Here is a 57,671-nt window from a genome sequence, read left to right on the forward strand (position 1 = left end):
GAGATCTCCCCGGTATTTATCTTTGATGTGTTTTCTTGGCAATAGGCCATGACTTCACCGATAAAATGGTCTTTGGCCAGACTCCATTTTACATATTTATCGGCAACTCTGTTCATAAGCATCATCAACTCATTTTGTTTATCCATTTGAATTTTTAGGAGTTTTCTTTCTTCATTGGTACTGTTATCCAAGTATCCTCTGGCGGAAGGATTTCTTTCGTAAAATTCATCTAAAGCATCCATAATAAGTAACCTGTTTCTTTGAAATTTAGTTTAACATAGTGTTATGTACTAAAAGTATACAATTGAAATTATAAGTCAAGGTTTATTTTTACTTTTAAGGATACTTTTTTGGGCGTTTTAAGACGTAGGATTATTAGCAAAATCCGTTATAATTTTTTCTCAATGCAAATATTAATTCTTTATCTATTTTATTGATATATTTTTTCGTTTAAGAAAAATATTATTAAATTTATACCCGTAATCATTGAAGATGCTTGATTTTATCCGAAATGGAGATCATTATCCTCGCCATGAAAATATTTATTACATCAGAACAAAAAATCAAACTTGAACGTCTTCACGACACCACTCGTGATGGTCAGGTACGAGACAGAATAAAAGCTATCCTTCTGGCTTTTGAAGGGTGGAGTTCTGTGATGATCGCCCAGGCATTGCGACTCCATCAGACCACCGTTAACCGCCATATCAGTGATTACCTTAATCACGGTAAACTTAAATATGACAATGAAGAGTCTGATAGTTTGCTTTCCCGAGAAAAAACTGATTTTTTAATCAATCATTTATCTCAACATCTTTTCCATCACACCCATGAAATCGTGGCCTATGTTGCTCAGCTCTGGAAGATTACCTTTAGCATTCCCGGCATGAATAAATGGCTACACCGTCAGGGTTTTTCTTATAAAAAACCTTGTGGCGTCCCTCATAAATTCGACGCAGAAAAACAGCGACAATTTATTGAATATTATGAGAATCTTAAAGTTACCGCGAAAGACGAACCCATCCTTTTTCTTGACACTGTTCACCCGACTCAAGGCACCAAACTCAGTTATGGCTGGATGCGAAAAGGCGAGAAAAAAACCGTCAAGACAACAGGAAGCCGGACTCGCCTGAATATATGGGCGCGCTCAACCTGAATGCCATTGGTCGTACGGTGTTCCAGGAATATCAAACCATCAATGACTACAATATTTGCTGTTTTTTCAATGAAATAAGAAAGTCTTATCCTGACTATCATCAAAAAATTCATCTTATTGTGGATGGGGCGGGTTACAACAAAGCTCATCTTATTAAGGAGTGGGCTTATGTTAGCAATATTGAGTTACATTACCTTCCTCCCTATAGCCCAAATTTAAACCCAATAGAGCGATTATGGAAGGTCATGAATGAACAGGTTCGAAATAACCGTTATTTCTCTGATAAACATGAATTTCGAGACAAAGTCTTCAAATTTTTCACCACAACGCTACCTGATATAGCGGACTCGCTGACGTCTAGAATTAACGACCATTTTCAGGTGCTAAAAACTGCATCTTGAAGTTTCTTGGGTATATATTATATTAATTCTATTGTTCAACAAGCATTAAATATAAGTCACGACCAGAAAAGATAAATAATTTCCTACAAAGTATTGCTAAGTGTTTCTAATTGTATCAAATTGATAATAATTGTAATAAAGCTTGGATTCACATAATATTATATTTATATACCCGCTTAACTTGAAGATGCAGGATTCAGAACCTGGAAATTGTCATTAATACGGCACGACAGGTTCTTGGCAAGTTCCGGTAATATTTCCGTAAAAAAGCGATGTATTGCCTGCCTGAACAAGGTCGTTGAGGCGAAGTAATGGTTATTTCTGACCTGTTCATTCATCACCTTCCACAGCCTTTCTATCGGGTTCAGATTCGGGCTGTATGGCGGTAAATAATGAAGGTCGATATTCATCACGTAAGCCCAGTCTTTTACCAACTTACTCCGGTGGTAACCGGCTCCGTCAAGGATAATATGAACCTTCTGACTGACCGGATAGGTTTCACGCAGGGCAATGAAGAACTCGGCGATATGATAACTGTCGATACGGTCATATTCGCGTACCACGATTTTGTTTTCTTTGACAAAAACTTTGATCGTGCCTCAGGCACTTAGTTCCCTTCTTAAGCAAACCTCAGGTTATTTAAGATATCGGTTTAGCGTTGATTTCGTTCCATTTAAGCTTAAATTCCCTGTTTTTTCTCAATAAATAACTAGCAAAAATTCGCTGTCGGCATTTAAAAAACTTTGGTTAATGAAAGGCGTTTTTCTTTAATAAAGAGCACTCAGAGTTGAGCGCTGTTGTGTGTCCCTTTTTTACAAAAATATGATCTGTGACAGGCTCGGTACAACAGTAAGTCTTAACAACAAGTTAATTTTATATATAAAAAATATTTATATATTATCATTTTCAGCTAATTGGCAGAATAAAATCCATTGATTTTTTAATGGGCTATATCATCAGTTTTAATCGATATTCACAATGGAAATTAAAATATTTGATAGTTTTTAACGATCATTTGTATGATTTTTGAACGTTTTAAACAATTTTATTTTTCAAATTGTAATCTATAGGATTAATTTCAATATGAAACACTAAAATGTTTTAAATGTTTTTATGTGTGTTATTATTGCGTTAATATTTTGTTTCATTTGGTGAGTATGTGAGTGGTAATGCGTCTCTTATTTTGATTTTGGAGTGATTAGCATGAATAAGAAAGTCAATGTATTGCGTGGCGTCAGGCGTCAATCGGGTTTTACGCTAATTGAAGCATTGGTTGTGATGATTGTCGGCATTGTGATATTGGCCGCAGCCGCAGCCGGGATTGGTAAGTTGTTTCGAGCTTCGGAAATCTCAACCGAATCGTCGAATATTACTCAGATGGCCGCAAATTTGAAGTCAATTAAAAATGGTGCCAAAGGCTATGACAGCTTGGATAACAAGATTGCCATTGATTACAAAGTCGTTCCCGCCAATATGACTCAAGATGGTAAAGCCGGGATTATTTTTAATAGCTGGAATGGCAAGGTAACCATTTCTCCGGGCGATGCCACCGCTCAGACCTTTAAGATTGAGTATCAAAATGTTCCTGATGAGGCTTGCCAGCAACTTTCGCTGAAATTGCGGGTTGCAGGTTGGTCGAAAATGACCGTTGGGAATGGGAAAGGGCAACAGTCTGGCATAGAAATTAAACCAGATTCGACTTTGGCACAAATTGAATCAGCATGTAATGCCAATGATGCAAATACCGTGACGCTTGTTTCTGCCAGTTAGGGCATTAATTTTAGACATTGATTGTTTTGATGTGATATGTGGCTTAGTGAAGGCTTCTCAAGTTGCATTTTCTTGGTGAGGGAAGCAGCCGGTTTCACTGGTTTTGTTGTTGTTTCCCTTATCCAATGCGGTTCGTTGTGTGCTGAATCTGCCGGGAGATCATCATGATGATAGGGTGGTTGCAATCTTCTACTGGGTGTTTGGTCCTGGCATCCGGGTTGCTAGGGTTGTGTGTCGGAAGTTTTCTTAATGTGGTGATCTGCCGCTTGCCGATGATGATTTTCTCCGAAATCAATAGCGAGGCTGCCGACTTTAATCTCTGTTTTCCCCGTTCTCATTGTCCACGTTGCAGCCACGTGTTAGCGGCCCGCGATAATATTCCCCTGTTGAGCTATTTGTACCAGAAAGGGCTCTGTCGATACTGTAACGGTACGATTTCTATACGCTATCCATTGGTTGAAGGCGCGGTAGCAGTACTCTTTTCTTTATTGGCTTTGGATCTGGGGTGGAGTTACGGGTTGTTGGGGGTATTGGTGCTGAGTTCGATGCTGATCGCACTGGCGATCATTGATTTCGAACATCTGCTGCTGCCCGATCAACTGACGCTTTCTTTGCTGTGGTTAGGGTTGCTGTTCAATCTGCATTCTGCCGGATTTGTGGCATTACCTTTGGCCGTCAGTGGCGCGGTTTGTGGATATCTGTTTTTCAGGCTGGTGGCGTGGATTGCCCGGCAATGGGTCCAGCGTGATGCGTTGGGAATGGGAGATGCTAAATTTCTGGCAGCGCTTGGTGCCTGGTTGGGGGTGGAAGCGCTCCCATTAATGATTTTGCTGGCAGCAAGTTTCACTCTAATAAGTTATCTGACGATTTGGCGACTATACGGAATGAGAACGGCACCACAGATACCTTTCGGCCCAGGTCTGGCAGCCGCTGGATTGATTGTGGCGCTTTTCAATCGGTAGCCAGACATAAGTGGGCCGCAGTTGAATAGGCCGCAGCGCAGTTCCCTTGGGCGGGATCGCTATGGGGATAAATAGTTTATCGGATGGAATAGATTTTCTTGCTTACTATTAAGAAGGACTATTTATGCATGATGATGAGTCTGTATCTGTATTGATGATAAGCCGCCATGATGCAGGCTTCACTTTGCTGGAAGTGACTGTTGCACTGATAGTTCTGGCATCAATGATGGTGGTTGGTGTGGTTTATCTAAACCGACAGAGTGACATGCTGGTGAATCAGGTTGTCGCCGGGCAGATCCAGCATCTTGGTGATGCGGTGGTGGATTATGTTAATGACAATTATGTCGCGCTAAGTCGTGGACCCACTCCAACACCAATTAATTGGGCAGAGGTGATCCCCTATTTACCCCCGGGGCTGGATCAGAATACGGTTAATCCGCTTGGTCAGAAATATGATGGCGTATTACGAGTTGTCATGTTGCCTAATGGAAAGAAACGCATTGATCCGTTGGTTTATACCGTTCCGGCAATGGCTAATGGAAAACAGCCAAATGTTGCTAAACATTCAATGAAGATTGCGCAATTGATTGGGGTTGGTGGCCTGTATCTGGATTACAGAAATCGGGATCATCGTAATCCGGCCACTTATTGGAATAGTTATGGTCAGGTCAATGCGCCTGAATCTTTTGCTGGTTTTTTCAGTGAACAACCCAAGGAAATTGGCCGTATTTTTTATGCTCCCTTCATGCGGGATGCGTCAATCTATGGCCCAGGGACATTGGCGGGCGATTTGCTTCATCGCCAAAAAATAGGCGGGCATCCAGAATGGAATAGGATGGAAACCAGCATCAACATGGGGGGGCATGGTCTTGAGCAGGTGGATATGCTGTCGATGCAAGGCCCTGGCATAGTTAATGGTGTGAACAAGATCGTCTTCTCTGCCCGTTCTCAGGGAAAACCCTCCTATATTGAACAAAATAGCGACGGTGAAGTGGTTGTCAATCCAGAGCATGGCACGTTGTTTATCCTTGATGGTAATGCCAATCCCGGTAATAAAGGGACTTTGGCTGCCGGTGATATTCATGCAGATAATAACGTCGTTGTTGGCAATAATTTAGTGATCAATACTCAAACTGGAAATCTTGTCGGTGGCAAGTGCCCTGCGTTAGGTAACCTGTCCATGAGCAAGCAGGGGGAACTGCTGGTGTGTCAGGGAATTAATGTTGATAAGTCAGATTTGGAATGGCGAGATGCCAGTGGAGGCAGGCGGTTATTGGCAAATCAAGCGGTAATCAGCAGTGGTTATTGGCTTGCATCGGGAGTGTCGTCAGGGATAACAAGTAAGAGAGATATCTATTATGTTAGCGGTGACGATAAAGCAAACCGTCGCAGTCAGCCTTTTTTTAACAATTCAAATGCCCCTGTGTTAGTCACCGTTTCTATTCCTCCGATCTCTAATAACCATCGTATGCGTTGCGTGTTGGCTGTGTATGAAGCGGATAAAAATGGCAATAACCAAGAGTCTGATTTACCGCTTGTTTTTCAACGATCTGGACTGGTGGATTATCCAGAAGCGAGCTCCAAGGTAAATCTAAAGAATACAAGAACTTGCATAGTGTCATTCATTGCCGGACCACATCGCAAATATAACATTGCCAGCGTGTTCCATTCTTCTAAAAACAATGCCCATATTTTGAAAAGTCATAACTGATAAGTAGCATCATTGTGCATCTGATGATTTGGCGTTAACCAATCTAGAGTAATAGGAGAACATAAATGTGGCCATTAGCGATTGTTGGGATTGCCGTTGTATTTATCATGCAACTAATTTTTGGTGAGTTGTTGTATGAAGTGCGTATGCAATCAGTACGCGCCAAGACTGATGTAGCCGCGCTGTTTCGTAACTATGCTTCCGCCGGTGTGCAATTGCTTAATAATCATTCCGTTGGCGTGATCAGGAGTCGCAAGATGCGGCAGGCATTAACCGCTTTGCATATGGAGTGGGTAAATACCGATGCCTGGTGTGACAACGTTGCCAGCCAGTGTCTCTGGGGGGGATTTATTTCAGGAGTTCATGTCTATATTTTCCGCAAAAATACCTTCTCCGGCGACAATGGGTTGTTGCATGGCGCTTTCGGAGAATTGCTTAAATGGAGTGCTGAGCCCGATCAGATTGGTTTTAAGCAGGGTTCCAGACTTATCGACGGTAGAGGAAAACGGGTAGAGAGTTTGCTTGCCAGACGATTACCGGATGATGTTCGCAAGTTTATATCTGACGGCGCGCTGGTGGAAATACTGTAGTTATTGGAAATACTAGTTGTTGGAAATATTAGTTGTTGTTTCGCAAGCGGGCTTTCTTCGAGTCACTGGGCTTTGTTAATAGGTTGTTTGGCTTACTTTTTTTCTTTTTGGAAAGATCGATGAACAAAATAATCACATATGTTTTTACGGTACTTGTCTGTATGTCAAGTGTCGCCGTTTATGCAACACCGATGCGTACACCCGTTCCTGTGGCGGCGGTATGGACAGCAACTCCGGGGCAAACTCTGCGTGATGTTACACAAGAATGGGCTAGCAGGTCTGGCTACCAAGTGGTATGGGATGCTTCCTATGATTTTCCTATCCGAGCTAGTCTGCGTTTTAATGGCACGTTTATCCATGCGGTAAGCGAGCTGTTCGAAGCCTACGCGATGGCGAATCGTCCTTTCGTTGTCGATATTTATCAGGAACAGCGACTTGTTCATGTACAGGCTCAGGGGTAATAACATGCATATCCAGTTTTTGACGTTTTCCAGATGGGTATTGCTGCCCTGTATAGCGACTGGCCTGGCAGGTTGTGCAGCAATCTCTAATGTTGATCGACAGGCAGATGCTGAGATGGCAAATGCTAACAGTATTATTAAGGAGTTACGCAATACTGCCGCCATGACGGCGGTACATGTTCATGAGCATGGTTATTGGGTATCAACTAAGGAGATTCCATCAAAGAAGGAGGGGGAAACGGTTTCCTGTATGTTGACTCTGGAGGAAGCTGAGCCGATGACGCTGAGTCAGTTTGCGGAAAAGATCAAGCGTATCTGTGGCGTGCCGGTGGTGATCAGTGCTGATGCACGGTTTGCCGCGTCTCCTAGTCCTGCATCAGAAGTGAGAGAAAATGGTCAGGAGCAGGAGGTTGTTGTCAATCCGAACGTGCAGTCAATATCTGAAAGCGGTCAACCAGAAGAGATGAAAATAAACGTGTATTGGCATGGTTCTTTAGCAGGTTTGCTTGATTCGGTTATTTTATCGTCAGGCTTGCATTGGAAAGTACACAATGGAGCAGTGCATATTTTCAAAACAGAGACGCGAGTGTTTCAAATATATGCATTGCCGGGTACGGATGCATTATCTTCCAGCGTGACAGCGACGACCAATGCCACGTTCGGCGGCGGCTTAAATGGCAACGATAGTGGTAATGGTAACAGCGGTAGTTCCCAAACTCTCGCGACTTCTTTGACCCGTTCGGTTATGGATGAGATCCAAAAAGCGGTGTCAAATATGCTAACGTCTGGTGAAGGTAAGTTAACTTTGTCGATGGCGACGGCATCATTGGTGGTAACCGATTCACCTGAGGTACTCGATAGAATTAAAGATTATATTGATCAGCAGAACAAATTATTGACAACGCAGATAGTGCTTAATGTCAAGATCCTTAACCTAACGTTCGATAGGGCTGATCAGTATGGCGTTGATTGGTCACTGGCCTATAAAGACGCTCATATCGGAATGGGTGGCGCGGGCAGCGGTGTCACTGAGGGGCGTGATATCAGTACCAATATTCATATTCTTAAGGGGCCATTTAGTGACAGTAATTTACTGATCAAGGCGTTATCGACCCAAGGTAAAGTCTCTATCGTGACTCAACCTTCCGTGACTACACTGAATTTGCAAGCGGTACCGATGCAGGTTGCAACACAGACCGGTTATGTTTCATCAACTTCTAGTACCTCAACGCCACAAGTTGGCATTTCAGTAGGAATCGAGCCTGCGACAGTGACGACAGGCTTTAATATGTTGATGCTGCCTTATGCAATGGCCGACAAGCAAATATTGTTGCAGTACAACATTAGTTTGAGCGATTTAAAGAGGCTGGAGAAATTCGGCGAGAAAGAGACCGGTCAGGTGCAGTTGCCGACAATAGATTTACGCGCATTTAGTCAGAAAGTGAGACTACATTCAGGTGAAACGCTGGTGCTGTCAGGGTTCGAACAGCAGTCAGATACCAGTGATCGTAATGGTTTGGGTAGCCCGGATAATCAATTCTTAGGTGGGAGCCGTCAGGGTAAAAGAAACCATAATGTGATCGTAGTCATGATTACTCCTATAGTGGTAGATTGAAAAATTAGTGGTAGATTGAAAAATGGCCCAGACTGAAACAGGCGCGGAGCGCGTTATGCAAATCAAGCTATATGGTAAGACTTTGGTCGCAGGCATTATCTGGCGACCGCCTGTCACTGTGTTAACACGTTCTCACATACGTAAAAATGGGATTGCCGCAGGGTTTACCCTGGCTGTCCGGCATCGTGCTGGACGAAGTATCCAGGTCGGGTATGTACCAAAGGAGGCAGGAGTACCGGGTTGTTATTCATTGGCGGCGGTTCTTGCTAAAGCGGTGGATAAACCTAACTGGATAGGTGCGTTTCATTTGCCTGATGGACATTATGCATTGGTAGCGGTACATCAGGGCGCGATAATGGCAGGACGTGATTTGATCGGCACTCGTGAAGAAATCGAAGCGAAATTGCGTGATACGGTACAGTTGGTAGAGGGTGCCAATGGGGTGTGGAATGCGATTTATGCGCCGAAGGAGTTTGAATCGCCGTGGTCGGAGGTTCCCTTGGCGCAACTGTTACCGCAGTCTGCATTGAGAAAATCTGTTGGTCAGCTTGAGAGTTTAACCGGCGAAATGTCGAAGTACCAAATTAAGCTCTTTGCCATGACCGTAGGTACTGCGTTCTTATTAGCTGGTGGTTGGTGGATGTGGCACATCTATAAGCAGAATACAGAGATAAGGCCACCGGATTTATCTAATGAGGTGGTGGAAGTTCCACCGCCGCATCCGTGGCTTGCGCAACCAACAATGGAGTCGCAGTTTTCTGCATGGAATAAAGTTTTAGCCAAGGTTCCCTTATCGCTCGCGGGTTGGCAGATTGAAGTCATTATGCTGGATGCTAATGCGGTTTCTGTGAGTTATCAGCGTCATGATGGGATGCCGATCAATATTTTTCAGGTTGCTGCTATCAATATTTTCCGGGCTGGCCCGGTGATTTCCAATGGTGGGGAGCAGGCACAGGTATTGATACCGTTTGAGCAGTCGCAGAGTCATGATCAGGAAAATAACGACGATGTGTTGCAGTCGTCAGATCAGGCGCTGGTTGAGCTGATGTCTTATTTTCAGGCGCTAGGTTTGCCGCCTCCAACTTTGACTGAGGGAGCTTCCGTTTTACCGCCGCCTCCGCCCCTTTTGCAGGAAGGCGAAACACGCGTGTGGGCCAATCCTGATTGGCAGACTTATAACTGGACACTGACTTCTCAATTAGCGCCAGATGCACTGTTTTCAGGTAAACCGCTCCCCGGATTGAGAGTGACCAGTGCCAGAGTTGTGTTATCTGATGGTTTTCCTGAGTGGAAGCTGAGTGGAGTTTTCTATGCAAAAAATTAGCCAGCTTATAATCAGTCTATTTGTGGTGTCGGTATTTTCCCTGACATATGCGCAAACATCACCTACTGAGTTACCGGCAGCTCAGACGAAGCGTCATATTGCACAGAAGCCTGCATTGCCAGAGGCAACCACTGATAGCGTTGCTGCGCAACTGGAAAAGTTACAGACGGATTTGATGTTACTTAAAGCTGAAACCGCAAGGGCAAATGCTCAGGCTGAATTCGATAAAATTTCCAGAATGGTGAATAAAAGAGATGCCATTAATAATGGCCTGCCTCTGGTTAAGTCAATCTTTGGGCGCAATGGGGTTCTGACTGCTACGCTCCGGCTTCGTTCAGGCGGCATCATGGATGTGAAAGCAGGTGAACAGTTGCCGAATGGTTATAAAGTGGTCCGCATTGATACCGGGGGAGTGACTTTCTCCAAACAGGGGCGATTCTATGAGGTAGGTCTTACGGCTACCAATGATGCATCGTTGTTGGATAGTCTTGACTTGATGGTTGCACCGCCGCTGCCGTTAAGCCGTTAATTACTGATGGGTGGAGATATTTATGCAAATAACATGCTCCGATCTGTTGTGTATGGTCAGGCAGGGGGCAAAAGTTTTATCTGCCTTGAGCGGTGCACTTGAAATAGAGTTAGCTAACCGTAGTTTGATATGTCTTGTTGAGTTGCCGCAGCAAAAGGGGCAGTGCGTACTTGCCGTGTCTGCTTCCCACCGGCTTGATCCCCATGTGCTGGCCTATGAAGAGACGGTCAAAAGACATGGCCTTATTTATCAGACTGTCACTTGTGGCATGGGGAGCATATTGGAATTATACCGTCTCAGTAAGAGCGAGAGTCATGGACTGGGAGGGAGTGAATCGGATGTTCAGCGTTATATCATTCGTTTAATCGGCGAAGCGACTGAGGAACGTGCGTCAGATTTGCATATTGTTGCTCGCCGTAATTATTGTGAAATCCGTTGCCGTATCGATGGTTATTTGCGGTCAATAGGACAACTGCGGCCGGAAGAAGGGTTGCGATTATGCGCGACTATCTATCAAAGTATGTGTGACGTGGCAGAGCCGACTTTTAAACCGATGCAGGCGCAGCGTGCGCGAATGAAAGATGAGTTTCTGGCCGAGTGCGGACTTTCCGGGGCGCGTATTAATACCCGTCCGCTTGATCGCGGCATGTTGATGGTGCTGCGATTGTTGTATGCGGATAGCCCCGGTACGGTGTGCACTTTAAGTGATCTCGGCTATTTGCCGGAACAGTGTCAGATACTGGAAGAGCTGATGGACCATCGGGCCGGTGTGGTTCTCTTGTCTGGTGCGACCGGTAGCGGAAAGAGCACCACTTTGAAAGTTGTGATGCAGAAGATGATAACCGAGCAAGCCGGCATTCATCTGTTGACCCTTGAAGATCCGCCCGAATATGAAATTGAAGGTGCTAATCAATCGCCTATAACCGGAGATCGAGGTGATAGCTTGATTGTCGAACAGGAATGGGCGATGGCAATTGCGGATGCAATGCGGCTCGATCCTGATGTGATTATGGTCGGTGAGATACGCGACGCAGTGACGGCAAAGATGGCATTTCGTGCAGCAATGACCGGCCATCTTATTTGGACCACGATACATGCAAACGATGCTTTAGCGATCTTGCCCCGCTTGCAGGATGAAGCTGTGATGGAGTCGCTATTAATGGATTCGCGGCTGGTGATTGGTTTGGTCAGCCAGGCGCTGATTCAGGTGTTATGTCCTCATTGTAAAGTTCCCCTGCGAGGGCATGAGCAAGAAGTTTCCGAGCGTCTGTTGAAACGACTAAATCTTTATTGTCAGCCGGAGTCGGTTTGTCTACAGGGGGAAGGTTGTGACCATTGTAAACAGTGCGGTACCTTGGGTCGAACAGTAGTCGCAGAAGTGATACGCACTTCCCCTGGCTTAATGCAAGCTTATCGAATGGGTCACCATCACGAAGCGACTCGCTATTGGATCTCGGAGATGGCGGGATTAAGCAAGATCGACGCACTTATTCGCAAAATAAATGACGGAATAATCGATCCTCGTGCCGCGGAACGTGTGATGGGGCCGATTATTCCTGCGATCCATCAAATAGAGTGAAACGCTATGTCCATGACCGATTTTGTTGAAAGTCTGAACTATCGATTTGCGAAGATCCAGTTTGGTAAAAAAGCGCGAATTCGTTTTTACGGGCATCTGATCATGATGCTGGAAAATCGTATCATGCTGATTGATGCATTACGTGAAATGTATAATATTGCCAGCAACGAAGGCCATAAACCCAACAATGGTTGTGCATTGGTGTTAAGTAGTTGCTATGAATCTGTCAGTCAGGGCAGTACTTTGGCGGAGAGTTTACAGCGATGGATTGGTCCCAATGAAGTCGCGGTGATTGCTGCGGGTGAGCGTTCCGGCGACATACGTAGCGCTTTTATGGATGCGATCGCCATGATCGAAGCGGGTAGCAAAATCCGCAGTGCTGTTATTGGCACATCTATTTATCCACTGATACTCATCGGGATGATATGTGTATTGCTGCATATTGTGGCAGGTAGTTTGGTACCCAAACTGGCCGCTGTTTCTAAGCCGGAAACCTGGGATGGTGCGGCTTATACCCTTTATTTGATGGGAACATTTGTCAACGATTATGGATTTTATTCGCTGATATTTCTGGTGATATTGATCATTTTATTGTTGTTATCGCTATCTTTTTTGGGGGGGCGACTGCGAACGGTGCTTGACCGGTTTCCGCCGTGGTCACTGTACAGAACCATTCATGGCAGTATGTTCATACTGAATGTGTCGTTGTTGATCCGTTCAGGGATGATGTTGCAATCGGCGCTGGAATTGCTGCTGGAACAGGCGGGTTCCCGCTGGCTGTATGTACGTATCGCGGCGACGCTCGAACATATTTCAATGGGGGCTGGTTTTGGTGAGGCATTGCGCGATACCGGTTATCGTTTCCCGGATGACGAAGCGATCAGTTACCTGAGGTTATTGTCACGATTGCAGGGTTTTGATCAATCAATGGCGAAGTTTGCACGGCACTGGTTGGATGAAACGATCGTTAAGGTTCAGATAGTGACGCGTGGATTTCTGTTGGCTTCAATTCTTATGATTGGTGGCATGTTGATGCTGGTGGTTACGGCGGTATCGGGCATTGAAAACGCCATTGAACAGTCGTTATCTATGCCATCTGTTTAATGTTGGGATTGATGATGAAAATCAGTCGGGATATGGAAACTAGAAACGTGTGATGCATGTCGTGAGAATGTGTTGAATGAGCTAAGAAAAACTGGCGGGCCGATTATCCTCCGGATGCTTGATGATAAATGATGTGGTGGAAATAATGATGAAAATATAAGAATAATAATGATAATAAATTTATCTATAATTCACTATCTGATTTTATTAATGGAATGTTTGTTATTTTTAAGATAATGATACTCCAGGTTAAATGATTAAATATTGCTGAACATTGATGTTTGTAGCTAAGAATGATAATTGATTTTTAAGTGTAAAAGTAATTTGAATTATGCACAGGGTCTCGGAGAGTTAAATATAATAATATAAAACGCATAAAGGTTCTGTTTTTCTTAAATGATTGATTTATATTTAATTTCATGAATCTTGTTGGTTTTTAATTATTTTCATTAATTGTCAATGAATTATCTGGATATTATAAATGACAGAATTAATAGATTTATAAACACATAATTCCCTTAAGTTTTTATGGCCCGGATAGTACAGAGTTAAGGCTATGTAAATTTGGAAAAAAACCTACCAAATAATCCGGGCATGGATTTTATTATATTTTTTAGACAAAGATATTCTGGCCGATACGATGGTAAATAATCGATTCTGCCTTATCAAGTCTTTATTTTTCAAAAAGAAGTTCTCACTGATTTACCAAGACCAGATGCTATTCTTGATCCGACGTAATATTACCGCAAATTCTTTGCTAATCGTTTATTCAAGTTGTCTGGAGGTAAAGTGAAAGCCTCTTTATTGCGTACTACTAAAAGAATGTGTAGTACCTAATTTTATTTTTCCCTGGTGTTGAGCAGATTTTGTTATCGGGAATAGCACTCGCTTTATTGGCGGTAAAGTTTGCGCAACCCGAAGTACAGTTCGGAACAGTATTCGCTTGATCATCGAACGATCGGCTGCATTTAACGCAGTACGTAACGAAATCTCAACGGCTTCATTAGCATATGTCCGCATTTGTTGTTCATAATCTGAAATCGCCTTGATTAAGCCTTCATGACCAGTTGCTACCTGAGTCAGCGTTTGCGTGAGTAAAAGTGCGTCTCGAAGCGCTGTGTTTGCTCCCATTCCTACCATTGGCGTCATGTTGTGAATAGCGTCGCCAAGTAGGGTGACAGCGCTGGAACGCCAGGGTAAGAGGTGATCCATACTGCGTAATGGAATCACAGAGAGGTTTTCCATATCACTCTGCTTAATCAGGGTATGCAGATTTGGGTCCCATGAAGCAATGCGGGAGCAGATCAGATCACACAGAGATTCCGCAGGAAAATCAGTAATCGTATTCGGATAGCTGTTGGTTGCTGCTGCATAAGCCCACATGACAAAATCACCAATTTCTGTCGATGTGGCTTTTACCTGAGTATTGATTGGAGCACGCCATAGAGAGACAAACAATCCACCAGGACTTTTAGGCACGATATTGTTGGGCGAACCATCCAGCAAATAGGGAGGCAATGAGTCAGCGAGAGCTTGGGTAAGGCGCACACGTCCAACGGTGAGTGTGACACCAATATCAAGCCGTTTTATCGCCGGGAGGTATTGCTTGCGTACTTTTGAATTGCTTCCATCTGCACCGATAAGAACATCAACATCTTCGTGACTTTTATCTGTGAAAAAAAGCCTGACTTTACCGTTTTGCATGTGTTCATAACGCTCGAACGTTTTGTTCCATTGAACGGTATCTGCGAGCCCCTCGTTTAGTACTTCTATAAGTTCAGATCTGCTGATTGACATCCGATCCTCGGTAATGATTTCTCCATCTTCTTGGTGAATATCTCTCTGAGCTGAGAGCAGAAGACGCAGATGCTCATCATAGAATCTTGTCTGTCCACCAACAGGCTTGGAAATCTTTTTAAAGGTTAGCCAGTTGGTTTCTGGGAGGCATTCCTGCATTGCTTGTTGGCCGAATGTATCGACGTAAATTCCATAACCGGGAAGTATGGATGACGTAGCAGAGCCTCGTTCATAGACTTTCACCTTTATTCCGTTTTTGCGCAAGCCATGTGCCAGGCATGCTCCACCAATCCCTGAACCAATTATTCCAACGTTCATTTCTTTTTTCTCCATAAGTAGTACGATGTGATTCTGAAAGAATCATGGTGACTGTAGCTGGCCAGGGCCATTTGATCACAGCCATCGGTTGTGTTACTGCTATAGTCTTAATAATAGTATACCGTACCGTTCGGTACCAATAAAAATTTAGGTTTTTTACATGACAAATACACCTAAAGCCCAAACAGATCACAAAAGAACCCGTTCGTACTCTAGAATTTCAGGAGAACGAGTTAACGAGCTGTTAAAGATTGCTGCTCAGGTATTTGCAGAACGGGGTTTTGATGGTGCCAGTATCAATGAGATGGCGAAACGTGCTAATGCTTCGAAGGGGACCTATTATAGTCGATTTCCTTCTAAAGAAGAGCTGTTGGTCGCTGTTGTTAGGCAGAGAATAGAAGAAGTTGAAGGCGGTCTGGACAAGACCATGAACCCCGAGCCAGATATTGGGAAAGCGTTAACCATTTTTGCAGAGGAAATTTTCACGGTAATTCTTTCTGAAACAATGATTGCGAATTACCGGGTGGTCACTCTGGAGGCCCAACGTTTTCCGCAACTAGGTAAAATCTATTATGAAAAGGGGGTCAAAAAGATAGTAGATTTTCTTGTCGAATATCTGGTTCGAAAGATGAAAGAGGGAAAATTGAACATAGTAGACCCGAAAATCTCCGCAGAGGTGTTTATCGATGGCATCATTGGAACGCCAAGGCTTAAGGCTACTTTGGGCATGGGTTTACCTACTCCAGAGGAGCAATCTCAGCGAATTGCTATCGCTGTTCGGTCATTTCTCGCTGCATATGGTACTGCCTCATGTGATAGCACTTCTTCATCATGATAGTCGTGTTGTAGTAAACAGTCAGATTGTAGTAAATCAGATGTAGTAAATCAGAAATTATTGTAGGAATAGCATTGAATTGGGGACCTGCTTGTTATCAGGTAGGTCTCTCTGCTGAATTAAGAAAGCGGTTTGCATACCTTGAATGATAGACGAGACGCTTTGGCGTCTTTTTTGCTGTTTTGTGTTTGGTTGGCTGGCGATGGCTTATTATATTTCCTTTGCAGATAAATAGTTTACAATGTAAATAACTTGTTGTTTTTCTTTGATTAGAGTCTGCGTTTGTCATAATTAAAATTAACTCGTGAGAATGTTTTGAAGGTGGGTATGTTGATATGGTAAAAAGAGCGATAAAGCCACTGTGTATTTCGGTTATTTGTAGCACATCGATAGTAGCTGGATATGCTTTAGCTAATCATCAGAGTAGGCTTATTGAAGGTGATATTCAAAATCTGCCACAAATGCAGGTTGAAAAGATATCTGAAACAACCACACTCGAACAAGTACAAATTCAAACGGCTACAATTTCAGAAACAGAATGTCGTGAAATGTTGCGAAGTTGGATACCAGCACAAATTAAGCCTGTTTTCTTTGACCAATTGGTTAGTTTGTACTCTTCCAATCAGATGCAACCTTTGTGGCAAGATAAAATCGCGGTTCAACGCTTTGAACAACAACTTTCAGAACTTGCATTGGCCGGGTTTCAGCCGCGATTTGGTCAATGGCTGACTGAACTCAATGATGCTCAATTGAGTCAAATGGGACGTGATCTGATCTTATCGGATGCTATGCTAGGTTATTTACAATTTGTCTCAGATGTCGGTCATCAGGGCCAAAGCTGGCTCTATCGCACTATGTTATATAGCAGCACTACACCACATAAAAGCACTGCACCATACAAAATTGCATTACCTTCACCAGCCGTTATAGATCAGTGGCAGCGAGCTATTATTGATCACAATGTGGCCGCTTATGTTGCAGCATTGGCACCACAACATCCTCAATATGAAAATATGCGTAAGGAGATGATGAAACAACTGGCTGATAGTGAACCGTGGCCACAGCTTTCTGACAAAAGTGTGCTAAAACCGGGACAGAGTAGTTCTGATGTCGCTGTGTTGAGAGAAATACTTATTCGTCTTGGGATGTTGAGCGAACTGACAACTCAATCAGATCATATTTACGATCCTGAGCTGGTGACTGCGGTAAAAAATTTCCAGCGTTGGCAAGGGTTGGTGCCGGATGGCGTAATTGGTAAACGCACAAGAGATTGGTTAAATACTTCACCTCAAACTAGGGCAGGTTTGATAGCGCTTAATATCCAGCGCTTACGTGTTATCCCAAGCCATGTGTCTACGGGAATTATGGTCAATATTCCAGATTATTCATTGCATTATTATCTTAATGATCAGGAAGTGTTGGGCTCGAAAGTGATCGTTGGTCGTCCAAGCCGTAAGACACCTATTATGAGTAGTGTGCTGAATAATGTGGTGATTAATCCTCCCTGGAGTGTGCCAACTAGTCTGGCAAGAAAAGATATCGCACCACGGGGAGTGAATGATCCCGGATATTTTCAACGGGGAGGATACGTTATCTTTTCAAATTGGCGTGCTGATGCCAGTGTCATCGATCCTTACACTATTGATTGGAACGTGATTACGCCTGCTAATTTTCCTTATCGAATATGGCAAGCTCCGGGGCCGACTAACTCATTAGGCCGCTATAAATTTAATATGCCAAATTCGGAGGCTATCTATTTGCATGATACGCCGAACCATAACCTGTTTAACAAAGACATCCGAGCAATCAGCTCTGGCTGTGTACGGATTAACAAGGCTTCAGAATTAGCCAATATGTTGTTGAAAGATGCAGGGTGGACTCAAAACAAAGTGACGGATACTGTGAAACAGGGCAATACTGTTTATGTCAACGTCCCACAGCGTATTCCTGTTTATTTGTATTATTTAACTGCCTGGGTAGATGCACAGGGGGTTCCTCAGTACCGTACCGATATTTATGACTACGATCATAGTGTGAGACAAGGTTCCCAGTTTTTGTCAAAGTTGTTACCTTTACAAAATTAAATGCAACTAATTTTTGTTATTAGTTGTCTCATAGACCAGTGACCAGTGACCAGTGACCAGTTGCCTGGTGGTTTATTTTTTCCATAATCTGAGTAGATGTTTCTTCATGGATATAATTGATCATAATCGCCGTAAGTGGCTTTGTGTGGGGGCTGCTACTTTAGGCTTGAGTTTTTTGCCGGGGCATGTTTTTGCGACTCTGGCCACGCCGCATCCACGGATTTTACGTTTTGACAACTTACATACGGGTGAAACGATTAAAGCCGAATTTTTTGACGGCTATCGTTACAACAAAGAAGAGCTGGCCCGTCTGGATCATCTGTTTCGAGATTATCGTCAAAATAGAGTTAAGACTATCGATCCTAAATTATTTGATCAGATTTATTTGCTGCAAATGATGATGGGGATTAATAAACCTGTACAACTTATTTCTGGTTACCGTTCACTGGTAACCAACAATCAGTTGCGCAAGCAAAGTAAAGGCGTGGCTAGACAGAGTTACCATACTCGCGGGCGGGCGATGGATTTTCATATTGAAGGTATTGAGCTTAGTCGTATCTGCAAGGCTGCTCTAAAAATGAAAGCGGGAGGGGTAGGATACTATCCACACAGTAATTTCGTTCATATTGATACAGGTCCCGTCAGGACATGGTAATCTGGTGAGTAACTATTTTGTTTTGACTATGGAGTAAATGAAATAATGAAATACCAAATTATTCCTGTTACTGCTTTTATGCAGAATTGTACCCTTATTTGGAATGAAGAGAGTAAGGAAGCGGCAATTGTTGATCCGGGGGGAGAAACAGAGAAGCTGATCGCTGAGATAGAACGTCGTGGTCTGAAATTGACCCAGATTTTATTGACTCATGGTCATTTTGATCATGTTGGTGCAACAGCGGAAGTCGCTAAACATTTTAATGTGCCGATCTACGGACCACATCAGGAAGATGCTTTCTGGATTGAAGGCTTGCAAGCTCAAAGTCGGATGTTTGGCATTGAAGAATGCCCATCATTTGAACCTGATCGTTGGTTAAATGAAGGCGATAAGCTGCGGGTAGCGGGCGTTGATTTATCTGTATTGCACTGTCCGGGGCATACGCCAGGGCATGTTGTGTTTGTAAATCATGAAGATAAGCTGATTTATATGGGAGATGTTCTGTTTAAAGGGGGGATTGGGCGTAGTGACTTCCCACGCGGTAATCACCAGCAGTTAATTAACTCAATTAAAGATAAACTTCTGCCACTTGGTGATGATTATGAATTTATTCCAGGGCACGGGCCAATGTCGACGCTAGGTTATGAGCGGCAGACTAATCCATTTTTACAGGATGAAGTATCAGGTTGGTGATGTGGCGTAGCGTTTATGTTCAATATACCCGTCATCTTTCAAGTTGCCTCTTTGTTGGCTGCACTCACTCACCCCGGCCACATAGTTATCTATGCTCCCGGGGATTCGTTCCCTTGCCGTCGCGATGCATCTTGAAATCCATAGGGTATAAGTGTCAATTTGAGGGCTGGCTGATAGTTGTTTGATGACAACTATAACTGGTTGGAGACTTCAATCAGATTTTGATCCGGATCACGAAAATAAACGGACATAATGGCTCCGTTTGCTCCGGTAGGTTTAACCGGCCCTTCAAGGATTTCAACTTCATTCCGATGTACTCAATAAGATTAACATCACAATTGTGTCGGACGTCGAATCTTCTGAATGATAAAAGTCGCTGAAATTCAGCGACTTTTTCGTAGTAAGGAAAGTGCTAATTTAGAGTACTGCAACAATAGCTTCACATAGTGGAGCCATGTTTTCCAACGTCAAGCCAGCGACGTTAATACGACCGGAGCTGACAGCGTATATACCAAATTCCTCACGTAGACGTTCTACTTGTTCTTTTGTCAGGCCACTGAATGAGAACATACCATTTTGGCTAATAATAAAGCTGAAATCCTGTTTTGCCCCTTTTTCTTGCAAGGTATTGACAAACAGTTGACGCATACGCTGAATACGTTCGCGCATGGTGGTCAGTTCCTGTTCCCAGGCTGCTTTCAGATCTTCATTTGACAAAATGGTGGTGACAACAGATGCACCATGAGCGGGCGGGTTGGAATAGTTCGCACGGATGATCGCTTTAGCCTGGCTGAACGCTTTTTCGGCTGTATCGCTGTCACTAGCAACGATGGTACAGGCACCGACACGTTCATTGTACAGGCCAAAGTTTTTGGAGTAAGAGCTGGCAACAATCAGTTCATTATGATTTTTCGCAAAAATACGTAGGCCCTCTGCATCTTCATTCAGGCCCTTGGCAAATCCTTGATAAGCGAAATCAAAAATAGGCAACCAGCCTTTCTCCGCAGACATTTCTGCCAGTTTAGCCCATTGTGCCGGGGTTGGATCGATGCCCGTCGGATTGTGGCAGCAACCGTGGAATAGAACAACATCACCTGACTGAGTTTCAGACAAGCTTGCCAGCATGTCTTCGAAATTCAGCGCATGTTTTTCAGCGTCATAGTATTTATATTCACAGACTTCCAGGCCAGCGGCGGAAAAAACGTTTTTATGGTTTGGCCAGGTTGGGTTGCTGATCCAAACCCGTTTAGCATTAGTCTGTTTGGCAATGAAATCCGCAGCAATACGTAAAGCACCTGTACCGCCAGGGCTTTGTGCTGTGCGGGCGCGTTTATCTGTGACGACTGGGTGATCTTTGCCAAACAGTAATTCTTGAGTTACACGGCCAAATTCGGCTAAACCGCTAATCGGCAGATAATTTTTTGTTGTTTCGTTTTCCAGTAAATATTGTTCAGCTTTTTTAACACTGGTCAGAACAGGGGTTTTTCCTGTTTCATCTTTGTAGACACCGATACCAAGATTGATTTTATGTGTACGAAGATCAGAACGGAAACTATCGGCTAAGCCAAGAATAGGGTCGGCAGGCGCTGCGGTAATTTTCTCAAACATGTTTGTAATTCCAAAGCTCAGAGTTAAGCCCAAAAGGGTAGTCAGGTTAACGCTGCTAAAACAGTTTGCCAACTATTTGTCGCAAAAAGAAGATAATCTTGTGAAGCAGTTTGCGGAGTGAGAAAAAGAAGGAAAACATAAGACTAAAAAAGCAGCACATAAGCGCTGCTTTCTCTTAATGATGTTTAACTTGTTCAGCTAAATATATTTACCAACGGTAATTAGAATTGGTAAATCATACCTACGCCAACAACGTTGTCAGTGCTGATACCCATCTCTTTGGTGAATTCATTGCTATCCAGCAGGTTGATTTTGTAATCAACATAGGTAGTCAAGTTTTTGTTGAAGTAGTAGTAACTACCAACGGAGATATATTTAACGAGATCGCGGCTGCTGGATTCTTTCCCGTCATGATCGATGTCACCGAGCAGATTTTTACCTTTGGACTGAACGTATGCCAGAGATGGACGTAAACCGAAGTCGAACTGATATTGGGCGGTCAATTCGATGTTCTGGGTTTTGTTAGCGACATTTTCCATGTTCTCGCTACCAACTTTTCCACCGAAGCGGGTCATGTTACGGGTTTCACCGTACATAGCAGCCAGGTAGATATTGTTGGCATCGTACTTGGCACCGATGTTCCATGCCTCAGCACGATCACCTAAGGCAGTAGAACCTTTATTGGTATCAATATCATAGACAGTTTTTTGCGCAGAAGTACGAGCAGAATTAGAGTATGCGCCACCGACGCTGATACCGTAACCTACGTCATAGGTTGCAGCGAAACCGTAGCCATCACCGTTGTCTTTACGGTCGGCACGGCCATTAGCTGTGTTGTCACTGTTTTCACCCTGATATTGCAGAGCAAAATTCAGACCATCAACCAGACCGAAGAAATCAGTATTACGGTAAGTCAGCAGACCAGTAGAACGGCCAGTCATGAAGTTATCAGTCTGCGCCATTGAGTCGCCACCAAATACTGGCAACACGTCGGTCCAAGCGTTGACTTCATAAACCACACCGTAGTTACGGCCATAGTTCATTGAACCGTAGTCGGACAGTTTCAAACCAGCGAAAGCCAGACGAGTTTTGGTTTCTTCGTTAACACCTTCTGCACGGTTGCCTTTGATATTGTATTCCCAACGGCCAAAACCGGTCAGTTGGTCATTAACTTGAGTTTCACCTTTGAAACCCAGACGAGCAAAGGAGTTATCGCCATCTTCGCCGCTTTTGTTGTTAGCGAATTTGTGCTGGACTTCAACTTTACCATACAGATCCAGTTTGTTGCCGTCTTTGTTATAAATTTCAGCTGCATTTGCTGCGCCAGCAGCTAACAGAGCTGGGATTACTACTGCAAGAACATTGCGTTTCATCATTATTATTACCCTCATTGGTGTTATTCGGACACCTGCCACTGCCAAAAATAATTCTTTAAAAATCTACGGAACTATTTGTGAGAGTTTAGTGTCGTCTGTTTCGCTGTCAAGTGTTTCATTGGTTGTTATTTTTATCCACTCACAAAATGCGATAAAAAAGAAAATTTAGTAAGAATGTGAAACAAAGTGTTTCAAAATGTAAATGAGAGATTGTTTTTTGAGCTCTGGTCGGTCCAGTTGTTCAAAAAAGTGAAAAATGAACCGCAGTCAGTGGCGGAAGAAAATTACCTGTTTATTTTAGTAAAAAGAGTAAAATATGATGTTTATTTCATCAATCATATCTCTTATATGTAACTTACTGATATGCTTGTCGATGTGTTATATACCATTTTTTAACAGATACCTAATAATGATTATTCTTGAAAAAAGTAGCGCTCGCTTTAAGCGAGCACCATAATATGTTAATTGGATCTCCTATTAACCCGCCTAATTTATATCAGGCTGTTAGAATTGATATACCAAACCTACACCTACCGCGTTATTTGTGTTGACATCGAGATGTTTGGTGTAGAAGTTGTCATGTACTAAGTTGATTTTATAATCAACATAAGTGGATAAATTTTTGTTAAAGTTATAATAAGAACCAATAGAGATATATTTTACCCAGTCCTGATGAGTGAAATAAGTTGTTCCTCTAGATTGAACATATGCCAGAGATGGACGCAGGCCAGAATCAAATTGATATTGGGCAGTTAATTCGATATTGCGGGTTTTTGCGGAGACGAAATCTTGGTAGCCGAAAGAGGTCATATTGTGAGTTTCGCCATACATGGCGGCCAGATATAGGTTGTTTGCATCATATTTGGCACCAACGTTCCATGCCTCAGCCCTTTCTCCGCGAGCGACAGAGGTAACTAGCCTTTCATGTGTAATAGGGCGGTCAGCATTGGAGTAGGCTCCCCCTACGCTGATACCATTGCCGATATCGTAGGTAACAGAGAGGCCGAAGCCGTCACCATTACTACCACCATTGGGCTTACTGCGTTCACCACTGTGCTTACGGATCGAATTGCGGCCGTTGTTGCTGTCTTCGTCGTTCTTACCTTGGTATTGCAGGGCGAAGTTCAGACCATCAACTAGGCCAAAGAAATCCGTATTGCGATAAGTCAAGACACCAGTAGCACGATTAGTCATGTAGGTGTCAGCCTGCGACATGGAATCAGCGCCGAATACTGGCAGTACGTCAGTCCAAGCATTGACGTCATAAAGAACTCCATAATTACGGCCATAATCCAGAGAACCATATTTGGCAAATTTTAAGCCAGCAAAGGCTAAACGAGTTTGATTACCTCCGGAATCATTTCCCTCAGCTTGGTTAGCCTGAATATTGTATTCCCAACGGCCATAACCCGTTAGTTGGTCATTGATTTGGGTTTCACCTCTGAAGCCCAAACGAATGTAGCTTGCATCTCCATCTTCACTATAGATAGAGGAATCACCTGCGCTTTGGGTAATTTTAGAGAATTGATGACGTGCATCAACTTTGCCATAGAGATCCAGTTTATTACCGTTTTTGTTATAAATTTCAGCGGCATTTGCTACACCAGCAGTCAACAGCACTGGGATGACCATGGAAAAAATACTACCCTTCATTATTGTTACCTTCGTTTAATTACAATTGTTAATTACCATCATTGGTGTTATTCGGACATTTGTTACTGACAGAAATAATTCCTTTAAGAAACTCGTTGAAATTATTTATGAAAATATCGTGATGTCCGAGTCGGGGCACAGTTTTTCATTAGCTATGGATTTTATCTATCATTTAATTGATACAAAGTGACGATTTTTGTAATAAAGTGAAAACAATATATTGCAAAATGTAAATGAAATGGGATTTTTGATCGTGTCTTGAATTGGAAGCATAAAAAAAGCCAGCTTTCGCTGGCTTTATACATAATGATTTTTTAATGTTTGTTTTACGCAATCATTAGAAGTTTGCGCTTCTTGGTGTGCGCGGGAATGGGATAACATCACGTACATTTGGCACACCGGTCACGTAAGCAACCAGCCGTTCAAAGCCCAGTCCGAACCCAGAGTGAGGTACGGTACCATAACGACGCAGATCACGGTACCACCAGTAATCTTCTTTATTAAGCCCCATCTCTTCCATACGTTTATCCAGCATATCCAGACGCTCTTCACGCTGTGAACCGCCGATAATCTCACCAATGCCTGGTGCAAGTACATCCATTGCCGCGACAGTCTTACCGTCGTCGTTCATTCGCATATAGAAGGCTTTGATATCTTTTGGATAGTTTTTCACGACAACCGGAGCTTGGAAATGTTTCTCTGCCAGATAACGTTCATGTTCTGAAGAGAGATCAACTCCCCAGAAGACCGGGTTTTCAAATTTCTGGCCGCAGTTTTGCAGAATGTCGATGGCATCGGTGTAATCAATCTGAGCAAAGTCAGAATTGACAAATTTTTCCAGGCGGGTGATGACATCTTTATCTACGCGTTCAGCGAAGAATTGTAGATCATCAGCGCGCTCTGCCAATGCGGCTTTGAAAACATATTTCAGCATATTTTCAGCCAGTGAAGCGGCATCGTTGAGGTTAGCGAAGGCGATTTCTGGTTCAAGCATCCAGAATTCTGCCAGATGGCGGCTGGTATTAGAGTTTTCAGCACGGAAGGTCGGACCGAATGTGTAAACTTTGCTTAATGCACAAGCATATGCTTCACCGTTCAATTGTCCGGAGACGGTCAGAAAAGCTTCTCGGCCAAAAAAATCTTCGTTGAAATCCACTTCACCTTTATCAGTTAACGGCAGATTTTGCAGATCCAGCGTAGAGACGCGGAACATTTCACCAGCACCTTCTGTATCAGCCGCCGTGATCAACGGGGTGGAAACCCAGAAGTAACCATTTTCATGGAAGAAACGGTGTAGTGCTTGAGCAAGAGTATGGCGCATACGAGCAACGGCACCAATCAGGTTGGTACGTGGGCGCAGGTGAGCGACTTCACGCAGGTATTCAATGCTGTGGCGTTTAGCGGCCATTGGATAGGTGTCAGGATCTTCAACCATGCCGATCACCACGACTTGGGTCGCTTGCAGTTCAAAATTCTGCCCTTGACCAAGGGAAGCAACGACTGTCCCTGTCACTTCGACAGAACAGCCGGTAGTTAAATGCAGAATTTCATCCTGATAGTTAGGCAAATTATTATTAACGACGGCCTGTAATGGATTAAAGCAGGAACCGTCATAGACGGCGAGGAAGGAGATGCCAGCTTTAGAATCTCTCCTTGTACGTATCCAGCCGCGAACGGTGACTTCACTATCAACCGCAACCCGGCCTTGCAGTACGTCGACTACAGGCGCTACGCTCATAGATTTCTCTCTTCTTTATATATCAGTTCAGGTTTGTGAAATTGAATATCCCCACCAGGGGCAACTTGTTCTATGTTACTTGCCCTGTTTCAGGAAACAAGAGGAAATCATCAATTTAAATGGTGAAATAGAGGGGAAGGGCGCTTTTCAGATGTGCTGCTGCGTTATCTGCCAGCAGCACAGTGGTATTTTGGCATGAAATTTGGATTAACAAGCTTGTTTAACCTGAGGTATATCAAAAGCTGCACGTAGCTTGTTAACAAATTCGTTATCTTCACAAATGGTTTTGCCAGGGCTGTCTGAAAGCTTTGCGACTGGTTTGCCATTACATTCAACAAGTTTGATGACGATGTTCAGTGGATTAACCCCTGGAATATTACAGGTGAGCTGCGTACCGATACCGAAAATCAGGTTTATTCTGTTGTGGAAATGACGATAGAGCGCTAGTGCTTTTTGGAAATCTAAGCTGTCAGAGAACACCAGCGTTTTTGTCATTGGGTCGATACCCAGTTTTTGATAGTGGGCGATCGCTTTCTCGCCCCATTGAACGGGATCGCCCGAATCATGGCGTAAGCCTTGGTAACTTTTGGCAAACTGGGCATCAAAGTCCCGCAGGAAAGCGTCCATTGTAATACAGTCGGTCAAGGCAATACCTAACTGGTTAGGATATTCTTTCAGCCAACTTTGTAATGCTTCTCGTTGGCTGTTAGCCAGATCCGGGCTGATTTGCTGATGAGCTTGAAACCACTCATGCGCCTGTGTACCAACCGGAGGGAGTCCAAGCTGTTGTGCAAGTTGATAATTGCTAGTGCCAATCAGGTAAGGGAAATGCTGTTGCAGCTCACTGACGATAGCGTGTTGAACACAGTGTGAGAAACGCCGACGTGTACCGAAATCCATCAGTTTAAAACTGGAGAGGTCGATCCCTTCATTTTCAGCATTTTGATAGAACAGTTTGATTAACTTGCGTAGCTGATTAACTGCATTTTCCACGGCATTATCTGGTGAGCGATAGCGATGAACTAATTCACTAATTAGCGCCAGTAGTGGAACTTCCCACATAATGACTTCATGCCATAATCCTGAAATACGGATAGCTAATTGGCCACCCTGTGTAACAGAAATATTGACTTGTTGTGGGTTAAAACGAAAAGTTTTTAACCAATCCAGATAATCAGCCTTGAAAAAAGGCAGACTGGAAAGGTAATTAAATTCAGCATCGGTTAATGCCAGATTAGCCATCGTATTAACTTGATAACGTAATTCTGTGGCATATTCACCTAGCAATTCATCGCCGCGGCAGCGAAACTCTGCAACAACAGGCATGTGGCTGTAGCGGTGATACACTGCTTGTTGCATATGAAGTTTATAAGCGTCAGTATCAAGCAGTGATTTTATAATTGGGGTAGCGTCTAGTGTCATAGCGCGTTATGCATCCTCACGGAGCGTATTCGTATTAGCTAAATCGATAAAGTGGGAAGAGTATACCGAGATTATTTTGTTATTGAAGTCACATAACATCATATAGTTCACCAAAATATCGAAGCTAAACAGGGCCTTTGGTCAAATGTTATCATGTTATTTGATCATTAGGTGATGACAAGCACCAAAGAATAAACATATTCCTTACACAACATCATACTCGTTCTTAATGAATGTTTAACATCAGAAGGTGCGTTATTCACTCTTGAAATTCAACCTCTTTCTATGGCAGCGTAAGGCTTAGTATTGAATTAATTCCATCAGGCATGAAACAAAAAGGTTTCTTATGACACAACAGCGACAAGCTAAGTACCGCCGGGATTATCGCGCTCCCGACTATACGATTTCTGATATTGAACTCGATTTTAATCTTGATGCCGATAACACGGAAATCACAGCAATCAGCCAAATAAAACGTCAGAGTCACGAAATAACGCCATTAGTGTTGGATGGTGAAGACTTGACACTGAAAAGTCTTCATGTGAATGGTCAACCGTGGGCGCATTACCGTGAACAGGAGGGGACGCTAGTCATTGAGCAGTTGCCGGCTCAGTTCACTTTGAAAATTGTCAATGAGATCCATCCATCGAAAAATACGGCGCTGGAAGGTCTGTATGTTTCTGGTGATGCACTTTGTACCCAATGTGAAGCAGAAGGGTTCCGCCACATTACTTACTATCTCGATCGCCCTGATGTATTGGCTCGTTTTACCACTCGTATCACAGCCGATAAAGCCAAGTATCCGTATCTGCTTTCAAACGGTAATCGGGTTGAGCAGGGAGAAACCAACGATGGGCGTCATTGGGTGAAATGGCAAGATCCATTCCCAAAACCATGTTATCTATTTGCTCTGGTTGCGGGTGATTTTGATGTATTGCGCGATAGTTTTACGACGCGTAGTGGCCGTGAAGTTGCATTGGAGCTGTTTGTTGATCGTGGCAATCTCGATCGGGCTGATTGGGCGATGACTTCCCTGAAAAATTCTATGAAGTGGGATGAAACCCGTTTTGGCCTTGAGTATGACCTCGATATTTATATGATTGTTGCAGTGGATTTCTTCAATATGGGTGCTATGGAGAATAAAGGGCTGAATGTCTTTAACTCCAAATATGTGCTGGCAAAGTCTGAAACTGCGACTGATAGAGATTACCTTAATATAGAAGCTGTGATCGGTCACGAATATTTCCATAACTGGACCGGGAATCGCATTACTTGCCGCGATTGGTTCCAATTGAGCTTAAAAGAGGGGCTGACGGTATTCCGTGATCAAGAATTTAGCTCTGATCTTGGCTCTCGTTCTGTAAATCGTATTAATAATGTGCGTGTTATGCGTTCGGCACAGTTTGCGGAAGATGCCAGCCCAATGGCCCATCCAATTCGCCCGGATAAAGTGATTGAGATGAATAATTTCTATACCTTGACTGTGTATGAGAAGGGAGCGGAAGTTATTCGTATGATTCATACCTTGCTAGGTGAAGAGCAATTTCAGGCAGGGATGCAGCTTTATATTCATCGCCATGATGGCAGTGCTGCAACATGTGATGATTTTGTTCAGGCAATGGAGGATGCGTCAAATGTGGATTTGTCACTTTTCCGTCGTTGGTATAGCCAGTCTGGTACACCGGTACTGACCGTTCGTGACGAATATGATGCAGAAAAGCAGCAATATAAGTTGCATGTCCGTCAAATGACGCCGCCTACCGCTGATCAAAAAGAGAAACAGCCCCTGCATATTCCTCTGGATATTGAGCTTTATGACAGTCAAGGTCATGTGATTCCGCTACGTTATGATGGTCAACCGGTTCACCATGTATTGAATGTGATTAATGCAGAGCAGACGTTTGTATTTGATGATGTGCCATCGCTGCCGGTTCCCTCTTTATTACGGGAATTCTCAGCGCCTGTGAAACTGGATTACAAATTCAGTGATCAGCAATTGGCATTCTTGATGAAACATGCTCGTAATGCGTTTTCACGTTGGGATGCGGCTCAGTCGCTAATGGCAAACTATATCAAGTTGAATGTTATCCGTTATCAGCAGAAGCAGCCGATCGAACTGCCAATGCATGTGGTGGATGCTTTCCGTGCGGTGTTATTGGATAAAGATATTGATCCGGCTCTGGCGGCTCATATTCTGACTTTGCCATCAGAAAGCGAGATGGCGGAGCTGTTTACGATTATCGATCCTAAAGCGATTCATGAAGTTCTGGATGCAATCACCCGTACTTTGGCTCAGGAAATGGCTGATGAGTTTGCGGTGGTTTATAACGCTATCAATATCGGTGCATATCGCGTCGCTCATCAGGATATTGCTAAACGCGCTCTGCGTAATATCTGTCTATATTATCTGGCCTTTGGTCATCAAGAGCAGGCTGATAAAGTGGTATCAAATCAATATCATCAATCTGACAATATGACTGATGCGTTGGCGGCATTATCTGGCGCGGTGTTTGCGGAGTTGCCTTGCTGTGATCAACTCATGGCGGAATTTGATGGGCGATGGCATCAGGATGGATTGGTGATGGATAAATGGTTTAGCTTACAGGCAAGTAGCTCGTCGGCAGATGTTCTGGCTAATGTGCGCAATCTTCTGAATCATCGTTCATTTAGTATCAGTAACCCAAACCGGGTGCGTGCTCTGATTGGGGCATTTGTTAACAATCCGGTTGCATTCCATGCTGAAAATGGCAGTGGTTATCAATTCTTGGTGGAGATTTTGACTGATCTTAACAGCCGTAACCCGCAGGTTGCTTCCCGTTTGATTGAACCGCTGATTCGCCTGAAACGTTATGATGAAAAACGTCAAAACATGATGCGTAGTGCGTTGGAGCAGTTAAAAGGATTGGAAAATCTGTCTGGTGATCTGTTTGAAAAAATTACCAAGGCATTAGAAAGCTGATAGCTATTTATTTATCGGGCTAATAGTTATTTAGCCCGATATTTTTTCCAATTTATCTTCTGGATAATAAATTTCTGCTTGCAGGCATTGGGTTGGAGGTAAAACGCAGTGGTCAGTATCTTATGGTAAAACTGATATGTGGTTAATTTTTATGTCTCTATGGTATTATCGTTAAATAAAGGGCGGTTAACCAGTAACTTTAGAGGATAAAAGAATGGCTTTACTTACAATGGATACACATACAGCAGTTAAGGCACTCAAAGCGTCTGGTTTTAACGATGAGCAGTCTGAAAAAATCGTTGAAGTTATTACAGAACTGCAAAACATAAGTGTTGTCACCAAAGCAGATCTAACAGTTGCTACTGAGAGCATTAAAACGGATATTGGTACTATAAAAACAGATTTAGATTGGATTAAGAAACTGACATTAGCAGTTGGTATTGCTGTTGTCATTGCGGCATTGAAATACATTTTTATTGGTTGATGCTTGATACCTATAGTATGGAAATTGCTCAAGATATTAAAGAGCATCCATTGGTTTGCACCCCTTGGAGTTGTTCGAGAGAAGCAAAGTATCTTGGGCAAAAATGTCAACGATTGTAGTCACCAGTGTATTCTTGTTTCACGCGCATCATCTGGGAGAGATTTGCGCCTAATTAGCATATTTCTGTAGATTCAGCCCATGTTATTCGGTTACCCTACCTGCCGAAATATTTTGGGGGATTAAACATGAGCGTTTCTTATCTCAAAAACCTCCAAATGGTATCTGAATGTGTCATGTGTAGTTTTATCTTTGTAGTTTAATGTTCATAAATTAATTAATGGGTTTAGAATTATGAGCTACCCACTAGTCAGGAAAGCGTTGTTCCAGCTTGATCCGGAACGGGCACACGAATTAACCTTCCGCCAGCTCAAGCGTATTACCGGTACTCCTTTTGAGTTTCTGATCCGCCAATCAGTTGCGACAAAGCCTGTTACTTGTATGGGCCTGTCATTTAAAAATCCCCTCGGTCTGGCTGCGGGCCTTGATAAAGATGGCGATTGTATTGATGCATTTGGTGCAATGGGATTTGGTTTTATTGAAATTGGTACCGTAACCCCACGTGCTCAGGTAGGAAATGATAAGCCGAGACTATTCCGTATCGTTGAAGCAGAAGGGTTAATTAACCGTATGGGCTTCAATAATCTTGGTGTTGATAACCTGGTAGAGAATGTCAAAAAGGCAAAATATGGCGGAGTTATTGGGATCAATATTGGCAAAAATAAAGATACGCCAGTAGAGCATGGAAAAGATGATTATTTAATCTGCATGGATAAAATTTATCCTCATGCTGGTTATATCACAATTAATATCTCTTCACCTAACACACCCGGCTTAAGAACACTGCAATACGGCGAAGCGCTGGATGATCTATTATCGGCGATTAAAAATAAACAGAGTGAACTTCAACAAAAATACCAGAAATATGTCCCTGTTGCGGTAAAAATTGCGCCAGATCTTTCTCAAGAAGAGTTGATTCAAATTGCAGATAGTTTAATTCGTCATAATATCGATGGTGCTATTGCCACTAATACAACGTTAGACAAGAAATTAGTTGAAGGACTTAACTATTGCCAACAAGCTGGTGGGTTAAGTGGTCGGCCGGTTCAGTTACGTAGTACAGAGATTATTCGTCAACTCTCTCAGGAATTAAGTGGTAAAATTCCCATTATCGGTGTTGGTGGAATAGATTCACTTGTCTCTGCCAGAGAAAAAATAGCGGCGGGGGCTTCTTTGATACAGATTTTCTCTGGATTTATCTATCATGGTCCAAAATTAATCAAAGATATCGTCAATCATATCTAAATCTTGCTGTTAATTTATCATTGGGGGTTTATTTTTGCCCCCAACTCATCTATATTTGCTCTGAACATCTAAATTTTATCTGTATCTTCACGTGTCTTTTAATTATGGCAGGGCTTATTTCACTGAATAGCGGGCAAGTTATTTACAATCTGTTTGGCGATGTAAGTTTTTCTGGCATAAAAGGATAACTCATGAACATTAAACCCGATGACCAATGGCGCTGGTATTTTGATACTGACCATGACCGTGTAATGCTCGACCTGTCTAATGGTATGGTTTTTCGTTCCTGTTTTCCTGCGAAGATGCTGACACCCTATGCAATGGGAGAAACTTCATTTTCTGTAGAAGATGCGACGCTTTATTATTGTTTTGAAGAACAGACACGCCAAATTAATATTCCAGATGAATCCAGGGCTGAATTAATTCTTAATGCGTTAGTGGCTTTCCGCTTTATTAAGCCGCAGATGCCAAGAAGCTGGTATTTTTCCCGTTTTGCCATGATAGAAAAGCCGGTACAAGGCGAGCTAATTCAGGTACGGCTCCAGGATTGCGGGACAGATGCTGTATTCTTGGTCGTCGAAGCCGGGGATAGCGCGAGCCTTTGTCTGTTAGCGCAACCACAATTAACGTTATCCGATCGGGTAATGAATTTTTGCGATCCAATTAAGATTATGAATGATCGATTGATGCCATTTGTGGAACCGGTTTGTATGCCAATTTATGGCACTGCGGTTTGATTTAGGTTTAAGATCCCATTGTTCCGTGATTTCCAAAAAGTAAAACCATTTTTTGAAAATAGAACGACAAGCCAGAAGATAATCACTGTTTTTAATTGAGTAAATTGTTCTCTTATCATCTGAGGAAATTTTACCGCATTCACATCTTCTCATCTGATTATGAGTAAGTTATTCTTTTCCTGTTTCCTGTTTCCTGTTTCCTGTTTCCTGTTTCCTGTTTCCTGTTTCCTGTTTCCTGTTTCCTGTTGGTTATTATCACAGAAACTTATCTGTTATAGTAATAGCTATAGCTTACTCGTTTGAAGTTGGTGTGAAGAATAGATAAGAAGTACTTTAATAATTCCCTCCCCTCTGAATAGCACTAGTTTCGAGATGGGGAGGAGAGATAATGAAGTTAATTAGCACGATTTTCGAAGATTAATTGTTCTGCGTGATGGGATATTGCTGCCAACGCGTCGTGACTGGCGTAATCATCTTGGACGATTTGTGCCCGTTGTTTAAACAAATTTGTACGCAGCATATTTTCCACTGTTTGCTTAAGCTGAGATTCCGTCGGTTGTGCTGTATCCAAATTAATACCGCATCCAGCCCATACGACGCGAAACGCAGTTTCCTGCTTACCTTCTCCCGTATCGGCAATGAGTACTGGTGTACCGTGGTTGAGGGCATAATTAATGGTTCCGTAGCCCCCGTTGGATATTAGCAATGAAGATTTTGGTAGCCAGTGTTCAAATGAGATAAATTCTTCGATACGTGCGTTGTCAGGTATGTTCTCTGGCGATATTTCTATTGAACTACCACCGGTGGTTGCTAATACACGCACAGGTAATGTAGCTAGTGCACGCAATGTGGGAAAAATTAACTGGTTTAGATCGGTATTAGACATGGTGCCCTGAGTGACTATAACCAATGGGCGTGGATCATCTTCTTCCCATAATTGAGGTGATTCTGTTATCGGGGCGGGGTTGGGGAGAGGGCCAATAAAATGGACTGTATCAGGCAATTCTTCTCGTGGGTACTCAAATGCCAGGGTTGAAAGTTGCAAAAAGCGATCAGAACCCACAATGACTTCATCATTGAAAAATCTGGTTAACATGGCGCATCCCGCCTGAGCTAATGCGTCATTGAAGCTATCCTGAACTTCGGTTATTAGTTGCCGTGTTTCCTCATCTACGAGTTGTTCATGTGTCAACTCTGATGGTAGTAGTGCGGGGGGAATACGTGGCCCCCAGAAAATTGAATCTTTCGAAGAGTAAGCCAGAGGCGTTATACCAATTATGATCACTGGAAGGCGATGAGCTTTTTCTTTTTGCAGCAGTGGCAATATGCCATAGAAGCAGTTCTCGGCTATAAGTAGTTCTGCTTGCTGTTCATGGATGATTTGCTGTAGTTGGCGATCGAGGAATGGGATTGGGGTACAGAAGAAATCTTTAAACGCTAGCGCCATTTGCAGATTTCCCGGAGGAAGGTGCGCTCGGTCAGGAAAACGTTGTTTTAAGTGGCGGTAATCAAAGTCTATCTGCTCATCAAAGGGGATAAATGTTGCGTTTAAATCTTCTACCTGTTGGCGAAATAATGCGCCGGTGAATACAGTTACCTGATGTCCCTGTGCTATCAGTGATTGAGTTACCTTTAACATCGGATAGACATGTCCGGGTGTTGCGACCGCTGCAATGACAATACGTGCCATAACTTACTCCTTTGTACTGTTTTGATTTAATTACGCTAGCTAGCTCCTGATTCAGAGATGTGATCATTTCATGACTACTGTTACAAATTCATTGTAGTAATAATAATTTATTATGACAATAATCACTATGGTTTATTTTTTTATGAAGTTATGAAATATGCCGATTTCCTCCCCTTTTTAGTCTGTGTTAGCACTAAAACGGAGAGGAAAGACGAAGGTATTTAGGGTTGAGTTACTGCGGCTTTATTCAAGAATTAACTGTTCTACGTGACGGGATATTGCTGCTAATGCATCATGTTTTGCGTAATCTTTTTGGACAATTTGCGCACGTTGTTTAAACAAGTCCGTACTCAGCATATTTTCCACTGTTTGCTTAAGTTGAGATTCAGTGGGATGTGCTGTATCCAAATTAGTACCGCATCCAGCCCATACAACACGAAAAGCTGCTTCCTGTTTGCCTTCTCCTGCATCTGCAATGAGTAACGGTGTCCCGTGGCTGAGAGCATAATTGATGGTTCCATAACCTCCGTTGGATATTAGCAATGAAGCTTTTGGTAGCCAGTGCTCAAATGAAATAAATTCTTCAATGCGCACTTTTTCGGGTAGATCTTTACTCAGTGTTTCTACCGATCTGCCACCGGTGGTTGCCAATATACGTATCGGTAATGTAGCCAGTGCACGTAGTGTGGGGAGAATCAACTGATTTAAATCGGTATTGGAGATAGTACCTTGAGTAACTATAACCAATGGACGTGGATCATCTTCTTCCCATAATTGAGGTGATGTTGTTGTCGGTGCAGGATTGGGGAGGGGGCCAATAAAATGGACTGTATCAGGCAACCCTTCTCGTGGGTATTCAAATGCCAGAGTTGATAGTTGCAAAAAGCGATCAGCACTGTGAATTACTTCATCGTTGAAAGGTCTGGTTAACGCAGAGCTTCCCGACTGAACTAATGCGTCATTGAAGCTATCCTGCACTTCGGCTATGAGTTGCTGGTTGGTTTCATCTACGAGTTGTTCATGTGTCAATTCTGGTGGTAATACAGCGGGTGGGATACGTGGCCCCCAGAAAATTGAATCTTTCGAAGAGTAAGCCAAAGGTGTTATGCCAATGACTATCACTGGAAGACGATGGGTTTTTTCTTCTTGTAGCAAGGGTAATATGCCATAAAAGCAGTTCTCGGCTATAAGCAGATCTGCTTGTTGTTCACGGATAATCTGCCGTAATTGGCGGTCAAGAACTGGGATTGGAGCTGAGAAGAAATTTTTGAATGCCAGTGCCATTTGTACATTTCCCGGAGGAAGTTGAGCACGGTCGGGGAAATGCTGTTCTAAATGACGATAGTCAAAGTCTATCTGTTCATCAAAAGGGACAAATTGCGCGCTTAAAGTTTCTACCTGTTGGCGAAATAACGCACCGGTAAATACGGTTACCTGATGTCCTTGTGCTATTAGTGATTGAGCGACCTTTAACATTGGATAGACATGTCCAGGGGTTGCGACCGCTGCAATGACAATACGTGCCATGACTTACTCCTTTGGTGTTTTTTCTGAGTGACTTAAGCTCCTGTTAGAGTGTAATCATTTTATGACAGTAGTTATAAATTCATTATGGTAATAATTAATTCATTATTGTAATAATAAATTCGTTATAACAATCACCGTTGTGATTGATTTATAAAATTTATTGATTTTCTCCCCTTTTAAGCAGTGTTAGCGCCACAATGGGAAAGATAGAGGAATTGGCGTTTAACGTGCCAATTTATGGCACGTTAGTTTGATTCTAATTTAAAGATCTATTCTTCGCTATTATTAAGAATAAGGTTGCTTTTTGGAATACAACAGCAAGCTAAAATATGGCCGTCGTTTTTAATCGCCGTGGCTTTTAAAGGAGAAACTTCGCCCTTAATTAAAGAAAGCTTACAGCATCCACATATTCCTGCCCGACATGAATAGGGTACTCTAATTCCTTGTTGTTCCAATTGTTCTAAAATGATTTGTTGATTATTACCTGTAAAGATTTTTCCGTTATATTCAATAGTAACAGACTGATCATTTATTTTTGGTAAATCAATATCTTCGACTTTTTCGCTACTGCCATATTTAAGCGGATCTTTTTTAGCTAATATAGTGACATTATCTCCGATTCTAATAATACCACTTGAACGGGCAATTAGATTCTGACCAAAATCGACATCACCATTTTCTGCTGTACGGAATGATTGCAATGTCGCTAATGGCTCTCCGTTGGGATTTTTAATGCCTTTATCAATGCTGACGGTTGTCAGAATACAGCGGCTACAGGGTTTGGGTAAATCAAAAATAACATCGCCAATCTGAATTGATTGCCAACTGTCTTCTGCAAATGCGTTCGCTCCGGTAATAACAATATTTGGACGAAATTGCTCTAATTTGATACTGGCCGGGCAACGTTGTTGTAATAAATGAAATGAGGCTTCATTAATGAGTAGAAATGGATAACCATCAGCAAATGATAATGGAATTTCAGGGTGTTTTTTTACCTTGCGGCTTAATTCATGGCTTAACCAGCGCAATTGCACTGGAATATCAAAGAAACCACTTAACCATTGATTAATTGTTTCTGGTGCGATTAGGGCCGTAAAATGGTTGCCCCATACTTCCGTAGGCTGCTGTTCAGGTAGGAAATCACTGTAAAGTACGGTGGCATTTTCTCCGTTGGGCGCACGCAGATAAATACCGTTATTTAACATAGCCGGAGTAAATAACAACATCTGAGGATATTTACGGGCGGTAATAAAAGTCCCGTCTGTCGTTGTGACCATAAAATTGCGATCAAATATAAGGCCGCTTTCACTGACTAATGCATGGGAAAGTTGCAAACCACGCATAGACTTTACCGGGTGGGTATACAGGCGAGACAGAGTGATCATCCGTTAATCTCCATGAAACATTTTTTACATGCGCAACTTTATGACATGTCACTTGGATTAGCTATAATGCGTAACAATTTTCTTTTTGGTGATATGTAACATGAACTCTCTGTTTGCCAGCACGGCGCGTGGATTAGAAGAATTATTGAAGAACGAACTGGAAATGCTGGGAGCGCAATCATGCAAAATTGTGCAAGGCGGAGTTCATTTTCAAGGTGATGGCAAGGTGATGTATAAAAGTCTGATGTGGAGCAGGCTGGCATCACGTATTTTGCTACCGCTAAACGAATTTAATGTTTATAGCGATTTAGATCTCTATCTTGGCGTTCAGTCTATTGATTGGAGCCAGATTTTTTCTGTAGACAGTACTTTCTCTGTGCATTTCAGTGGTACAAATGAAGAGATACGGAATACTCAATATGGCGCACTCAAGGTTAAAGACGCCATTGTCGATAGCTTTATTCGTAAGTTGGATCAACGCCCCAATGTGGCAAAGCAACAGCCGGATATTCGCATTAATGTTTTTTTGAATAAAGAGAAAGCCAGTGTTGCATTGGATTTGAGTGGTGATGGTTTGCATATCCGAGGTTATCGCGATCTTGCTGGTCAAGCTCCACTGAAAGAAAATCTGGCTGCTGCGATTATTCTACGTTCAGGCTGGCAGATTGGTACTCCGATGGTCGATCCTATGTGTGGTTCCGGCACATTATTGATTGAAGCTGCAATGATGGCGGCTGATCGTGCTCCTGGGCTGCATCGTAACCACTGGGGCTTTATTGCTTGGTTGCAACATGATGAAGAAATTTGGCGTGAGGTGACCACAGAAGCGCAGATCCGCTTTCGTAAAGGTCTTCAGGAGACAGCTTCCCGTTTTGTTGGTTCTGATATTGATCGCAGAGTGCTGGATATGGCTCGGTCAAATGCTCGTAGAGCAGGGGTTGCACAGTTGATAACTTTCCAACAAGGTGATGCTAGTCGTCTGGAAAATCCGTTACCAGAAGGCACTGTTGGAACAGTGTTAAGTAATCCACCTTATGGTGAGCGCTTGGAAAGTGAACCTGCATTGGTTGCACTACACAGTTTATTTGGGCGGATCATGAAAAGCCGTTTCCCTGGCTGGCGTCTGTCTCTATTCAGTGCGTCACCCGAGTTGCTGAGCTGCTTGCAATTACGGGCTGAACGTGAGTTTAAAGCTAAAAATGGTCCACTGGATTGCGTACAGAAAAATTATCAGTTGTCAGATAAACCACACTCATCAGAGATGAATGTGGCGGAAGATTATGCCAATCGCCTGCGCAAAAATGAAAAGAAATTAACACACTGGGCAAAACAACAAGGGATTAATTGTTATCGTCTGTATGATGCTGATTTGCCAGAATACAATGTGGCTGTTGACCGTTATGCGGATAAAGTGGTGATTCAGGAATATGCTCCGCCGAAAAGTGTTGATGCTAATAAGGCGCGTCAGCGTTTATTCGATGTTATCAGTGCAACGATGCAAGTTCTTGGGCTCTCATCAAATCAATTAGTACTTAAGACTCGTCAGCGTCAGAAAGGTAAAAGCCAGTATGAAAGAATGGCAGAAAAACGGGAATTCTTTCTGGTAAATGAGTATGACGCAAAATTTTGGGTTAATTTAACTGATTATTTGGACACCGGCTTGTTCCTTGATCATCGAATTGCCCGGAAAATGCTAGGTGAAATGAGTGAAGGAAAAGATTTTCTGAACCTGTTTGCTTATACCGGATCTGCGACAGTACATGCTGGGTTAGGCGGTGCGCGTTCAACAACGACGGTTGATATGTCTCGCACTTATCTCGAATGGGCTGAGCGGAATTTACAGGCTAATGGATTAACAGGGCGTCAGCATCGGTTGATTCAGGCAGATTGTCTCGCTTGGTTGGCTCGGGCCAATGAACAGTTTGATTTGATTTTTATTGATCCGCCAACTTTCTCCAATTCTAAACGAATGGAAGATGCATTTGATGTACAACGCGACCATATCATCTTGCTGAAGCAGCTTAAACGCTTGTTGCGTCGTGGGGGAACGCTGATGTTCTCCAATAATAAACGAGGTTTTAAAATGGATTTTGTTGAGCTGGAAAAAGTTGGCTTGGTGGCAAAAGAGATCACCAGTAAAACCCAGTCGCAGGATTTTGCCCGTAACCGTCAGATTCACAACTGCTGGCTATTGCGCCATGCTGGTGAGGAAAAATAATTACTATGTCGTTGATCAATTTATCTGGTGCGTGGTTGTCGTTCAGTGATGCGCCATTACTTGATAATGCAGAATTGCATATAGAAGAAAATGAAAGAGTTTGTCTGGTTGGTCGTAACGGTGCTGGAAAATCGACTTTGTTACGGGTATTGGCAAAAGAGCAGCCGTTGGATGATGGTCAAGTTATTTACGAGCAGGATCTGATTGTTTCTCGTTTACAACAGGACCCTCCTCGCGATGTGGAAGGGACGGTCTTTGATTTTGTTGCTGAAGGTGTTCAGGAGCAGGCCGAATATATTAAATCTTTTCATCAGGTTTCCCGTCTGGTGGAGCAAGAACCGAATCAGAAAAACCTCAACCGCTTGGCAGAATTGCAGGAGGTGCTGGATATCCGCGGACTATGGTCACTGGACAGCCGGATTAATGACGTATTGAAACAGCTCTCTTTACCTGCGGAGGCAAAGCTCTCTTCTCTTTCCGGTGGTTGGTTGCGTAAGGCGGCATTGGGAAGGGCGTTGGTCAGTTCACCAAAAGTCTTGCTGCTTGATGAACCAACTAACCACCTGGATATTGATACGATTGAATGGCTGGAAAATTTCCTGAAAGATTTTCAGGGTAGTCTGGTTTTCATTTCCCATGACCGTTCATTTATTCGCAATATGGCAACCCGTATTGTCGATTTAGATCGCGGCAAGTTAGTGTCGTGGCCGGGTAATTACGATAAGTTTCTTGAAAGCAAAGAAGAAGCATTGCGTGTGGAAGAGATGCAAAATGCTGAATTTGATCGTAAGTTGGCTCAGGAAGAAGTGTGGATCCGTCAGGGGATTAAAGCGCGTCGTACTCGTAATGAAGGGCGCGTCAGAGCGTTGAAAACATTACGTATTGAGCGTTCACAACGCCGTGAAGTAATGGGAACCGCTAAAATACAGATGGAAGAAGCGAGTCGTTCCGGCAAAATTGTCTTTGAGCTGGAAAATGTTAACTATCAAATTGGTGAAAGGAAACTGGTCAATAATTTCAGTGCGCAAATTCAGCGTGGAGATAAAATTGCACTGGTGGGGCCAAATGGTTGTGGCAAAACAACTTTACTGAAACTGATGCTAGGTGAGCTGCAATCTAATGGCGGCCGTGTTCATTGTGGTACTAAACTAGAAGTTGCTTATTTTGATCAGCATCGGATAGCACTTGATCCAGAAAGAACCGTAATGGATAACCTGGCTGAAGGTAAACAGGAAGTGATGGTGAATGGTCGTCCTCGTCATGTTCTGGGTTATTTGCAGGACTTTCTGTTTCATCCAAAACGGGCAATGACACCGGTTAAAGCGCTTTCCGGTGGTGAAAGGAATCGGTTGTTACTGGCGCGTCTGTTTCTGAAACCTAGTAATTTATTGGTACTTGATGAGCCAACCAACGATCTGGATGTGGAAACATTAGAGTTGCTGGAGGAGTTGGTAGACAATTATACAGGTACTGTATTGCTGGTTAGTCATGATCGTCAATTTGTTGATAACTCTGTGACCGAATGTTGGATTTTTGAAGGTAATGGTGTGATCAATAATTATGTTGGCGGTTATTACGATGCTCAACAACAGCGTGAACAAACGATATCGTTGCGCCGACAAAATGAGAAAAAACTGCCAACGGAAGTCAAAGTAGAAAAGGTTAAAGAATCGCCAAAAAGTTCTCGTAACAAAATGAGCCACCATTTGTTTCGAGAGTTAGAGCAATTACCATCATTGCTGGAGAAATTGGAAGAAGAGCTTGATCAGTTACAGTCTCAAGTGAGTGATCCTGAATTTTTTAGTCAGCCTCATGTAGTAACCCAAAAAATACTGACTGAGCTGTCGGAAAAAGAGCAGGCATTAGAAGCTGCTTTTGATCGCTGGCATGAATTGGAAACATTGAAAAATAACCAATAGTTAACATAATTATCAGAATCATACTGCGGAATTTTTCTGAGTATGATTCTGTGGATATTCCCAATTTCCTTACAGGAGAAAAACCTTGTGTTCCAGTAACCATCATCATGAAATGGTATTGTGCCCTCAATGTGATTTGCTGGTGACATTGCCAGAAGAGGTTCAGGGAACGAAGGCAGTTTGTCCCCGTTGTAAGACGGCATTAGTCACATGGTGGAAAGAACCTAAGCATCAGCCAACAGGTTATGCAGTCAGTGCATTATTTATGCTATTAATGGCTTGCCTGTTTCCGTTTGTTAGCATGAGCGTGGCGGGCATTGGCAGTGAAATTACCTTATCTCAAATCCCTCAGGTGATGTTTGATGAAAATTACGTCAGTGTGGGAACATTCTTTTTGCTCTGTGTTCAACTGGTACCTGCCTTTTGTATGGTCGCGATTATTCTCTTATGCCAGGGTGTTGTTATTTCCCAGAAGATAAAAGTCTGGTTGGCCAGGGTTTTATTTCAGATGAAAAGCTGGTGTATGGTTGAAATCTTTCTGGCAGGGGTATTAGTCAGCTTCGTTAAATTAATGGCTTATGGTGATATTGGGTTAGGTTTAAGTTTTTTGCCATATTGCCTATTCTGCCTTCTCCAGGTGAGAGCATTTCAATGTTTGGATCGCCACTGGTTATGGAATCAGATAGCGCTCGCACCTAAGGTGAATATACCGTTACAGGCAGGAAGATCAGGGTTAGTGCAGGGGGTTCGATTATGTCAGTGTTGTACGGCTATTTTACCGGCAGACCAGTTAGTATGTTCACGTTGTCATACTCGTGGACATGCTCGACGCCGTAACAGTCTGCAATGGACAATGGCACTGATAGTGACGGCTTTAATGCTTTATATTCCTGCTAATATCATGCCAATGATGGTGACGGAATCGTTAGGTAATCAGAGTGATTCTACTATTATGGCGGGAGTGATATTACTATGGAGTGTAGGTTCATATCCGGTAGCTTTAGTCATTTTTATTGCCAGTATTATGGTGCCATCACTGAAAATGCTGGCAATTGGTTGGTTATGTTGGGATGCCAAAGGTCACGGTAAACGAGATTCCGCCCGAATGCATTTTATTTATGAAGTTGTTGAATTTGTTGGCCGTTGGTCAATGATTGATGTATTTGTTATTGCAATATTGTCATCACTGGTACGTATGGGGAAATTTATGAGTGTCTACCCCGCAATGGGGGCAGTTATTTTTGCTTTAGTTGTGATCCTGACCATGTTTGCGGCAATGACATTTGATCCGCGTTTAATTTGGGATAGAACCAACGTTAAACATTCGTTATAAGGCAATGAAGGAGTGTCAAGGTGACGGATAAAGTTGAAGACCAGAGTCAGGCTAAAATCGATAAAATTAAAAGTTGGTCGCCAGTCTGGATTGTACCGATTGTCACCGTGCTGATTGGTGCCTGGATATTGTTTTACCATTTCAACCACCAAGGGCCGGAAGTGACGTTGATTACCTCCAACGCGGAGGGTATTGAAGCCGGAAAAACTAAAATTAAAAGCCGCAGTGTGGATGTCGGCGTGGTTGAGAAGGTCATGCTGAGTGATAATCTCAGTCGAGTTATTATTAAGGCCCGGCTAAATGATGGCATGGAAAATCTATTACGTAGTGATAGTGCTTTTTGGGTAGTGAAACCGCAAATTGGTCGTGATGGAATATCTGGCCTTGGTACTCTTCTGTCCGGGGCTTTTATTGAACTTCAACCGGGAACGAATGGTGATGAAGAAGATAAATTTAATTTGTTGGACTCACCACCATTGGCTTCACCTGATGCGAAAGGTATCCGTGTCATCCTAATCAGTGATAAAGCAGGTCAGCTTAATCCGGGCGATCCAGTATTGTTTCGTGGTTATCGGGTTGGCTCTGTTGAAACCAGCGAGTTTGAACCGAAATCGCATCTGATGAGATATCAGCTATTTATCAATGCACCTTATGATGGCTTGCTGACAACCAATGTCCGTTTTTGGAAAGAGAGTGGTATTACCTTTGATATGTCTTCTCAAGGGGTGCGTGTTGAAATGGCTTCTTTATCAACGCTGTTTGGTGGTGGTGTCAGTTTTGATGTGCCTAAGGGTTGGGAATTGGGGGAGTCAATTAAGGAAAAAGCCACTTACAAACTTTTTGATAACCAAAGAAGCATTCAAGATTCTTTATATACCAAACATAAAGATTATCTGTTGCTCTTCTCTGATTCTGTCCGAGGATTACAGCCGGGTGCGCCGGTGGAGTTTCGTGGTATCCGTATGGGAACTGTGGCGAAAGTACCATTCTATTCCGAGGGAATGAGACAGCGGTTGGATAACGATTTTCGTATTCCAGTACTTATCTCCATTGAGCCGGAGCGCTTTGAGAAGGAGTTGGGGGAGGGGTTTGATGTTGAGAAGGAGCTGAATAGCATAGCCAAACGTGGTCTGCGAGCCTCTCTCAAGTCAGGTAATTTGCTAACGGGGGCACTGTTTATTGATTTGGATTTTTATCCAAATGAAAAAGAGTGGGCTGGCCCGAATGAAATTGCAGGCTATCCGCTATTGCCAACAATCAGTGGTGGCCTTGCTCAAATTCAACATAAAGTTATTGCTGCGTTAGACAAAATTAATAATATGCCGGTTGAGCCAATGTTTAATCAGGCTATTCGTACTTTAGAAGAGAGTCAGAAAGCAATCAGAAAAGCACAGCAGACTCTTGATGAATTGAATAAAGTGTTGGCAAATCCTGAAACCAAAGATCTGCCAAAAGATATACAGAAAACATTGCAGGAGTTTAGCCGCAGTATGCAAGGCTTCCAGCCTGGATCACCGGCTTATAACAAGATGTTGGATAATATGCAGCGATTAGATCAAGCGTTGAGTGAGCTGCGGCCTGTGCTGAGAACGCTGAATAATAAGAGCAATGCGTTAGTTTTTGAGGCTAAGCCAATTGAAGATCCAGAACCGAAAAAGGCTAAAAAATGATGAGAAGACTGGCATTAATTTTAGTGATTTTTATTTCTGCTTGTAGCCGTCAGCCAGAAAAAACTTATTATCAATTACCGGTAGTCACAATAGCATCACAAAAGAGTGCTATTGTGCAGCATGATCACCAATTATGGGTACAACGAGTCATGTTGTCCGATTATCTGTCATCTTCCGGTGTGGTATATCAAAGTAGTGATGTTAGTTATATCGGTGCGGCGAATCACTTATGGGCAAGTCCACTTGAACAGCAGTTACAGCAAGTGTTGGTAGCAGAATTGACCATAGCGCTACCGCAGCGTTTAGTGTCGGCCCAACCATTGGTTAATAAACCAGATACTTTGGATGTAACAGTAACCAGTTTTCATGGTCGTTATGATGGTAAGGTGATTTTGCAAGGTTACTGGACATTAACTTGTCAAGAGAGTGAGACGAGTGTCGTTAAACAGCCCTTTAGTATAGAACTAAAACAAGAAGAGGATGGTTATGATGATTTAGTTCGCACGTTGGCAAAAGGATGGAGTCAGTTGGCGCAAGCTATTGCTAATCAATTAATGTCCCAATCGTAACCCTCAGCCATTCTCCGGGTGTAAGACCTTTACGCTCGGAGAAAATTGGCATTATCAGCATGATAAAAATTTCTCTTTATTATTAATACCTTATTGATTTTCTCTGTACTAATATAACAAATATTACATTAATATGAATTTCTTGACTTGATTTTCAAAATTTATAGGGGTATTTCTAAATTGTGGTTGGATGAATGATGACCACTGTTTTCTTTCTACTGATCTAGCTTATGAGGTAAATAAAAGCATGAAGAGACAGAAACGAGATCGTTTAGCACGTGCGTTATCGAGAGGGTACCATGCAGGTATTTTGGGGCGCTCAAGGGAGCATTGTCCCTATTATTCATTAGATGCCCGTTCTCATTGGTTAGGAGGATGGCGCCAGGCTATGGAAGACAGGGCGATGATGGCTTAGTCTGCCAAACTGATGTATAGGTTAGGTGAGAAAAAACCACCATTTCTTAATCGACGTGTATATATCCCAAATTTAATCTGACAGTGACTGATTGCTTATTACAGATATCTGTCAGATTGAATCCTGTTGGTAAATTTGTTTAACCTATTTAATAAAACATCATACGACGGATATACTGATGCACTGAGTGTAGTAAATAGGGTACGTATAGCAATTAATGTGCTGGTTTCCTATTTCTTTGTATTGTTCTTTTTGGGATTCCGTTTGCGAAATTTGATGAGATAGAATTCATGGCCGCCAGCTCATACATCCTATTTAACCTCCAATATGACTGATATTGCGGCCATTCAGTAATTTATCTACTAACGAGAGGGATAATCGCAGTAAGCAGGGTTTGATAAACATTTATGACGTATTTGAACCCTATAGAGAGGGCTATATTCCACATCTTCCCCGACTGCTATGGCTACATTTTCATGAGTTGAATAGGCTGTTTGAAGCAATGATAAAAGTATCGATCCGGCACTATAAGTACATACCCACCTAAATCCTCGGGCGCGAGTAGGAGTGACTATTTTTCCATAGCAATCTCCATTACTGTTAGATGCTTCTATCATTTCGATGGTACCTTCGAGCTTATTTATTGCTATGGCAGTTGGTGTAATAGTTAATGCTACGATTATGAGCAGTATTTTTCTGATGTTCATATAAATTACCCTTGGTTGTGTTTGTTAATAATAATTACTAATAATAAATTTTATTGATGTTTTGCCTGTTACTAATATGCTTTTTGAGCTTATTTGATATATCAGGTCAATTTGATCATAGCACAATTTGTCAATTGCATACTAATTAGCCAGTAATAAACCAAGTACTTATATTGCAGGTTATCGAGATGTGATTGTGTGCTATTCCTAGCCGAGGTAGGTTAGAGCTTGATTTTGAATTTCATACTCTAAGATATAATCGGAATTGCCTTTGAAGAGCAAAAAACAATACCAAGTATTTTTCAAGCAAATATTTTTTTCAAATAGCGTACTGTTTGCTTGGTGGTATGCTTTTAGCGAAAAAGGTGAAAAGCAATTAGCTAGTCACCTTCCTTTTCGATATGTTACTGATTATTGATTAGAAAGCGCTGGTATCTTTGAACAAGCCCACTTTCAAATCCGTTGCCGTATAGATGACTTTACCATCTACTAACACTTCACCGTCAGCCAGTCCCATAATCAATTTACGGTTAATAACGCGTTTAAAGTTGATACGGTAAGTGACTTTTTTCGCTGTTGGTAATACTTGGCCGGTGAACTTAACTTCGCCAACGCCAAGGGCGCGGCCTTTTCCTTCACCTCCTAACCAGCCAAGGAAGAATCCAACCAATTGCCACATGGCATCGAGGCCAAGGCAGCCGGGCATTACCGGGTCATTAATAAAATGGCAGTCGAAAAACCATAAATCAGGGGTAATATCCAGCTCGGCTTCTATGTAACCTTTATCGTAGGTACCACCGTTTTCTGTCATTTCAATGATGCGATCCATCATTAGCATATTACCGGATGGTAATGGTGGCCCATTTTCTCCGAACAACTCACTACGTCCAGATGCGATAAGATCTTCTTTTGTGTAGGATTTACGTTTATCAACCATAATTATCAGATAGCCTTATATTTAATGTAGGGTAAATAATAGAGTACACTTGTACGCTGAACAACTCCGATCAGACATTCTGAATTAACCCAACCAGCGAAGAAACCACGGGAATTTAGGCCGTTCTTGGTTATTCGCCTGTGTTATACGTTCTTGTATCATAGCTAACAAGTGTGCTTCTTGTTGATCATAATAAGGGATACCTGTTAATAAAGGCAGCGCTTCAGAAACATGTCTTACTGACCATAAATGGAATTTTTGCGCTTTTACCGCATCTACAATGACTTGGTTAAGACATAAATGACGGACGTTCGCTGCTGGTAGGATAACCCCCTGTTGACCAGTGAGTCCTCTGCGATAGCATACTTCAAAGAAACCTTCGATTTTTTCGTTAATACCACCGATGGGTTGAACGTAACCAAATTGATCTACTGCACCTGTGACGGCCAGTTGTTGATCTATGGGTTGCAGGGAAAGAGCACTAATCAGCGCGCATAATTCAGCAAGAGAAGCGCTGTCGCCGTCAACTTCACTATAAGACTGTTCAAATGCAATAGATGCAGAGAAAGGCTGCGGTTGATCCAACTTTAGCTCGGAAATCAAAAAGGCTTGCATAATCATCATGCCTTTCGCATGGATATTGCCACCTAACTCGACTTTGCGTTCAACATCAATAAATTCCCCATCTCCTATATGAGCCACGCAAGTGATACGGGATGGTTCTCCTACTGAATCAGGATGGCCGGGGTATTCCAGCACAGATAATCCATTAATTTGGCCAATGACCATGCCTTGGGTGCGGATAAGAATCTGGCCTTGATGAATTTCCTCTAAACCACGTTCTGGCAGATAGTTGTGACGCCAGTGGCGATTTTCCTCTGCTTGTTTAATAGATTGAGCTGTAATCTGATTTTCTTGCTGATAGAGTGCCGCGGTAGTGAGTTGCCGTTGTAACCAAAGAATATCCAAAGGCAGGCGGTATTGATCTTCTACATAACGAGTTGCTTGCTGGACAAACTCAGGCCAGGCATTATGATTCAATGAAGGCAATTGCCATTGTTGAATAAGCCCATTGATATAATTGCACCACAGGCTTAAATCCTGCTCATTATGAAATGGCATATCCAGATCAAATTCACCATACAGAGCGCTTTTTGCTAATTCAGGTTCTGTTGCCTGAAACTCTTCAAGGTTTAGACGATCTCCAACCAGAATCAGACGTAGCTTTAATGGCATCGAGGGGATAGGCAATGGTAGCGGTTTGTTGCTATCTGGAGACAACCATTCAAAGCGTTGCTGAATAATCATTTGTTTCAGGCGAACCCACATTAATGGCTGAGAAAGTAGGGTACGTAATGGCAGAATAAGTACACCGCCATTTACCTGATGAATCAGACCGGGTTGTAAGTGAATTTCTCCATTGTGAGAATGGAAGCAACCAAATAATTGCTCTGCTTCTATCCATTCACGATAGGCGACGCGTAACTCAGGTGTGAAATGGCCTTCTGTTGATGGTTGCCAGCTAATTTTCTGTTGCTGGATGTGATAATTGCCACCAATTTGGGGAAATTCTTTAGTGAGCAATGGATCAATAGATTCAGCTAATGCTGATAAATAAGCATCACATTCTTCAGCTTTCAGTAGCATAAAAGGCTGGCGGGAATCCATCCGGCAAAAAAGCTGCAAACCACTATGTAGCCGTGATTGAACGGTTTCCATACTGGCTGGTACCTGTTGGGAAGCAGAATGAAAGAGCGCATCATAAGGAGCGCAATTCGGCAGTAATGCCTGCCAGTCTAGTTTGTTAGTGGTCAAAATGATCGCTGTATATTGTAAAGTAGGAAAGTGTCGATTATACAAGATTAAGATATAAACCAACATGCTTGAATGTTTGCTATTGTCGACACTTTATGTAAAACATAATTTGATCAAAAAGCAGAGATTAATCGGTTTGGCTATAAGCAATTTACTGAAATAGTTGTTATGCTTATTTTTAGTTACGCTGTCACTGAGAAAGTAAGATGAAATATCAACAACTGGAAAATTTGGAATGTGGCTGGAAGTGGGCTTATCTGATGAAAAAACATCAAGAAGGCGAGCTAATTACTAAATATATTGAAAACAGTGCGGCTCATGCAGCAGTTGATAAACTCATTGAACTTGAGAGTGAACCGGTAAGGGTATTGAAATGGATTGAGCAGCATATGAATCCTGATTTATCCAACCGGATGAAACAAACTATCCGTGCTCGACGTAAACGGCATTTTAATGCGGAACATCAGCATACTCGTAAGAAATCCATCGACTTAGATTTTCCCGTGTGGCATCGCTTATCTGCGCTTGCTCAGCGACGGGGTAATACGCTGTCAGAAACTATCATCCAGTTAATTGAAGATGCTGAACGGAAAGAAAAATATGCCAATCAGATGTCTAGCTTGAAACACGACTTGGAAGCTATTCTGGGTAGGAAAGAGTAATTGCAGTTGTTATATACCCTATTGGTTTCAAGATGCATCGCGGCGGCAAGGGAGCGAATCCCCGGGAGCATAGATAACTATGTGACCGGGGTGAGCGAGTGCAGCCAGCAAAGAAGCAACTTGAAAGATGACGGGTATAGATTGGTATTACAACAAGCCCCTTAATATTAATAGGTTTGATATAAAATTTCACTGTAAGTAAAAGAAAACCCCATTTGGCAATGGGGCTTTCTGAGCTTTTGATGATTAATTATAACCAAGAAAGGCTATTATTGAGCGGATTGTGCTTGAGTAACAATTTCTTTAATGCCCTGAATTTCGATCTCTACGCGACGATCTGGTGCCAGACAGTTGATTAGGTTAGGTTTGCGAATCTTATCACAGGTAGAACCGGTGACTGGATTTGCTTTACCGTGGCCTTCTGCGCTGATACTGCCGGCAGGGATACCTCTGTATACCAGATAGTCAACTACGCTTTGAGCGCGTTTTTGAGACAGTTTCTGATTGTAAGCGTCTTTACCGATACGGTCGGTGTAGCCTAAAACCAGCACCTTGCCCTGATTTGGGTCGATGTTTGCTAACTCAGTGTAGAGTTGATCCAAGGTATGTTTACCTTCGGTTTTCAGCTCAGAACTTGCAAATTCGAACAGCACGTCAGAACGCAGGGTAAAACGTTTATTTTCAACAACGGGTGCTGGAGCTGGTGTTGGCGCAACAATCGGAGCCGGAGCAACAACTGGGGCTGCTGCTTCATCTTGGCCGAAACGATAAGACACACCTACGCTCAACAGACCGTTATCAGGACGTGCGCCTACTGAACCTGCATCACCGATATTGTTGACCCACTGGTAATCCAGACGAGTAGCCCAGTCTTTAGTTATCGCATACTCAACACCGATGGCCGCCAGTGGAGAAACACCGGTGTCATGATTTTTCAGATGAGTATTGGTTGCGCTGTAATTTGCTTTGGAGTCTGCCCGCCAAACCATACCACCCAAGCGAGTATAGATATCCAAATCATCCATAATTGGATAGCTCAGTTTGGTTGCCAATTGGAAACCGTGGGCTTTGAAGGCACCATTATTGACGCTGCCTTTGTAAGCCATACGTCCTAACCAGTCATAACCTATTTCAAAACCCAGGTATGGATTGGCTTGGTAACCTAAAAAAGCACCCGCACCCAATTGGTTTTTGTGAGTAGAACCATTACCGATCGCACTGGTATAACCGTTGCCGTAGAAGTTCACGTCATGGTATTGGGACCAGCCCAGCTTACCACCGGTATACCAAGTGTTGTCTTTTGGAGCTGCTTGCGTTGCAGTTGTGAAAGCGGCCACTGCCACTGCTATCGCGATAGCTATCTTTTTCATTTTAACGCCTCGTTATTATCATCACCCAATAGGCAATTGGCTTTGGAAGCCTTTTTACTTACTACCTATCCCATTAGGCTTTCATTTGCCATTCTTTGTAATAAAAGCGAGCACTGAATTGTGCCCAAATTCTCGGTACCATTACTGTGTACACTTTGAATTGTGCGCGTTTCCATGTTCACTATTTACCCATAAGAATGGCCCGCACTAATTTATACCCGTCATCTTCCAAGTTGCTTCTTTGTTGGCTGCACTCGCTCACCCCAGTCACATAGTTATCTATGCTCCCGGGGATTCACTCCCTTGCTGTCGCGATGCATCTTGAAATCCATAGGGTATAGTATCTTTTAATATCTACTAAGATAGGCTGTTGAGCCATATTGATTAAAAACTCAGTTAGGAATACTGCACTTTCGTAAAACCGATGGACCAAACAATACTAAGGGTACGAATATTAAGGGTACAATAAGTGCAGTAACCTTTAATGGTGTAAAGTCTACAACGAAGTTAAAAAGTTACAAGTACCCCTTGATTAATAGAGTAAAAAATTTAAAAGATAATGTATGATTTCAAAAAAAACTTTACTATTCTTTACAACTAATCTTACCTTAATTAATTGATTTTAATTGTGATTAGTGATTTTTGGTCTGATCTGGGTATTTTGTGTTATGAATATTGCGATAATTCCTAATTTTGGTCAATGATAGTAAATGGAATGGATTTTTAGTAAATCTGATCGTGATTCAGCACAGTTGGTTTCTTTATTTACGTCTTGTGGGCGCATAATAAAGCCCAGTGCATTACCTTTTTGTGCCGCAGCCCGTAATTTTACGGTATCTTTTTCTGATAACTTTGGTAACCAGCCAAGTACCACGCTGTAATTACCACTCGCCAATGCTCTTTCCATTGCTTCTACCGTTGTAATGGAGCTGATGCGATTTAATTGGACAATCTTATCTAAAGGTAACCCGGAGTTAATTAACCATTGGCGGCTTAGTTTCTTATGTGGACTAACCCACAACAACCAGCGGGCTTCATTTCCTGATTGGCGCAACAAAGGTAGCAATATACGATTAATGACAGCTTGGTTATCGCTATATTGGTTATCACTGTAGATCAACTCACTCACTATGCCTTCTTTACCCTCTTTCACTACCTCTTCTCTTTTGGTTGAATTATCTTGTTTGGGTGAAGAGAGTGATAACTGCTTTTTGGTTGACTGATGTTGAGAAGGGTAAACCCAGGATGATTGAATGCCCATGATGAACCTCGCCACAATTAACTGTATTAATATACAGTATCTTCATATCAGGCTAAGATCAAGTCTATTTTTTCAAAGAGCTTCGCAAATATTGACTGTAAATGGCTGTAAACTCATTTAACCATTGGCAGAGAAAATTGAATTGCGTATGTTTTTAATTGCTTGTTCCTGTTATTTATTTTACTAATAACTGGGACAAATTTATGGATAAGAGATTTATTTGCACAAAACTCATGGAGTGATCTGTATGTTTTTGTCTGAGGTACGTTTTACTCAACTCAAAAATGGTTTTTCTTCGTTTGGAACATTGACAAGGAAGCCACAGTTTGGTGGTTACAGCCTGTTAGCTGATGGGATTATGTTCGCTATTATTGCTGATGGAGAATTATATTTACGAGGAAATGGACATGCTGAAGTATTATTTAAAGCCAGAGGAATGAAAAACTATATTTATTCGAAAAAGGGAGTGCCTGTAACTTTGCGTTATTACCAAGTGGTTGAATCACTTTGGCAAGATCAAGAGTTGTTATCTCAATATGCGCATTTGGCTTATCACTACTCATTTATTGAAATGGCGGGTAAAAAGAAAATGCCGGAGCGCTTGAAGGATTTACCTAATCTTGGAATGTCTTTGGAACGTCAGTTATGGAAAGTTGGAATATGTAAAGTTGAAGATTTACGGTTGTTAGGTGCGAAAGCCAGTTATTTAAAACTGCATCAATATAAAAGAAAATCTAATGTTAGTTTATTACTTGCTTTGGCTGGTGCAATTGAAGGATGTCATTCAGCCGTTTTACCGGTACAGATTCGTAATGATTTATTACGCTGGCATCAGGAACTGGCTTGTTAGATCTTTATCGAGAATAGCTAATGAAAGGGGCAGTCAACTGCCCCAGTATATCAATCTGGTTATAATTGATTAATTTGTTTAATGATATTAACAAGTTCAGGTAGCAATTCTATTAACAAACCAGTTTGTTGCAATACCAATTGCTCTTTACTATTTCTTTCTGCCGAAGCTTGCTCAATTCTTTTCACTATGTTGACAGGTATTTGCTTAATTCTATCATCATCTATTGATGCAGGTTTTAGTGCTGTATCGACATAACGAACAGCATCATTAAGAATGTCCAGAATGATTTTATTATCCAATTTATCTCGGTGTGCTCCCAACGCGGAGACGTAACTTAGCATAGTGTGATTTAGGCACAATAACCGAAATGCTTTTTCTTGAGCAGTCTGGTCACTTTTCGGCTCGGCAGACATGTTTGAAATAACGGATGCCAATTCTGCGTCACTATTATGGGCATCACGGCGGGCAATTCGATAGTTCAATCCATTATCTTTTCCCTGATAATATTGAACTAAAATGGCATCAAGATAGCGACAATTGGTGTTCATCGTCCGGTTTATCACTTGTGATAACTGGCGGTATTTCCAGTCTGGCCAGATGAAATTTACGGCTAACCAGGCGCTACCACAACCGATTAATGTATCAATAATTCTTGGTAGTGCGACTTCAAAGCCTTCACCTAACAAATTGAAGCATAATAATACCAGTAACGTGATAAACAGGGTGGCATGCGCATACTGGATATTGCGGAAGGCGAAGAACAATACACCAGAAATAACAATTAGCACCAGTTGCCCTTCAATAGATGGCACAAAGTAAAGAATTGGCAAGCCGATCAATACGCCCGCAACAGTTCCTATTATCCTCAGTGTCAAACGGTGGCGGGTAGCGCTATAGTTGGGTTGGCAAACAAATAAACTGGTTAGTAAAATCCAATATCCGTGTTGTAAATCCAACAACTGGATCATAGTGTAGCCACTACATAGCAGAGCAGACATACGGATTGCATGGCGGAACAGGGCTGATTGTGGGGTTAGGTGACGGTTGAGCCTTAAACAGATATCACGCCAGCCAGTCAACGTTTCGTCAGATAGTTGAGTCTCATCTTTTCTGTCTCTGGAAAGATTGTATCGTCCAGAACTCATGCTTGCTAATTGCGCATCAATTGCGCGCAGGTTTTTCAGCAAATTATATAAGGCGGTAATCTTGAGGTTATGTTTCTGTTGTTTACTGAGTTGTTGTAGGGAACTTTCCAAATAGTTAAATGCACGTTCGACATGCGGATTGTGTTGGTATGGTTTGTGCCAAAGTATCGATTGAGCAATTTGTTCACATACACGGGCTTGCATAGAGAGAAGACGTTGAAAGCGAAACAGAATGTCGCTGTAACGAAAAGTATGCAATAAGCTCTGATATTGCACATGGGATGAACTTGCACGTTCGTGAATATCTTGTGCAACAAAGTAATAGTGCAGAGTGTGATCGGCTCCTCGTTGGCTGCTATCGCCTTTCAGACGGGTCAGTAGAGAGGTTTTGGCTTGATTTAGCGTGTTAACTAAGACACTGTTTGCTATTGCCACATTAACGACGGATTGCTGGTATCCTTCTTCTATTATATCGGGATCAAACAGATTAGCTTTAGCATCAAGATAAACTGCAAGTTGTTGGTAACAATGCGCCAGATTGTCTTGTAACGGACGGATAGGGAACAATAAATGACCAGTTAGGGTTAGCAGGTTATACCAGATTGCACCTGTCAGCAGTAATAAGGGTTGTTGATACCATAGTGGGAAAATAGACGAACCAAGCATGGTATAAATTGCGATCAACAACGCACCAAATGCAATAGTGGCATAACGCTGTCCGAGGGCTCCTAATAAGATAAAACTGCAAGTGGATAACGCCAGCCCGATGGTAAAAAGCCAGGGGTAGGGGAATAGTAATTCAATAGAGGCTGAAGCGATAAAAAAAGAAATCAGTGTGATCACTAGATTACGTAAACGACCAGTCAGACGATCATCAAGATCGGCGAGTGCTGCGGCAACAACGCCTAAGGTCAATGAGATAGTTATTTTCGGCTCTTTATCCAGAAACCAAGGCACTAATGTTGTTCCAGTCAGGGCTATTAGAATGCGGTTATAATAGAGAAAATGACTGTTATAAAGAAAACGGCGCAGACTAGATAAAACAGTTAGCACAAAATACCTCTGAGGTAATAAAAATGGCCATAAACAACTATACCTTACGGATTTCAAGATGCATCGCGACGGCAAGGGAGCGAATCCCCGGGAGCATAGCCAACTATGTGACCGGGGTGAGCGAGTGCAGCCAACAAAGAGGCAACTTGAAAGATAACGGGTATATTATGATAAAAGGTTTATTAGTGATAAAAAACTCTTATAAGACATTTTTTAGGTATGGCGCTCGATAATGGAACTTAAAGCAACACAAATTGGCCAACGTCTTGCTCAGCATCCTTATAATCGGGTGCGTTTGTTGAATGCGGGTATTGAAGTCAGTGGTGAAAAGCATCAATACCTTATCCCATTTAACCAGTTAATTAATATTCAATGTAAACGAGGTATTGTCTGGGGGGAGTTAGAGTTTGAACTGCCTGATAGACAAGCGGTTCGCCTTCATGGCACTGAATGGCAGCAAACTCAGCGTTTTTACCATTATCTGCTTGGTGAATGGCAGAAATGGAGCCAGGAAATGAGCGATATTAGTGCTAATGTGCTGGCAACTCAGGTTAGTGAAATCAACAGAATTGACCAACAGAATCGCTGGCTTAAAAAAACGGATTTATTCCAGTTGCAACAGCGGATTCAGGCCGCGTTTCAGGCTTTACCATTGCCGTTACAGCGTCTGGAGCAATTTGATAATTGCCGGGATGGGTATCAAACGTGTTTGTGCTGGCTTGAGAATGGCGAAAAGCTTGTTGAAAAAATGAATCTGCAATGGACAGAACGCATGTTGGAGCAACATCGTGACTTTTTTCAGCGGGTAGAAACATCTCCGTTAAATCTTTCTCAGAGTTTGGCGGTTGTTAACGGTGAAAATTCAGTTCTGGTTCTAGCTGGCGCGGGGAGTGGAAAAACATCTGTGTTAGTTGCGAGAGCCGGTTGGTTATTACTTCGCCAACAGGTGATTCCCGAACAGATATTGTTGTTGGTGTTTGATAATCAGGCTGTAAGTGAGATGAATGAACGGATTCATATCCGTCTTGGTGTGAATGATATTAAAGTAAAAACGTTTCATACTCTGGCGTTGCATATCATTCAGCAAGGAAGTAATAAAGTACCAAAAATCAGTGAATTGGAAACTGACGAACAAAAAAGAAGAGATTTTCTGATTAAACATTGGCAACAACAATGCAGTGAGAAGAAAGCACAGGCCAAAGGTTGGCGGGAATGTCTGACGGAAGAGCTGAAATGGGAAGTGCCGGAAGGTGAATTTTGGCACGATGAACAGCTTGCTAACCGTTTGTCAGACCGGCTTGAGCGTTGGCTGGGTTTGATGCGTATGCATGGTGGTAGTCAGAAGGCGATGATAGAACAAACTCAGGAAGAGTATCTGAATCGGTTTCAAAAATGTATTCGTCTGATGGGGCCTTTATTAAAAGCGTGGAAATCTGAATTAAAAATAGAAGGTGCTGTTGATTACTCAGGGTTAATCCATCAGGCAGTGAATACTCTGGATAAAGGGCGGTTTATCAGCCCGTGGAAGCATATTCTGGTTGATGAGTTTCAGGATACTTCACCATTAGGGGCCAAATTGCTCACTGCATTGCGAGCGCAAAACAGCCAAAGTTGTCTGTTTGCCGCAGGGGATGATTGGCAAGCAATATATCGTTTCAGTGGTGCGGAACCGATGTTGACTACCGTATTTGCTGATTATTTTGGTAAAAATGCTGAATGTGTATTGGATATCTCTTATCGGTTTAATGGTAGGATTGGTGAGATTGCTAACGCGTTTGTGCAACAAAACCCGAATCAATTAAGGAAGCCACTAAATAGTTTGATTAAAGGTAATAAAAAATCAATTGTTATCCTGCCAGAAGATCAGCTTGAATCTTTATTGAATAAAATGAGTGGCTATGTCACTGAGCAGGAGACAATTTTATTACTAGCACGTTATCACTATTTGAAACCTGAATTACTGAAAAAAGCAGCAACTCGCTGGCCTAAACTGCAAATAGAATTTATGACTGTTCATGCTTCCAAAGGACGACAAGCGGATTATGTCATTATTCTTGGTTTGCAGCAGGGGCAAGATGGTTTTCCTACACCGGCAAGGGAATCGGTGATAGAGCGGGCTTTATTGCCGCCGCTGGAAGATTTTCCGGATGCGGAGGAGCGTCGCCTTTTGTATGTTGCATTAACACGGGGGAAGAAGCAGGTATGGTTGATGCAGGATA

General features: G+C 42.5%; 41 protein-coding genes and 4 pseudogenes (1 of these 45 running past the window's edge). 28 read left to right on the forward strand and 17 right to left on the reverse strand.

All coding sequences use genetic code 11. From position 1 onward, the window contains the following. A pseudogene (locus tag EAE91_RS15625) lies at nucleotides 1–242 on the reverse strand (DUF4225 domain-containing protein); the annotation flags it as partial. Nucleotides 243–658: 416 nt separating this feature from the next. Between EAE91_RS15625 and EAE91_RS15630 the strand changes: the two are divergent. After that, nucleotides 659–1,557: pseudogene (locus EAE91_RS15630) on the forward strand (IS630 family transposase). Between the two features lie 176 nt (nucleotides 1,558–1,733). On the opposite strand, the pseudogene EAE91_RS15635 reads toward EAE91_RS15630, so the two are convergent. After that, a pseudogene (locus EAE91_RS15635) lies at nucleotides 1,734–2,126 on the reverse strand (IS630 family transposase); the annotation flags it as partial. A 634-nt stretch (nucleotides 2,127–2,760) separates the two neighbouring features. Between EAE91_RS15635 and EAE91_RS15640 the strand changes: the two are divergent. The 10 genes from EAE91_RS15640 to EAE91_RS15685 all read left to right on the forward strand — a co-directional run bounded on the left by EAE91_RS15640 (nucleotide 2,761) and on the right by EAE91_RS15685 (nucleotide 13,202). Then, nucleotides 2,761–3,327 (forward strand): type 4 pilus major pilin, encoded by a 567-nt coding sequence (locus tag EAE91_RS15640; RefSeq protein ID WP_214089309.1) that lies wholly within the window; start codon nucleotides 2,761–2,763, stop codon nucleotides 3,325–3,327. 164 nt (nucleotides 3,328–3,491) lie between these two features. Continuing rightward, entirely contained in the window at nucleotides 3,492–4,289 is a 798-nt protein-coding gene (locus tag EAE91_RS15645) for a prepilin peptidase (RefSeq protein ID WP_214089310.1), read from the forward strand. Between the two features lie 124 nt (nucleotides 4,290–4,413). After that, complete coding sequence (locus EAE91_RS15650) at nucleotides 4,414–6,000, forward strand: prepilin-type N-terminal cleavage/methylation domain-containing protein (protein ID WP_214089311.1); 1,587 nt, start codon at nucleotides 4,414–4,416, stop codon at nucleotides 5,998–6,000. A 65-nt stretch (nucleotides 6,001–6,065) separates the two neighbouring features. Then, the gene (locus EAE91_RS15655) at nucleotides 6,066–6,590 is read left to right on the forward strand and encodes a hypothetical protein (RefSeq protein WP_214089312.1); all 525 of its coding nucleotides are present in this window, start codon (nucleotides 6,066–6,068) and stop codon (nucleotides 6,588–6,590) included. Between the two features lie 119 nt (nucleotides 6,591–6,709). Next, complete coding sequence (locus EAE91_RS15660; RefSeq protein WP_112876550.1) at nucleotides 6,710–7,051, forward strand: toxin co-regulated pilus biosynthesis Q family protein; 342 nt, start codon at nucleotides 6,710–6,712, stop codon at nucleotides 7,049–7,051. Between the two features lie 4 nt (nucleotides 7,052–7,055). Further along, nucleotides 7,056–8,666: a PilN family type IVB pilus formation outer membrane protein gene (pilN, locus tag EAE91_RS15665; protein WP_214089313.1), complete on the forward strand. Its 1,611-nt coding sequence runs from the start codon at nucleotides 7,056–7,058 to the stop codon at nucleotides 8,664–8,666. Between the two features lie 55 nt (nucleotides 8,667–8,721). Continuing rightward, nucleotides 8,722–9,990 (forward strand): type 4b pilus protein PilO2, encoded by a 1,269-nt coding sequence (pilO2, locus tag EAE91_RS15670; protein WP_244868874.1) that lies wholly within the window; start codon nucleotides 8,722–8,724, stop codon nucleotides 9,988–9,990. Next, a complete protein-coding gene (pilP, locus tag EAE91_RS15675; protein WP_214089315.1) occupies nucleotides 9,977–10,519 on the forward strand; it encodes a type IV pilus biogenesis protein PilP in 543 nt (180 codons plus the stop codon). Before pilO2 ends, pilP begins: the two co-directional genes overlap by 14 nt. Before the next feature lie 22 nt (nucleotides 10,520–10,541). Further along, complete coding sequence (locus tag EAE91_RS15680; RefSeq protein WP_214089316.1) at nucleotides 10,542–12,098, forward strand: GspE/PulE family protein; 1,557 nt, start codon at nucleotides 10,542–10,544, stop codon at nucleotides 12,096–12,098. Between the two features lie 6 nt (nucleotides 12,099–12,104). Continuing rightward, nucleotides 12,105–13,202 (forward strand): type II secretion system F family protein, encoded by a 1,098-nt coding sequence (locus EAE91_RS15685; protein WP_214089317.1) that lies wholly within the window; start codon nucleotides 12,105–12,107, stop codon nucleotides 13,200–13,202. 801 nt (nucleotides 13,203–14,003) lie between these two features. On the opposite strand, the gene EAE91_RS15690 is transcribed toward EAE91_RS15685, so the two are convergent. Further along, entirely contained in the window at nucleotides 14,004–15,317 is a 1,314-nt protein-coding gene (locus EAE91_RS15690) for an FAD-dependent oxidoreductase (protein WP_214089318.1), read from the reverse strand. Between the two features lie 160 nt (nucleotides 15,318–15,477). Between EAE91_RS15690 and EAE91_RS15695 the strand changes: the two genes are divergently transcribed. The 4 genes from EAE91_RS15695 to EAE91_RS15710 all read left to right on the forward strand — a co-directional run bounded on the left by EAE91_RS15695 (nucleotide 15,478) and on the right by EAE91_RS15710 (nucleotide 19,584). Beyond that, nucleotides 15,478–16,152: a TetR/AcrR family transcriptional regulator gene (locus EAE91_RS15695; RefSeq protein WP_214089319.1), complete on the forward strand. Its 675-nt coding sequence runs from the start codon at nucleotides 15,478–15,480 to the stop codon at nucleotides 16,150–16,152. A gap of 335 nt (nucleotides 16,153–16,487) precedes the next feature. Next, on the forward strand, nucleotides 16,488–18,236 hold the full coding sequence (gene ldtD, locus EAE91_RS15700; protein ID WP_214089320.1) for a L,D-transpeptidase: 1,749 nt from the start codon (nucleotides 16,488–16,490) through the stop codon (nucleotides 18,234–18,236). Between the two features lie 106 nt (nucleotides 18,237–18,342). Next, nucleotides 18,343–18,891 (forward strand): peptidoglycan L,D-endopeptidase MepK, encoded by a 549-nt coding sequence (gene mepK / locus EAE91_RS15705; protein ID WP_214089321.1) that lies wholly within the window; start codon nucleotides 18,343–18,345, stop codon nucleotides 18,889–18,891. A gap of 45 nt (nucleotides 18,892–18,936) precedes the next feature. After that, nucleotides 18,937–19,584, forward strand: a complete 648-nt coding sequence (locus EAE91_RS15710) for an MBL fold metallo-hydrolase (RefSeq protein ID WP_214089322.1) — start codon at nucleotides 18,937–18,939, stop codon at nucleotides 19,582–19,584. 191 nt (nucleotides 19,585–19,775) lie between these two features. On the opposite strand, the pseudogene EAE91_RS24300 reads toward EAE91_RS15710, so the two are convergent. The 6 genes and pseudogenes from EAE91_RS24300 to pncB form a co-directional block, all read right to left on the reverse strand. Continuing rightward, nucleotides 19,776–19,886 (reverse strand): annotated as a pseudogene (locus EAE91_RS24300) (VOC family protein); the annotation flags it as partial. A gap of 115 nt (nucleotides 19,887–20,001) precedes the next feature. Beyond that, nucleotides 20,002–21,192, reverse strand: coding sequence for an amino acid aminotransferase (locus tag EAE91_RS15715; RefSeq protein WP_214089323.1), 1,191 nt, complete (start codon nucleotides 21,190–21,192; stop codon nucleotides 20,002–20,004). Nucleotides 21,193–21,413: 221 nt separating this feature from the next. Beyond that, on the reverse strand, nucleotides 21,414–22,568 hold the full coding sequence (gene ompC / locus EAE91_RS15720) for a porin OmpC (RefSeq protein ID WP_280520290.1): 1,155 nt from the start codon (nucleotides 22,566–22,568) through the stop codon (nucleotides 21,414–21,416). Nucleotides 22,569–23,072: 504 nt separating this feature from the next. Beyond that, nucleotides 23,073–24,221: a porin gene (locus EAE91_RS15725; protein ID WP_214089324.1), complete on the reverse strand. Its 1,149-nt coding sequence runs from the start codon at nucleotides 24,219–24,221 to the stop codon at nucleotides 23,073–23,075. Between the two features lie 337 nt (nucleotides 24,222–24,558). After that, on the reverse strand, nucleotides 24,559–25,959 hold the full coding sequence (gene asnS / locus EAE91_RS15730) for an asparagine--tRNA ligase (RefSeq protein WP_214089325.1): 1,401 nt from the start codon (nucleotides 25,957–25,959) through the stop codon (nucleotides 24,559–24,561). A 207-nt stretch (nucleotides 25,960–26,166) separates the two neighbouring features. Then, a complete protein-coding gene (gene pncB, locus EAE91_RS15735; RefSeq protein WP_214089326.1) occupies nucleotides 26,167–27,381 on the reverse strand; it encodes a nicotinate phosphoribosyltransferase in 1,215 nt (404 codons plus the stop codon). A 346-nt stretch (nucleotides 27,382–27,727) separates the two neighbouring features. Between pncB and pepN the strand changes: the two genes are divergently transcribed. The 4 genes from pepN to EAE91_RS15755 all read left to right on the forward strand — a co-directional run bounded on the left by pepN (nucleotide 27,728) and on the right by EAE91_RS15755 (nucleotide 32,923). Further along, nucleotides 27,728–30,340, forward strand: a complete 2,613-nt coding sequence (gene pepN, locus EAE91_RS15740) for an aminopeptidase N (RefSeq protein WP_214089327.1) — start codon at nucleotides 27,728–27,730, stop codon at nucleotides 30,338–30,340. A 214-nt stretch (nucleotides 30,341–30,554) separates the two neighbouring features. Next, complete coding sequence (locus tag EAE91_RS15745; RefSeq protein ID WP_046396460.1) at nucleotides 30,555–30,824, forward strand: CCDC90 family protein; 270 nt, start codon at nucleotides 30,555–30,557, stop codon at nucleotides 30,822–30,824. A gap of 351 nt (nucleotides 30,825–31,175) precedes the next feature. Further along, nucleotides 31,176–32,186, forward strand: coding sequence for a quinone-dependent dihydroorotate dehydrogenase (pyrD, locus tag EAE91_RS15750; RefSeq protein WP_214089328.1), 1,011 nt, complete (start codon nucleotides 31,176–31,178; stop codon nucleotides 32,184–32,186). A 191-nt stretch (nucleotides 32,187–32,377) separates the two neighbouring features. Beyond that, nucleotides 32,378–32,923: a cell division protein ZapC gene (locus EAE91_RS15755; protein WP_214089329.1), complete on the forward strand. Its 546-nt coding sequence runs from the start codon at nucleotides 32,378–32,380 to the stop codon at nucleotides 32,921–32,923. 394 nt (nucleotides 32,924–33,317) lie between these two features. On the opposite strand, the gene EAE91_RS15760 is transcribed toward EAE91_RS15755, so the two are convergent. From EAE91_RS15760 to EAE91_RS15770, 3 genes are all read right to left on the reverse strand, one after another. After that, nucleotides 33,318–34,613, reverse strand: coding sequence for a glycosyltransferase (locus EAE91_RS15760; RefSeq protein WP_214089330.1), 1,296 nt, complete (start codon nucleotides 34,611–34,613; stop codon nucleotides 33,318–33,320). A gap of 243 nt (nucleotides 34,614–34,856) precedes the next feature. Further along, nucleotides 34,857–36,140 carry a glycosyltransferase gene (locus tag EAE91_RS15765; RefSeq protein ID WP_214089331.1) on the reverse strand — a complete coding sequence of 428 codons (1,284 nt, stop codon included), beginning with the start codon at nucleotides 36,138–36,140 and terminating at the stop codon, nucleotides 34,857–34,859. Nucleotides 36,141–36,409: 269 nt separating this feature from the next. Next, nucleotides 36,410–37,525 carry a YcbX family protein gene (locus tag EAE91_RS15770; protein ID WP_214089332.1) on the reverse strand — a complete coding sequence of 372 codons (1,116 nt, stop codon included), beginning with the start codon at nucleotides 37,523–37,525 and terminating at the stop codon, nucleotides 36,410–36,412. Between the two features lie 100 nt (nucleotides 37,526–37,625). On the opposite strand from EAE91_RS15770, the gene rlmKL reads away from it, so the two are divergent. The 6 genes from rlmKL to rmf all read left to right on the forward strand — a co-directional run bounded on the left by rlmKL (nucleotide 37,626) and on the right by rmf (nucleotide 45,649). Continuing rightward, on the forward strand, nucleotides 37,626–39,743 hold the full coding sequence (gene rlmKL, locus EAE91_RS15775; RefSeq protein WP_214089333.1) for a bifunctional 23S rRNA (guanine(2069)-N(7))-methyltransferase RlmK/23S rRNA (guanine(2445)-N(2))-methyltransferase RlmL: 2,118 nt from the start codon (nucleotides 37,626–37,628) through the stop codon (nucleotides 39,741–39,743). Nucleotides 39,744–39,748: 5 nt separating this feature from the next. Next, nucleotides 39,749–41,662 carry an ABC transporter ATP-binding protein gene (locus EAE91_RS15780; protein WP_214089334.1) on the forward strand — a complete coding sequence of 638 codons (1,914 nt, stop codon included), beginning with the start codon at nucleotides 39,749–39,751 and terminating at the stop codon, nucleotides 41,660–41,662. Nucleotides 41,663–41,747: 85 nt separating this feature from the next. Then, on the forward strand, nucleotides 41,748–42,995 hold the full coding sequence (pqiA, locus tag EAE91_RS15785) for a membrane integrity-associated transporter subunit PqiA (protein WP_214089335.1): 1,248 nt from the start codon (nucleotides 41,748–41,750) through the stop codon (nucleotides 42,993–42,995). A 20-nt stretch (nucleotides 42,996–43,015) separates the two neighbouring features. Beyond that, nucleotides 43,016–44,665, forward strand: a complete 1,650-nt coding sequence (gene pqiB / locus EAE91_RS15790; RefSeq protein WP_214089336.1) for an intermembrane transport protein PqiB — start codon at nucleotides 43,016–43,018, stop codon at nucleotides 44,663–44,665. After that, the gene (gene pqiC, locus EAE91_RS15795) at nucleotides 44,662–45,234 is read left to right on the forward strand and encodes a membrane integrity-associated transporter subunit PqiC (RefSeq protein ID WP_214089337.1); all 573 of its coding nucleotides are present in this window, start codon (nucleotides 44,662–44,664) and stop codon (nucleotides 45,232–45,234) included. Before pqiB ends, pqiC begins: the two co-directional genes overlap by 4 nt. 247 nt (nucleotides 45,235–45,481) lie before the next feature. Then, nucleotides 45,482–45,649 (forward strand): ribosome modulation factor, encoded by a 168-nt coding sequence (gene rmf, locus EAE91_RS15800; protein ID WP_071647033.1) that lies wholly within the window; start codon nucleotides 45,482–45,484, stop codon nucleotides 45,647–45,649. 1,125 nt (nucleotides 45,650–46,774) lie between these two features. On the opposite strand, the gene fabA is transcribed toward rmf, so the two are convergent. Beyond that, the gene (fabA, locus tag EAE91_RS15805; RefSeq protein WP_046396455.1) at nucleotides 46,775–47,293 is read right to left on the reverse strand and encodes a bifunctional 3-hydroxydecanoyl-ACP dehydratase/trans-2-decenoyl-ACP isomerase; all 519 of its coding nucleotides are present in this window, start codon (nucleotides 47,291–47,293) and stop codon (nucleotides 46,775–46,777) included. Between the two features lie 84 nt (nucleotides 47,294–47,377). Beyond that, nucleotides 47,378–49,108 (reverse strand): AAA family ATPase, encoded by a 1,731-nt coding sequence (locus EAE91_RS15810; protein ID WP_214089338.1) that lies wholly within the window; start codon nucleotides 49,106–49,108, stop codon nucleotides 47,378–47,380. Nucleotides 49,109–49,314: 206 nt separating this feature from the next. Here EAE91_RS15810 and matP point away from each other — a divergent pair, with 206 nt between their 5' ends. Then, complete coding sequence (gene matP / locus EAE91_RS15815; protein WP_214089339.1) at nucleotides 49,315–49,770, forward strand: macrodomain Ter protein MatP; 456 nt, start codon at nucleotides 49,315–49,317, stop codon at nucleotides 49,768–49,770. 269 nt (nucleotides 49,771–50,039) lie between these two features. On the opposite strand, the gene ompA is transcribed toward matP, so the two are convergent. Together ompA and sulA are read right to left on the reverse strand one after the other, a co-directional pair. Continuing rightward, nucleotides 50,040–51,140 (reverse strand): porin OmpA, encoded by a 1,101-nt coding sequence (ompA, locus tag EAE91_RS15820; protein WP_214089340.1) that lies wholly within the window; start codon nucleotides 51,138–51,140, stop codon nucleotides 50,040–50,042. A gap of 697 nt (nucleotides 51,141–51,837) precedes the next feature. After that, a complete protein-coding gene (gene sulA, locus EAE91_RS15825; RefSeq protein WP_214089341.1) occupies nucleotides 51,838–52,401 on the reverse strand; it encodes an SOS-induced cell division inhibitor SulA in 564 nt (187 codons plus the stop codon). A 247-nt stretch (nucleotides 52,402–52,648) separates the two neighbouring features. On the opposite strand from sulA, the gene EAE91_RS15830 reads away from it, so the two are divergent. Continuing rightward, entirely contained in the window at nucleotides 52,649–53,251 is a 603-nt protein-coding gene (locus tag EAE91_RS15830) for a TfoX/Sxy family DNA transformation protein (RefSeq protein WP_214089342.1), read from the forward strand. Nucleotides 53,252–53,310: 59 nt separating this feature from the next. On the opposite strand, the gene yccS is transcribed toward EAE91_RS15830, so the two are convergent. Continuing rightward, the gene (gene yccS / locus EAE91_RS15835) at nucleotides 53,311–55,452 is read right to left on the reverse strand and encodes a YccS family putative transporter (RefSeq protein ID WP_214089343.1); all 2,142 of its coding nucleotides are present in this window, start codon (nucleotides 55,450–55,452) and stop codon (nucleotides 53,311–53,313) included. A gap of 232 nt (nucleotides 55,453–55,684) precedes the next feature. Here yccS and helD point away from each other — a divergent pair, with 232 nt between their 5' ends. Continuing rightward, nucleotides 55,685–57,671: the 5' portion of a DNA helicase IV gene (gene helD, locus EAE91_RS15840; RefSeq protein WP_214089344.1), read on the forward strand. The gene runs 68 nt beyond the window's last position; only the first 1,987 of its 2,055 coding nucleotides appear in the window; the start codon lies at nucleotides 55,685–55,687; the stop codon falls past the right edge of the window.

This window comes from Photorhabdus noenieputensis (genome assembly GCF_018448935.1).
In the GTDB taxonomy this organism is placed as follows: Bacteria; Pseudomonadota; Gammaproteobacteria; order Enterobacterales; family Enterobacteriaceae; genus Photorhabdus; species Photorhabdus noenieputensis.

Bases quoted from the DNA above. Each gene is read 5' to 3' on its own strand.
- EAE91_RS15640 (WP_214089309.1), top strand. From the start codon at position 2,761: ATGAATAAGAAAGTCAATGTATTGCGTGGCGTCAGGCGTCAATCGGGT.
- EAE91_RS15645 (WP_214089310.1), top strand. From the start codon at position 3,492: ATGATGATAGGGTGGTTGCAATCTTCTACTGGGTGTTTGGTCCTGGCA.
- EAE91_RS15650 (WP_214089311.1), top strand. From the start codon at position 4,414: ATGCATGATGATGAGTCTGTATCTGTATTGATGATAAGCCGCCATGAT.
- EAE91_RS15655 (WP_214089312.1), top strand. From the start codon at position 6,066: ATGTGGCCATTAGCGATTGTTGGGATTGCCGTTGTATTTATCATGCAA.
- EAE91_RS15660 (WP_112876550.1), top strand. From the start codon at position 6,710: ATGAACAAAATAATCACATATGTTTTTACGGTACTTGTCTGTATGTCA.
- pilN (WP_214089313.1), top strand. From the start codon at position 7,056: ATGCATATCCAGTTTTTGACGTTTTCCAGATGGGTATTGCTGCCCTGT.
- pilO2 (WP_244868874.1), top strand. From the start codon at position 8,722: ATGCAAATCAAGCTATATGGTAAGACTTTGGTCGCAGGCATTATCTGG.
- pilP (WP_214089315.1), top strand. From the start codon at position 9,977: ATGCAAAAAATTAGCCAGCTTATAATCAGTCTATTTGTGGTGTCGGTA.
- EAE91_RS15680 (WP_214089316.1), top strand. From the start codon at position 10,542: ATGCAAATAACATGCTCCGATCTGTTGTGTATGGTCAGGCAGGGGGCA.
- EAE91_RS15685 (WP_214089317.1), top strand. From the start codon at position 12,105: ATGTCCATGACCGATTTTGTTGAAAGTCTGAACTATCGATTTGCGAAG.
- EAE91_RS15690 (WP_214089318.1), bottom strand. From the start codon at position 15,317: ATGAACGTTGGAATAATTGGTTCAGGGATTGGTGGAGCATGCCTGGCA.
- EAE91_RS15695 (WP_214089319.1), top strand. From the start codon at position 15,478: ATGACAAATACACCTAAAGCCCAAACAGATCACAAAAGAACCCGTTCG.
- ldtD (WP_214089320.1), top strand. From the start codon at position 16,488: ATGGTAAAAAGAGCGATAAAGCCACTGTGTATTTCGGTTATTTGTAGC.
- mepK (WP_214089321.1), top strand. From the start codon at position 18,343: ATGGATATAATTGATCATAATCGCCGTAAGTGGCTTTGTGTGGGGGCT.
- EAE91_RS15710 (WP_214089322.1), top strand. From the start codon at position 18,937: ATGAAATACCAAATTATTCCTGTTACTGCTTTTATGCAGAATTGTACC.
- EAE91_RS15715 (WP_214089323.1), bottom strand. From the start codon at position 21,192: ATGTTTGAGAAAATTACCGCAGCGCCTGCCGACCCTATTCTTGGCTTA.
- ompC (WP_280520290.1), bottom strand. From the start codon at position 22,568: ATGATGAAACGCAATGTTCTTGCAGTAGTAATCCCAGCTCTGTTAGCT.
- EAE91_RS15725 (WP_214089324.1), bottom strand. From the start codon at position 24,221: ATGAAGGGTAGTATTTTTTCCATGGTCATCCCAGTGCTGTTGACTGCT.
- asnS (WP_214089325.1), bottom strand. From the start codon at position 25,959: ATGAGCGTAGCGCCTGTAGTCGACGTACTGCAAGGCCGGGTTGCGGTT.
- pncB (WP_214089326.1), bottom strand. From the start codon at position 27,381: ATGACACTAGACGCTACCCCAATTATAAAATCACTGCTTGATACTGAC.
- pepN (WP_214089327.1), top strand. From the start codon at position 27,728: ATGACACAACAGCGACAAGCTAAGTACCGCCGGGATTATCGCGCTCCC.
- EAE91_RS15745 (WP_046396460.1), top strand. From the start codon at position 30,555: ATGGCTTTACTTACAATGGATACACATACAGCAGTTAAGGCACTCAAA.
- pyrD (WP_214089328.1), top strand. From the start codon at position 31,176: ATGAGCTACCCACTAGTCAGGAAAGCGTTGTTCCAGCTTGATCCGGAA.
- EAE91_RS15755 (WP_214089329.1), top strand. From the start codon at position 32,378: ATGAACATTAAACCCGATGACCAATGGCGCTGGTATTTTGATACTGAC.
- EAE91_RS15760 (WP_214089330.1), bottom strand. From the start codon at position 34,613: ATGGCACGTATTGTCATTGCAGCGGTCGCAACACCCGGACATGTCTAT.
- EAE91_RS15765 (WP_214089331.1), bottom strand. From the start codon at position 36,140: ATGGCACGTATTGTCATTGCAGCGGTCGCAACCCCTGGACATGTCTAT.
- EAE91_RS15770 (WP_214089332.1), bottom strand. From the start codon at position 37,525: ATGATCACTCTGTCTCGCCTGTATACCCACCCGGTAAAGTCTATGCGT.
- rlmKL (WP_214089333.1), top strand. From the start codon at position 37,626: ATGAACTCTCTGTTTGCCAGCACGGCGCGTGGATTAGAAGAATTATTG.
- EAE91_RS15780 (WP_214089334.1), top strand. From the start codon at position 39,749: ATGTCGTTGATCAATTTATCTGGTGCGTGGTTGTCGTTCAGTGATGCG.
- pqiC (WP_214089337.1), top strand. From the start codon at position 44,662: ATGATGAGAAGACTGGCATTAATTTTAGTGATTTTTATTTCTGCTTGT.
- rmf (WP_071647033.1), top strand. From the start codon at position 45,482: ATGAAGAGACAGAAACGAGATCGTTTAGCACGTGCGTTATCGAGAGGG.
- fabA (WP_046396455.1), bottom strand. From the start codon at position 47,293: ATGGTTGATAAACGTAAATCCTACACAAAAGAAGATCTTATCGCATCT.
- matP (WP_214089339.1), top strand. From the start codon at position 49,315: ATGAAATATCAACAACTGGAAAATTTGGAATGTGGCTGGAAGTGGGCT.
- ompA (WP_214089340.1), bottom strand. From the start codon at position 51,140: ATGAAAAAGATAGCTATCGCGATAGCAGTGGCAGTGGCCGCTTTCACA.
- sulA (WP_214089341.1), bottom strand. From the start codon at position 52,401: ATGGGCATTCAATCATCCTGGGTTTACCCTTCTCAACATCAGTCAACC.
- EAE91_RS15830 (WP_214089342.1), top strand. From the start codon at position 52,649: ATGTTTTTGTCTGAGGTACGTTTTACTCAACTCAAAAATGGTTTTTCT.